This window comes from Mesorhizobium sp. WSM1497 (genome assembly GCF_001672455.2).
GTDB classification, from domain to species: domain Bacteria; phylum Pseudomonadota; class Alphaproteobacteria; order Rhizobiales; family Rhizobiaceae; genus Mesorhizobium; species Mesorhizobium ciceri.
Genome location: NZ_CP021070.1, coordinates 6,573,585 through 6,630,852, shown reverse-complemented (window position 1 = coordinate 6,630,852; position 57,268 = coordinate 6,573,585). Strand labels below are relative to the sequence as shown.

Genomic DNA, 57,268 nt, shown 5'->3' with positions numbered 1-57,268 from the left:
TCTTCGTTTTCTGGCCCATCTTGCCGTCGGCGCCGCCGGCGTCGTAGCCGTTCTTGTTGAGAATGCGCTGGATGTTCTGGACGGCCTTCTTCATGTCGATGCTGGCGGTCGTCTGCGGCGCGCCGTCCTGCCAGGACTCGGGAATGTCGGCCGAGTTGGCTGCCGCATCCAGCGGCTTGGCCTTCCACAGCTCGGTCGCGGCGCGGGCGCGCTCGAGCTGCTCGGGCCGCAGCGCATTGGCGATCTCGTCACGCTTGGCCGCCGCATCCTTGTCGCCTGTCTTGGCGACGAGCGCGAACCATTTGTAGGACTCCTCGAGGTTCTGCTTCATGCCGACGCCCTTGGCGGCGAGGATGCCGAGATTGAACTGGCTGTCCTTGACGCCGACGTCGGCCGCCGCCTGGAACCAGTGCGCGGCCGATTCATTGTCGGTCACGCCGTCAGCCGCCATGGCGAACAGCACGGCCAGATTGTGCATGCCGCTGGCGTTGCCCTGTGCCGCGGAAAGCTGGTACCAGGTCTTCGCCTTCTTGATGTCGCGCGCGACGCCGATGCCCTTTTCGTAGAAATTTCCGATACGGTATTCGGCCGGCGCGAAGCCGAGTTCCGCCGATTTCTCGTACCATTTGGCCGCTGCCGCCATGTCTTCCTTGACGCCGCGCGACTCGGCATAGCGCGAGCCGATTTCGAACAGCGCCTTGGCGTCGCCGCTGGCAGCGGCATCACGCAAGGCGGCCGGGCCGGCGTCAGCGGGAATGTCGAATTTTGCCGTCGTCGCCGGCGAAGCGTCCACCGGCGGAACCGCGCCCGTGGTGTCCTTGGCGGTGGTCGGCTCTGTCGCCATAGGCTGGATGCCGGTGGCGGTATCGGTATCGGCAGGTTCGGCGGCGACCGGAACGGTCGAGGCCGGCGCAGCCGAGGCTGTCGTCGTCTCGGACACCGCTGGGTTCGCATCGGCCGATGTAGCCAAGGCGACGGGGGCGGGAACCGGTTCTGCGATCGGCGCGGCACCCATCGACGGCTCGGCGCCTGGCGGCGTGGCAATCATGCTTTGCGCGACCATGTCGTCCTTGGTTGCCGGTGCGGATGGCTCGGCCTGTCTGACGGCATGGTCCGGCGCGCTTTCCACTGCCGCGGGCTGCGCGTCCGTCTTTGGCTGGCTCGCGGCATCGAGCGAGGCGGTTTGCATCGGCTGCGAGGCGACGATCGGCACGACATCGTTGCTCGCCACCTGGGCCGGATCGGCGAAGAAGGCCTTGCCCAGTTGCAGGGCGCCCAGCGCCAGCAGGATCGCGGTTGTCCCCATCAGGATCGGCTTGCGCCGTGCCTTGAGCAGGTCGCCGATCCGCAGTGCCTTCACCGGTCCGGTCACCGTCGACTGGCGCTTCAGCGCATCGGCCTCGGCGGCCGCGGCCTGCGCCGCGCGCCGGGCAGCGGCGATGAAATCCGATTTCGCGGCATCGGTGTCGCTGGGCTTGGCCGGCTGGCCGCGCTCGTCACGCACGCGCTTCATGATGGCATTGAGGTCAGGTGCGCCGGAGCCGGGCTCCAGCGGCCGGTTGGCCATTTTCGGATCGAGCGGCTCGTCGAGATCGACGCTCGGTATTGGGGCACTCGGCGCTGAGCCGGCCAGTGGCGGGATATCCGCCTCCTTCTTGCCCTTGAAGGCGCGGGCCAGCCCGCCGAACAACGATTTGCGGCCGCCGGCCTGTCCGCCTTTCTCGGCGATCGTGTCCGAACCGAGCGCGGCCATGGCCGCCGCCGCGGCAGCCTCGGCCGGCGTGCGCGTGCCAATACCAATACCGAGGTCGCTACGCATACCCAGGTCGCCGCGTGCACCCGGCTCATTGCGCAGGATGGCGGCGGCACGGCCATCGAGATCTGCCATGTCCCCAGTCAATGGCAGGGGCTGATCGATATCCATCGACGGCGCGTCGACGGCCATTTTGGGTCGGCGCACGCCGCGCCAGTTGCTCGGCTCGGCCGGTGCCGCATCCAGCAATTCGCTCATCGCCTCGACCGGCTCGCCGGGTTCGAGCGAACCCAGCCGGTCGACGATCTTGAGCAACGTATCGTGGATGGCCTCGAACGTTCTCGAATTGCGTTCGTCGGAGCGCCGCGTCAGCGTTTCAAGCGTCTTCAAATCCTGGGCGAGGCCGGAAACCGCGGTCGCATTGGCGCTCGAACCGGCCAGCGATTGCACTGCGTTCTCGGCCGCTTCGCGCGCCGCGCCAAGGATGGAATCGCGGGTTCCTGCGAGCGACTTTTCAATTTCGTTGAGACGCGGGCTGATGTCCTCGAATTCCGGCAGCGGGGTGCTGGGCTTGGAAAGATGGGCCGACAGGCCGGCAACCTGTGCTTCCAGGCTGCGGATCAACGCCGGATCGATGCCGGCGACCTGTGCGGCCGACGCGTCCAGCCGGCTTGAAATGTCTTCGAGCCGGCTCTCCAGTCCGCGGATCGCCGCTTCGCCCGCGGGATCGGGCACACGCGTTTCAAGGCGCTTGGCGAGCGCCGTAAAGCGGGCATCGATGGCTTCCATGATGCCGACGCTGTCGACCTGCGGCATGCGCTGGTCGAGCCTGTCAGCAACCTCGTCCAGCCTGCGCTCGAGATCGCGGAACAGCATGTTGCCCTGCTCGATGGCGTCACCCTGGCGGCGTTCCATCATGCTCGACAGCACGTCGAAGCGTTGCTCCAGCCCATGGAAGATGTAGTCGGCGTCAGGCATGGCGGGTGCCTGGTCGATCTTGTCGGCGATGAATGCGATCTGCTTGGCCAGGCGCTCCATCGCCTGCTCCGGCAGATTGGCGCGGCCGGCGAGTTCGTCGACCCGGCCCGACAGCGTGCTCAACCGGTCCATGACCGCGTTGCCGGGACGATCCTGCGCCACTTCCTGGATCTGGCCGGCAAGCGAGTCGATCCGTCTCTCTATGCGCTCGAAAGCCTCGTGGTCGAATGAATTGGCTTGCGCGGCGACCGTCGATGCCACGATGGCGCGGGAAATCTCGTCCAGCCGCTCGTCGATCATGCCAAGCGTGTCGCTGCCGCGATTGTCTTGCTGGCTGGCGAAATGGTCGACAGCGCCGGCAAGCGTGCGCACCTTCTCCTCCAGCGAGCGCAGCGACAACGATTCCGGCAAATTGTTGACGGCATTGCTGATCTGCTCGAGCCGGGCGGTGAGAGCAGACAGGCCCGGGTCGTCCGAGCGCTTGCGCTGGTCGGCGTCGACGCGGTCTTCGAACGCCGTCCAGCGGCGATCGAAATCGTCCCAGCGGCGGTCGACCTTCTGCACGCTCTCTTCGCGTGCCAGCGTTTCGAGTGCGGCTTTGACCTGTTCGAGCTCGAGGCGCAGCATGTTGACGCTTCTGTCGTCGCTCTTCTCGGCCAGGGTCTGGATGGCGCCCGAAAGACGCTCGAACTCAAGGCCGAGTTCAGCACTGCCCTTGGCCGAAGCACCGGGCCTTGCGCCTGACTGGAAGGCCCGCTCGATGTCCTTGCGTAGCGCTTCGAATTCCCGCTGCAGGCCTGCGGTCATCTGGTGGCGCAATTCCTCGCGCATGCCGCGCAATTCGCCGGCGATCTTGCCGACCATGGCAACGCCATCCTCCTGGCCGCGCACGCGATCGATATCGCGGGCAATGGCCTGGTAATTCTGCTCGAAAGCGGCGGCTCCCTGCATCGGGCTCTTCGGACGCGACGCGGGCTGCGGGTCCTCATACCAGCGCTGCTGGCCAGAGGGCCGGGCGGCGGGGTAGCGCGCATCGGCACCATATTGGCGGGGATCGGGTTGGCGGAGTTCGGGACGTGCCATCGGATCCTCGCGCGTCCGCTCCGGCCGCTGCTCCAGTGTCTCCAGCGACTGGTTCAACTGATCGAGCGTGGTCTGCGGCCTGCGCTGCCTGCCGGCATTGAGTGTATCGAGATAGGACCGCTTGCTGTTCATCGGTGCGTCCGTCTTTCAGAATGGCTGGCTCGCGGCCAGTTCCCCCAGGTCCCTATCGGAACGAAGGCGACCGGCGGCGATGCCGCGGCGGAAGACGAGCTTCCCGGGCTCTCGCCCGCGCTCCGAAAAACCGTGAAAAATTCGATACAGGATAAACACGGGTAGCCGACGCGCCCACATTTCCCCCAACGTGGTAAACAACGCGTTAACCAAACTTAAGAAATCGAAAGGATGTTGGCTGCCGGCCTGACGGTGCGGCATAAAGGGCGGGGCGCAGAACGCCCTTGCGTCATCCTGCGGCAATCGGTATAGAATTGACGTAAACGTAAAAGGCGCATTGAGCGCATGTTTGCGATTTGTTTGTTGAAACCACGACTGGAAGCAGGCCCCCGCTTCCAGTCAGGCGACGCACGGTCCAGGACCGCGACGCCACCAGACGGGGAAAGCCAGTGACCATGAAGCTTATCTCGGCCGGCGAGACCGCGGCCAATACCAATATGTCTGCCGAAGCCGGCGAGGACCTCGTCCGCATCGGCGAGATGGCGAAGAAATATGGAGTGACGCTGCGCACGCTGCGTTTCTACGAAGACAAGGGCCTGCTCAACCCGCAGCGCGACGGTTCGACCCGTCTCTACACGCGCCGCGACAAGGCCCGCCTCAAGCTGATCCTGCTTGGCCGCAAGGTCGGATTCTCGCTGCGCGACGTCAAGCAGATGATGGATCTCTACGATCCGACCGGTTCAAACACCAAGCAGCTCAAGCTTGCGCTGGATAAGTCGGAAAAGCAGCTTGCCCGCCTGCAGAAGCAACGGGCGCTGATCGACGACGCCATCAACGAACTCAGCGGCTCGATGTCGGCGGTGCGCCAGATGCTGAGCGAGCGTTCGGCGCCGCAGGCGAGCGCCGCCAGCTGAAGCAATTCCGTCAGGAATTGCGCCAGACACCAAGTCGTCTGCTGATTGTCCGAGTTCTGTCTAGCCGCGTGGCCTGCCACGCGGCTTTTCGTTGTCCTGGCCCACTCTTATGGCCTTTCGGCGCTGGCTTGCGCAACGTCGCGCCGCTACGCTCATTGCTCCAGGGGGGCGGGGAATCTTGTCGCATCGAGAAAATTGACGTTTACGCAAACGTCAATTTTTGCTATCCCGCTCCCAATATGGGTCCGCATGCCGCCCTGGCTTGTCTTCGGGGCATTCGGACCGGGTTTGCAGGGTGGAGAAAAAGCATGCCGACATACAGGGCTCCGGTCCAGGATACGCTGTTCGTGCTCAACGAGGTTCTGGGTTATCAGCGTTATTCGAACCTTCCCGGATTTGCCGACGCCACGCCCGATGTGCTCGAGGCGATCCTCGCCGAAGGCGCCAAGCTCGCCGAAAACGTCATGCATCCGCTGAACCGTGTCGGCGACATGGAAGGCTGTGTGCGTCACGACGATGGCTCGGTGACCACGCCGAAAGGCTTCAGGGAGGCCTTCGACCAGTACCGCGAGGGCGGCTGGATGGGATTGGCCGCACCCGTCGAGTTCGGCGGCCAGGGCCTGCCCTATGCCGTGCACACCGCCGTCGCCGAATATATGGTCTCGGCCAATATGTCCTTGATGATGTATCCGGGCCTGACGCAGGGCGCAATCGCGGCAATCATCACCCACGGCACCGACGAGCAGAAGGCGACATGGTTGCCGAGGATGATCGAGGGTGCCTGGACCGGCACCATGAACCTGACCGAGCCGCATTGCGGCACGGATCTCGGCCTGTTGCGGACCAAAGCGGTGCCGAACGGCGATGGCACCTATAAGATTTCAGGCCAGAAGATCTTCATCTCGGCCGGCGAACACGACATGTCGGACAACATCGTCCATCTGGTGCTGGCCCGCATCGAGGGTGCGCCGGAAGGCGTCAAGGGCATCTCGCTGTTCATCGTGCCGAAGCTCAAGCTCGACCCGTCGGGCAATCCGGGCAACAGGAACACCGTCTCCTGCGGCTCAATCGAGGAGAAGATGGGCATCCACGGCAATTCGACCTGCGTCATGAACTATGACGAGGCTGAGGGCACGCTGCTCGGCGAGCCCAACGGCGGCCTGAAGGCGATGTTCACGATGATGAACGAGGCGCGCCTCGGTGTCGGCCTGCAGGGGTTGTCGCTGTCGGAGATCGCCTATCAGAACGCTGTCGGCTACGCCAAGGACCGTTTGCAGGGCCGCTCATTGTCTGGGCCGAAGGCGCCGGACAAGAAGGCCGATCCAATCATCGTCCATCCCGACATCCGCCGCAGCCTGATGACCATGAAAGCCTTCAACGAGGCCGGCCGCGCGCTGGCGCTGTGGACGGCGATCAAGTCCGACATCGCCCACCGCTCCGGCGACGACAAGGATCGCCAGGCCGCCGACGACTACACCGGCCTGATGACGCCGGTGGTCAAGGGCGTGCTCACCGACAAAGGGTTCGACCACGCCGTCATGGCGCAGCAGGTGTTCGGCGGTCACGGTTATATCGAAGAGCACGGCATGAGCCAGTTCGTGCGCGATGCCCGCATCGCCATGATCTATGAAGGCGCCAATGGCATCCAGGCGCTCGACCTCGTCGGCCGCAAGCTTGGTTTGCATGGCGGCCGCGCCGTGCAGGCCTTCTTCAAGGAAGTCGGCGAATTCTGCGAGGAGAACCGCGCTAACGAGAAGATGGCGCCGTTCACCAAGGCGTTGAAGAAAGGTCTCAATGATTTGCAGGCGGCGACCATGTGGCTGGTGCAGAACGGCATGGCCAAGCCCGACAATGCGGGTGCCGCCTCGACCGACTACATGCATCTCTTCGGCCTTGTCGCTCTGGGCTATATGTGGGCGCAGATGGCCAAGGTGGCACTTGGCAAGACGGACGCCAATGGCGCGCAATCTTTCTACGACAACAAGGTCGTGACGGGGCGCTTCTTCATGGAGCGGATCATGCCGGAGACGTCGGCGCATCTCGCCCGCATTTCGAGCGGCGCCGACACATTGATGGCACTGCCGGCGGAAGCGTTCTAAGCTCGACTTCACTGGCCTTTCTGTCTGTCGATACGCGGAGGAAATCGTGGCGACAAATCCCGCCGAAGTGCTCTCTTTGCCGAAGCCCGCCTGGGCGGCGGACGAGGTCGGCATGCTCTACGACATGGCGCATCGCTTCATGTCGGAGGAGATCGCGCCGCGCTACGACGAGTTCGAGAAGAACGAGATGGTCGATCGCGAAAGCTGGCTGAAGGCAGGTTCCGCCGGCCTGCTCTGCGCTTCTATGCCGGAGGAATATGGCGGCTCCGGCGGCACCTTCGCGCATGAGAGCGCCATCATCGAGGCCATTGGCCATGTCGGTGTCGACGGGTTCGGCATCGGCCTGCACAATTCGATCGTCGCGCCTTATATCCTCCACTACGGCTCCGAGGAGCAGAAAAAGAAATGGCTGCCGAAGCTGGCGACCGGCGAGCTGATCGGCGCCATCGCCATGACCGAGCCCGGCGCCGGCTCCGATCTGCAGGGCGTCAAGACGCGAGCGCAGAAGGATGGCAACCACTACAAGATCAATGGCTCCAAGACCTTCATCACCAACGGCCAGCTTGCGAACTTCATCATCGTCGTCACCAAGACCGATCCGGAGAAGGGCGCCAAGGGCACCTCGCTGATCGTCGTCGAGACCGACGAGGTCGAAGGTTTCCAGCGCGGCCGTAACCTCGACAAGATCGGGCTCAAGGCCAACGACACGTCGGAGCTGTTCTTCAACGACATGCGCGTGCCGACCTCCAATTTGCTCGGCCACGAGGAAGGGCAGGGCTTCGTCCAGTTGATGCAGCAACTGCCGCAGGAGCGGCTGCAGATCGGCACGGGCGCCATCGCCATGATCGAGCGGGCGCTGGCGCTGACCATCGACTACGTCAAGGAGCGCAAGGCGTTCGGCAAGGCGATCATCGATTTCCAGAACACCCAGTTCAAGCTGGCCGAACTCAAGACCGAGGCCACCATCGGCCGCGTCTTCTACAATGATTGCGTCACCCGCCACATCGCGGGTGGCCTCGATCCCGTGACAGCGTCGATGGCCAAGTACTGGCTCAGCGACCTGCAGGGAAAAGTCGTCGACGAATGCCTTCAACTGCATGGCGGCTATGGCTACATGAATGAATACCCGATCGCCCGCATGTTCCGCGACGCCCGCGTCCAGCGCATCTACGGCGGCACCAACGAGATCATGAAATTGCTGATCGGACGCTCTCTCTGAAGGCGACATCAGGCAAACCCAAGGAGCAAGCAAATGGCTGAAGCTTATGTCTATGACGCCGTGCGCACACCGCGCGGCAAGGGCAAGAAAGACGGATCGCTGCACGAGGTGCCGGCGGTGCGGCTTGCCGCCAAGACGCTCGAGGCGCTGCGCGACCGCAATGGGATGGACACTGCAAACGTCGACGACATCATCTTCGGCTGCGTCGATCCGGTCGGCGAGGCGGGTTCGGTCATTCCGCGCGCCGCCGCCTTCGAGGCCGGCTACGACACCAAGGCGCCCGGCATGCAGATCTCACGCTTCTGCGCTTCCGGGCTCGACGCCATCAATTTCGGTGCCGCCAAGATCGCGCAGGGAGCGGACGAGATCGTCATTGCCGGCGGTGTCGAATCGATGTCGCGCGTCGGCATGGGCGCCTCGGGCGGTGCCTGGTTCATGGATCCTTCGGTCGGCCTGCCCGGCTGGTTCGTGCCGCAAGGCATCTCGGCCGACCTGATCGCCACCAAATACGGCTTCAGCAGAGACGACGTCGACGCCTATGCGGTCGAGAGCCAGAAGCGCGCCGCCAAATCCTGGGCGGATGGCCGCTTCAAGAAATCCGTCATCCCGATCAAGGACCAGAACGGCCTGACCATCCTCGACCATGACGAGCATATGCGCCCGTCGACCGACATGCAGTCGCTGGCCTCGCTCAACCCGTCCTTCGTCATGCCCGGCGAAATGGGCGGCTTCGATGCGGTCGCGGTGCAGAAGCATCCCGAAGTGGAAGAGGTCAACCACGTCCATCATGCCGGCAATTCGTCCGGCATCGTCGATGGTGCGGCGGCCGTGCTGCTCGGTTCGAAGAAGGCCGGCAAGGCGATGGGGCTGAAGCCCCGCGCGCGTATCCGCACCTTCGCCAACATCGGCTCCGAGCCGGTGCTGATGCTGACCGGTCCGGTCGACGTCACCGAGAAGCTGTTGAAGCGCGCCAAGATGAAGCTCTCGGACATCGACCTGTTCGAGCTCAACGAAGCCTTCGCTTCGGTGGTGCTGCGCTACATGCAGGCTTTCGACATTCCGCATGACAAGATCAACGTCAATGGCGGTGCCATCGCCATGGGTCATCCGCTCGGCGCCACCGGCGCGATGATCTTCGGCACGGTGCTGGACGAACTCGAGCGGCGCGATCTCAACACCGCTCTGGTGACACTGTGCATCGGCGCCGGCATGGGCACCGCAACCATCATCGAACGCGTCTGACGGGGAGAGAAACGATGAGCTACACCAATTTCACCCTCGACACCGACGCCGACGGCATTGCGCTGGTCACCTGGGACATGCCCGGCCGTTCGATGAACGTCTTCACCGAAGAGGCGATGCGGGAATTGAACGCCATTGTCGACAAGGTGGCTGGTGACGCCGCCATCAAGGGCGCCGTGATCACCTCCGGCAAGGATACCTTCTCCGGCGGTGCCGATATCTCTTTGCTGCAGAAGATGCTGACGACCTTCGCCGCGGAAAAGGGCAAGGACGCCGAAAAGGCGACCAAGGCGCTGTTCGACAATGCCGGCATGATGACCGGCCTGTTCCGCAAGCTGGAAACTTGCGGAAAGCCGTGGGTGTCGGCGATCAACGGCACCTGCATGGGCGGCGCCTTCGAATTGTCGCTCGCCTGCCACGGCCGTGTCGCCGCCGATAGCGACAAGGTGAAGATGGCGCTTCCCGAGGTGAAGATCGGCATCTTCCCGGGCGCCGGCGGCACCCAGCGCGTGCCGCGGCTGACCGATCAGCAGCAGGCGTTGCAGATGCTGACCTCCGGCCAGACGCTGTCGCCGCAGAAAGCCAAGTCGATGGGCCTGATCCATGAGATCGCCGAGCCGGCCAGGTTGGTCGAGACCGCCAAGGCGATGATCAGGAATGGGCTGAAGCCGGTGGCGCCATGGGACGAGAAAGGTTTCAAGCTGCCAGGCGGCCAGATCTATTCGCCGGCCGGTTTCAATCTGTGGCCGCCGGCGATCGCCATCCTGCGTCGCGAGACCTATGGCAACTATCCGGCCGCCGCCGCGATCCTCAAATGCGTCTATGAAGGCCTGCTGGTGCCGTTCGACACCGCCTTGCGCATCGAGCAGCGCTATTTCACCGAGATCATGCAGACCAGGGAAGCGGCGGCGATGATCCGCTCGTTGTTTGTGTCGCTGCAGGAACTGAACAAGGGCGCCCGCCGCCCGGCCGGCGTGCCCGAAACCAAGTTCAAGAAGATCGGCATTCTCGGCGCTGGCTTCATGGGCGCCGGCATCGCCTATGTCACCGCCAAGGCCGGCATCCCGGTGGTGCTGCTCGACCGTGATCTGGAGTCGGCCGCCAAGGGCAAGGCGCATTCCGACAGCCTGGTCTCGGATCAGGTCAAGAAGGGCCGCGCCAAGCCGGAGGACAAGGACAAACTGCTGTCGCTGATCACGCCGACGGCGGACTACGCCGACCTTGCCGGCTGCGATCTGGTGGTCGAGGCGGTGTTCGAGGATTCGGGCGTCAAGAAGAGCGCCACCGAACAGGCGGAAGCCGTGTTGAAGCCATCGGCGATCTTCGCGTCGAACACCTCCACCATCCCGATCTCGTCGCTGGCCAAGAATTCGGCGCGGCCGAAGAATTTCATCGGCATCCATTTCTTCTCGCCGGTCGACAAGATGATGCTGGTGGAGATCATTTTGGGCAAGAAGACCGGCGACAAGGCGCAGGCCACCGCGATCGACTTCGTTCGCGCCATCAAGAAGACGCCGATCGTCGTCAACGACACGCGCGGCTTCTACGTCAACCGCTGCGTGCTGCGCTACATGTCGGAAGCCTACAAGATGCTGATCGAAGGTGTGCCCGCGCCGATGATCGAGAACGCGGCGAAGGCAGCCGGCATGCCGGTCGGCCCCCTGGCACTGACCGACGAAACGGCCATCGACCTTGCCCAGAAGATCATGAAGCAGACCATCAGGGATTTGGGCGACAAGGCGGTCGATCCCAAGCAGATGGCGCTGATCAACACCATGGTCGACGATCACGGCCGCTTCGGCCGCAAGAACGGCAAGGGTTTTTACGATTATCCGGCCAAGCCCGCCAAGAAGAAGCTGTGGCCGGGCCTCAGGGATCTCTATCCGCAGCTTGCACCCGAGAAGGTCGATTATGAGGAACTGCAGCAGCGGCTGCTGGTCACCATCGCGCTCGAAGCGGCCCGGGTGATGGAAGAAGGCATCGTCACCGACCCGCGCGAGGCCGATGTCGGCTCGATCCTCGCCTTCGGCTTCGCTCCCTATACCGGCGGTGCGCTGTCCTACATCGACGGCATCGGCGCCAAGGCGTTCGTCAAGATCGCCAGAAACCTGCAGAAGAAATACGGCGCCGAGTTCAAGGCGCCCAAGCTGCTGCTCGACATGGCCGAGAAGGGTGAGAGCTTCTATCAGCGCTTCGATCCCTATGCGAAAGGCGAGACCAGGAAAGCGGCGTGAGTAAGCCTTGCACTGTGGACAAGATGGCGGTCCGGGGTTAGAACAGGGAAGGTATTTTTTCCTGTTCAAAGGAGAGCGACACATGCTCTCGCATGACCGTGTCTGGGCTGCCATTGATGCTCTTGCCGAGCGCTATTCGCTTTCGGCCTCGGGGCTGGCCAAGCGTGCGGGGCTCGATTCCACCGCCTTCAACAAGTCGAAGCGCCTGTCGTCGGACGGCCGGCCGCGCTGGCCCTCGACCGAATCACTGGCAAAGATCATGGAGGCAACGGGCGCTTCCCTCGACGAATTCACCGGTTTGATTGAAGGTCGGGCCGGGGCCAGCCATGCGGCTTCGGTCGCCCGCCGAAACTCCGTGCCGCTGCTCGGCTTTGCCCAGGCCGGCGCCGGCGGCTTCTTCGACGATGCCGGCTTTCCAGCCGGGCAGGGCTGGGATCTGATCGAACTGCCGACGCAATCGACCGAGAGTTCCTATGCTTTGCAGGTGCAGGGCGATTCCATGCTGCCGCTCTACCGCAATGGCGACGTCCTCATCGTCGAACCGGGCGCCGTTACCCGCAAGGGCGATCGCGTCGTCGTCAAGACCACATCAGGCGAAGTGATGGCCAAGGTGCTCGAGCGCCAGACCGTCAGGTCGATTGCGCTGGTCTCGCTCAATCCCGATCATCCCGACCGCGATATTCCCATGCGCGATGTCGAATGGGTGGCGCGGATTGTCTGGGCAAGCCAATAGGTTAAGCTGGTGCGGCTTCTCCATCACGCGCTGGCGGTTCTGATGGTCCCTGTGATGGCAGCCATCGTCGTCACTGGCGGTCACATTCTGAAAGGTAGCGAAAGCGTCATTACGGTGGACCAGCTTGAGCCGGGCGCCGATGCGATGGCGCAGCAGGCTGCCGGGACGCTGCCCGAGGAGCCGGCCACATCGGCCATTGCAGCTCCGCAGCCGCCGAAGCCGGCGACGCATTCGAGGGCGATCGATCCCGAAATCGTCGCGCCGCCGGAACTGCCCGCCGACGGGCTTGAACGGATCGAGCCGCGCGAGCCGTTGAGCAAACTCGCGCTGGCCGTGCCGCCCAAGCCGAAAATGCCTGACGACTGGAACGGCACAAAGCTGTTCCAGCCGGTTGCGCCGGCCGCCGGCTTGATCGAGGCGAAGGGCTACTCGGTCGCGGTTTCCGGCATCGACATCGTCAGGCAGGACGAGATTTGCAGCGAGGACGGCAAGTCCTGGCCGTGCGGCGTCCGGGCGAGGACAGCGTTCCGCGCCTTCCTGCGCGGCCGCGCGGTGGTCTGCACGGTGCCGCCGCAGGGCGGCCGCGACCTGATCGCAGCCGAGTGCCGGATCGGCAAGCAGGATGTCGGTCAGTGGCTGGTCGAAAATGGCTGGGCGCGCGCCGCCAAGGGCGGCCCCTATGTCGAGGCCGGCGACAAGGCGCGCACGGGCAGGAAGGGCATTTTCGGATCGGCGCCCGATCTGTCGGGCATGCCGGCGATGCCGGCCGCGCCAAGCCCGGCACCTCAGGCGCCGGGTTCGATCCTGGAAGAGGTCGACGGCGTGCTCAAGCCAGCTGACCAGCCAGCGCCCGCTCAATGAGCGCACGCGTCTCGGCAACGCCATAGAGTGCTGCGAACGAGCCGAAGCGCGGGCCGCGCTCCTGGCCGATCAGCACCTGGTAGATCATCTGGAAGAAGGCGCCCGATACGCCGGGGCCGCCTTCCGGGCTCTGCTTGGAATGATCCTGATAGCGCTCGATCCTGCGTGCGACGTTGAGCGAGGCGTTCTGGATCGCTTCGCCGCTGGCGTCGGCGGGCAGCGCGCCAAGTGCTTCGTCGAGGGCTGCCAGCGCTTCGCGCTCGACCTCGTCGGCGGGCCGGAAGGTTTTCGTCGGCTTCACGAAATCGTCGAAATAGCGGATCGCATGGCCGACCAGCCGGTCGAGCTCTGGATGCGTCGCCGGCGTCACGCCTTGCGTATGACGTGAAATGAACCCCCACAGCACATCCTTGTTCTGCGCGTTGGAAGCGCTGACCAGATTGAGCAGCAGAGAGAACGGCACCGGCATGTCGATCGCGGGCGGGTTGCCGTCATGCATATGCCAGACCGGGTTGCCCAGCCGCTCCTTCCAGTCCTGGCGGGGATAGGCGGCGAGGAACGTGTAGTATTCATCCACGGCCCGCGGGATGACGTCGAAATACAGCTTCTTGGCCTGCCGCGGCCGTTGGTACATGTAGAGCCCGAGGCTTTCGGTCGGCGCATAGGTCAGCCACTCGTCGATGGTCAGCCCGTTGCCCTTCGACTTCGAGATCTTCTGGCCGTTCTCGTCGAGGAACAGTTCGTAGACGAAATGCTCCGGCGCCCGTCCGCCCAGAATGTTGCAGATACGGTCGTAGACCACCGCATTGGTCTGGTGGTCCTTGCCGAACATTTCGAAATCGACGCCAAGCGCTGCCCAGCGCATGCCGAAATCCGGCTTCCACTGCAGCTTCACGCGGCCGCCGGTGATCGAAAGCGTGGTCTCGGTGCCCTCGTCGTCGAAGGTGATGGTGCCGGCTTTGGCGTCGACATGCTTCATCGGCACGTAAAGCACGCGGCCGCTCTTCGGCGAGATCGGCAGGAACGGGCTGTAGGTCGCCTGCCGCTCGGGCCCGAGCGTCGGCAGCATCACCGCCATGATCTGCTCATAGCGCTCGGCGGCGCGCTTGAGCATCGCGTCGAAACGGCCGGCCTTGTAGTATTGGGTCGCGCTGGCGAACTCGTAGTCGAAGCCGAACGTGTCGAGGAAGCGGCAGAGCATCGCATTGTTGTGGTCGGCGAAGCTCGCATAGTCGCCGCCGAAGGGGTTGGGGACCGACGACAGCGGCTTGTGCAGATGCGGCTCGAGTGCGGCGCGGTCCGGCACGCTGTCGGGTATCTTGCGCATGCCGTCCATATCGTCGGAAAAGCACAGCAGCTTGGTCGCGACCTTGTCCTGCGTCAGGACACGGAAGGCATGGCGCACCATCGAGGTGCGCGCCACCTCGCCGAATGTGCCGATATGCGGCAGGCCGGACGGCCCGTAGCCGGTCTCGAACAGGACCGTTTGCGGAAAGTCGGCGCCTTTGTAGCGCTCGATGATCTTTTTGGCTTCCTCGAACGGCCACGCCTTGCTTTCGGTCGCGGCCGCCAGCAGCTCGGGGTTGAGATCGATGATGTTTGATCCCGCCATGTCACAGTTTTCCAAATCATCTGCCGGCCCGAAGGCGGGCCGCAGCAAGGGTTTTTCAACCGGTCTCTAGGCGTGCAGCGCCGGAGCGTCAACGCGTGCGGCGCTTTTTCCTTGCGGTGCAGAACGGGCGTTCCTAACTTCGAGGCCCGGTTCAAGGAGAAAAAATTGCCGACACCTCATGAAGCCCTGATCTATCTGATGGTCATCACCTCGGCCTCCGACCGCGACATGACCGATGTTGAACTGGCGCGGATCGGCGAGGTCGTCCGCTCCTGGCCGGTGTTCGAGGACTTCAACCACGACAGGCTGGTCGGCGTCGCCCAGGATTGCCAGAAGCGCCTGCACGAAAAGGATGGGCTGGAGGGCGTGCTGGCTGAAGTCGCCGAGGTCTTGCCCGAGCGGCTGCGCGACACCGCCTATGCCGCCGCCTTCGAGGTTGCCGCCGTCGACCTCGAAATGCGCATGGAAGAGGTGCGGGTGCTGCAGCTGATCCGGCGTCAGCTCGATCTCGACACGCTGACGGTTGCTGCCATCGGCCGCGCGGCCAAGGCGCGGCTGCGTACCCTGACCTGAAAGTCCTTGGCTTTAGAAAAAACTGACGGGGAAATAGCGCAGATAAAATTCGGCGAACGTGCCTTTCATCGAAATTTCCTGCAGCGCGTAGTCGATCGCTGCGGCCAGCGCCGGATTGTCCGCTTTGGTGGCGATGGCCATGCCCGTGCCCAGATATTCGGGCGCCAGATAGGGCCCGCCGGCAAAGCGGCAGCAGCCCGCCGCGTCCGAGCCACCCAGCCAGAAAGCCAGGCGCATGCCGTCGCCGAAGGCGGCGTCGACCTTGCCGGCCTTGAGATCGGCATACAGTTCTTCCGGCCTGTCGAAAGGGACGACCTGGACCGTGTTGAAATAGTCGCGCAGCATGCGCTCATGCGCCGAGCCTGATATCACGCCGACACGCTTGCCGTGCAATTTGTCAAAGACGGGCTCGGTCAGCGCCTTGCCCTTCGGCATGATGAAGCGCGCCGGAAACTGCAGATAGGAGCGTGAGAAGGCGTAGGTCGCGCGCGATTCCGGTGTGGCGGCGATGCCGGCGATGATCGCCTCGCCTTCGCCTTTCTGCAGTGCGCCTTCCAGCTCGGCCCAGGGCAGGGCCTGGATCTGGCATTTTTCGACAATGCCAAGCTCGGCGCAGATGGCGCGTGCCAGATCGATATGGAAGCCGGACAGCTTTCCCGCACCGTCGAGGAAGTTGAAAGGCGGGAAGTCCGTGGTGGTCAGGAACCTCAGCCGGGGCAGCGTCGAAAGGTCTGGCTTGGGCAGCCGCTCCTTGGCATCCCACAGCACCGGAACCTGAGGCGCCGCGGCGCGCGCACCGTCGGCGAACGACAGCAACCCGATCAGCATCGCAAAGGCGAAGGACCTCCACCGGAACGCCAAGATAAAACTCCGCCACAGTCGTGCTCGCACCGGTTTTGGTACGAAAATTGTACAGGCACAATGGTTTTTGATTTCAACACGCCGATTTCAGGATATGATTTAGCCGGTTTGCAAATCAGCTTCGGTCGCCTCGGTGAGAGGGAGCCACAAAATAAGTATGCGATTTGCAATCCGTGGTCGGTGGCGAAGTGTAAATCAGGCACGCATCATTGGCCGCAATGCACAAGGCAACATGGGGTTGATGTTGCGATGGGTCAGTTCGATCGCACGCTGGAATACATAGACCAACTGCAGCACGCCGCAACGGCGGCGGCGGTCTGCGAAAGGCTGCTGGGCATAACATCGGATTTCGGTCTCACCGCACTGATGGCGGGAACCGTCCCGCAGCCAGGCACGCCGGCCGGCCAGCAAAAGCAGCATGTGCTTCTCTGCGATTGGCCTGGCGAGTGGCTGGAGCGCTATGTCGCGCGCAACTATGTCGATCATGACCCGGTCGTCAGCCATATGAAACAGTTGCAGGCGCCCTTCCAGTGGCACGAAGCGTCCCAAGGCATCCGCATAGACAAGAGCAGCGGCGAGGTGATGGGCGATGCCGGCGCCTTCAAACTGCGCGATGGGTTGGCCTTTCCGCTGATCACGCTCGACGGCCAGATCGTCATGGTGTCGCTGGGCGGCGAGGCCGTGGAATTGTCCGCCGCCGAATTCGGCCAGGTGTCGCTGGTCTCGACCTACGCGGTTGGCCGCGCCATGCAACTCCACACCATGGCGAACAGGACCATCGATCATATCGTGCTGACGCCGCGCGAGCGCGAATGCCTGCAATGGGCGGCCGTCGGCAAGTCCGAATGGGAGATTTCGCAAATCCTCGGCATTTCCGAACACACCTCGGAGAAACATCTTCTTAACGCCAAAAGCAAACTAGGTGCCGTCAACAGGGTGCAGGCCGTCGCGGAAGCGATACGGCGCGGCTACATTAGTTAGGTCGGCCGTGCCGACCTGAAATCCTTGCCTACGCGATCACGCAATTTTCTCATCAAAGCACGGCCGTATCTTCCTCTGAACGCAGGAGACGGCGGAATGCTTTTTTCCCTTACAACCCAGGAATTGATGGAACGTCCCGACCTTTGGGAGGCCGTCCATCGTTTGCGCTACAAGATATTCGTCGAGGAGATGGGGTGGGATGACCTCAGGCGCCCCGACGGGCTCGAACTCGACCAGTTCGATCACGACGAGGCGGTCCATCAGATCGTCATCAGGGGCGGTGAAGTGGCGGGTTATCAGAGGATGTTGCCGACGACGCGGCCACATCTGCTGACCGAGGTCTTGACCGATCTTTCCGAAGGAACGCCGCCGTCGGGTCCAAACATCTGGGAATTGACCCGCTATGCGGTGGCTCCCGGTTTTCGCGATGGCCGTCGCGGCGTTTCGACCGTCGGCACCGAACTGATTGCCGGTTTCGTCGAGTGGGGGCTGAAGCGCGGTGTCGACAAGGTGATCATCGAGTTCGAGCCGATGTGGGTGCTGCGCGCCTTGCAACTGCATTTCCTGGCGACCCCGCTTGGCTATCAGCGCACCTATGGCAACCAGCAGGTGGTCGCCACCTTGCTGACCTTCAACGAGCACACACTCGATGTGGTGCGGTCGCGCCGCAATCATTTTGCTCCCGTGCTGGCCAGGGGATATCCCGACATGCTCGGGCAAAGGCGTGCGTCATGAGATCGGAGACAGTCATGAGCACACACCCGCAACCTGAACTTCGCAACCACACGCTGGTGGTCACCGTGTCGTCGAGTGACGGCCGGCCGGTGCTGGACAGGAGGGCCTATGAAAGCCTGGCAAGGACCTTCCATGAAGCAGCCGACAATGAGGAGGTTCGCGTCGTCGTCTTGCGCGGCCTGGCAGGCTGTTTCTGTCTGGGCGGCGACTTCTCCGAATTCCTCGACGCCACCAAGCACCAGAAACTGATCGCCGCCGTCACCGACCTGTTCCGCACGCTGGCGACGTTTCCAAAGCCCATCCTTGCCTGCGTCGATGGCGATGCCGTCGGTGTCGGCTGCACCATCCTGTTCCATTGCGACATGGTGATCGCGTCCGATGAGAGCACGTTCAGGGTGCCGTTCGTCGATTTCGGCCTGGTGCCGGATGCGGCGACCAGCATCCTGGCGCCGCAGAAGCTCGGCTACGCCGGTGCCTTCCGCTTCTTCTGCCTCGGCGACACGCTTCGCGCCGAAGATGCCAGGGCGCTCGGCCTGGTCGCGGAGATCGTGCCGGGAGGCACCGTCGAGGAGGCGGCCCTTGGTCGGGCAAGACAGCTCGTCAAGAAGCCGGTCGCCGCCCTGCTGCAGACGCGCGGCCTGCTGAAGGGGAACACCGAGGCCCTCTGCGACCGCATCGATCAGGAGATCTCGCTTTTCCAGCAGGCGCTGCAGGATGATACGACGCTGCGGCGATTGCAGCGTATCGCCAGGCTGGCGGCTTAAGCATCATGATTGCGTCGCGCGGTTCCTTGCCGCGCGACGCAAAAAAGCGTCAATCCTGTTTTCCCAGGAATGACGGCCCTTCGCCGATGATCTTCTTGTCTTCCTTGCCGATGATTTCGAGATCGCGCCCCTCATAGGGCAGAGACGAAAGGATGCGCCGCATGACCGCCAGCCGCGCGCGCCGCTTGTCATTGGCCCGTACGATGATCCATGGCGCGAATTCCTTGTGGGTGCGTTCGAACATTGTGTCGCGCACCTTGGTGTAGTCGTCCCACTTGGTGATGCCCGCAACGTCGATGGGCGAAAACTTCCAGCTCTTCAGCGGGCTGTAGCGGCGGTCGTGGAAGCGCTCGAGCTGCGTTTCCCGGCCGATGTTCAGCCAGAATTTGAAGAAGTGAATCCCCTCGTTGGAGATCATCCGCTCGAAATGCGGCGTCTCGTCGAGAAACTGCTCGTGCTGCTGCGGCGTGCAGAAACCCATCACCGGCTCGACGCCGGCGCGATTGTACCAGGAGCGGTCGAAGGTGACGAATTCGCCTGAAGTCGGGAAGTGGTCGACATAGCGCTGGTAGTACCATTGCCCCAGTTCGGTCGGGGTCGGCTTGGTCAGCGCCACGTTGCGTGCGGTGCGCGGATTGAGGTACTGGCGCACCACGAAGATCGTGCCGCCCTTGCCGGCAGCGTCGCGGCCCTCGAACAGCGCCATCACCCGTTTGCCGGTCGACTGCAGCCAAGCCTGCGCCTTGACCAGCTCGATCTGCAGCTTCTCGAGCGTCTCGTCATACTCATCACTTTTCATCTTCTTGTCGTAGGGATAGCCGCCGGCAGTCAGCTTGTTGTCCTCGACCCAGTCGGGAAGCACGGGGTTTTCGATGTCGAACTCCCGTTCCTTGCCGCCGATCCTGATCTTCAGCGGCCCCGAAGTTGGCGCGGCGGGACTTTCCTTGGCTTTTTTCATCGAGACGAACCCTTTCCAGCTTCCGGACTCATGCTATGGGGAGCCTCCGGAACGGTCTAGTGGAAGTTTTTCCGCCACCGTGGACCGGGTGCGAAGGCATGGGGTGCGGGCCCGCGGGCAGATGGCTGACCTGGACACAGAGCAGAGAGGCATCACGCAAACCATGGCCGCACGGCTGTGGAACAGCCGCTGGCTGCTTGCGGCCGGCGTCGTCGCGGTCGTCGCCGTTTATGCCTTGGCCGGGATTTCAGCCTATATCGTCCTCGCGGCGCTGCTGTTGCTGCTTGCAGCGGCAATACTGCCGGCCGCCGGCGCGCGCCAATCCACCGGCAGCGGAGCTGCCATCGAGGCCACCGGCCTACAGAGGCTCTCGGGTGAATATCTGGCCGCCGCCGTCGCCGATCCGCTGATCATCTTCGACCGGGCTGCCACCATCGTCCATGCCAACGCCGCCGCCTTCGCCGCTTTCGGCGGCATCGCGCCAGGCATGTCGCTGTCGCTGAAATTCCGGGCGCCGGAAATGCAGGCTCTGCTGGATGGCGTGCTATCGGGCGACGTCGCCTCCGATGTCGTCGACTACATGGAGAAGCTGCCGGTCGAACGGGCTTACCGGGTGAGCGTGTCCTCGGTCGGTCATGCCACCGATCTCTATGTGCTGGTGTTCAAGGACCAGAGCGAAACGCGCAGGATCGACCGCATGCGCGCCGACTTCATCGCCAATGCCAGCCACGAACTGCGCACCCCGCTTGCCTCCATCGCCGGCTTTATCGAAACGCTGCGCGGACCAGCCCGCAACGACGCGGCGGCGCGCGACCAGTTTCTGCAGATCATGCAGAGCCAGACCGGCCGCATGGCGCGTCTGATCGACGATTTGTTGTCGCTGTCGCGGCTCGAGATGAAACCCTATCTGAAGCCGGGAACCGAGGTGGACCTGCGCCAGACCGTCGACAGCGTCATCGACTCGCTCGGACCGCTGGCCAGCGAAAACGCCGTTGCCATCGAGCGGCGCTACGCCGACGGACCGCTTCATGTGCCTGGCGATCGCGATGAGCTTTTCCAGGTTTTCGAGAACCTCCTGGAAAACGCCTGCAAATACGGGCAGTCGGGTGGGCGCGTGGTTGTATCCATAGCGCATAGCGATGCCGGATCAGAGCCGGGCATCGACGTGACGATCAGGGACTTTGGCCCTGGCATTCCCGAGGAGCACATTCCGCGCATTACCGAGCGCTTCTATCGCGTCGATGTCGAGACCAGCCGGACCCAGAAAGGCACCGGCCTCGGCCTGTCGATCGTCAAGCATATACTGACGCGCCACAACGCCCGGCTTTCGATCAAGTCCGAAGTCGGCAACGGCGCGGCATTCTCGGTTTATTTGCCGGCGCACTGATACCGCCCTAATTCAAGGGGACTGTTTCTTTTTTCTGTCATCCGGCTAGCGTATCAGCGGGGATTCGAGGAAACGACTCAAAATCAAAACACCCCGTGGGAAGGCATTTTGCCATGCAGTCCGTGCACATCGTCAGCGCTTATGACGAGGAGTTGAAATATCTGTCGAAGCGCATCGCCGCGATGGGTGGCCATGCCGAGCGCATGGTCGAACAGGCGGTCACCGCTCTCGTCAATGCCGACCCGGGCCTTGCCCAGAAGGTCATCCGCGACGATACCGTACTGGACGAGGGCCAGCGCGAAATCGACGACAAGGCGATCATCATCATTGCAAAGCGTCAGCCGATGGCGGCGGATTTGCGCGAGATCGTCGGGACCATCCGCATCTCCGCCGACCTCGAACGGGTTGGCGATCTCGCCAAGAATGTTGCCAAGCGGGTGGTCGCCGTCACCGACGGACGCCAGCCGACCAGCCTGTTCCGCGGCCTCGAGGCCCTCTCCAACCTGGCGTTGACCCAGCTCAAGGAAGTGCTCGACGTCTACGCGTCCCGTTCGGTGGAGAAGATCGGCTTCGTGCGCGATCGTGACGACCAGATCGACGCCATGTACACATCGCTGTTTCGCGAATTGCTGACCTACATGATGGAAGATCCGCGCAACATCACGCCCTGCACGCATCTGCTGTTTTGCGCCAAGAACATCGAGCGTATCGGTGATCACGCCACCAACATAGCCGAGACCATCTATTACATCGTCACCGGCGATCAGCTGCCGGCTGAGCGGCCCAAGGGCGACAAGACCGACAAAATCAGCCTTTCCGAGACGCAGCCGGTGAAGTGAACGCCGCCTCTCGAACCGTCACCCGATTTACGATAAGCTTTCCGGGCTTTGCCTCTATCCTCGTCCGTGGATTTGCTCCGGGAGGTCGTGATGGAAAATGTTCGGAACCTGACCCCGGCGCCTGCGCCGATATCCGGCATTATCGCTTGCGGCGTTTACACGGCGGGGCGCCGCATCGCCGACATTCCCATCGAGGAAGCCGGCGAATGGGCAAAAAAATCCGGTCACGTCGTCTGGATCGGCCTGTTGGAGCCCGACCGTAACCTGTTGCTGCGCGTCCAGGCGCAGTTTCACCTGCATGAGCTGGCGATCGAGGATGCCGAGCACCCGCACCAGCGGCCGAAGATCGAGCAATATGGCGACGCCTTGTTCATCGTCGCCCGCACCGCGCAGCTGATCGAGGGCCGGGTCACCTTCGGCGAGACCCATTTGTTCGTCGGCTCAGGCTACATAGTCAGCGTCAGGCACGGTCCCTCGACGTCCTATGCCGCCGTTCGTCAGCACTGGGAAAGCTGCCCGCACTCGCTGGCCAAGGGCGAGGATTTCGTCCTCTATGCCATCCTCGATTTCATCGTCGACAATTACATGCCGGTGCTCGAGCAGATCGAGGACGAGGTCGAGGCGATCGAGGACAAGGTTCTGCTGAAGCCGATGACCGCTCCCGACATAGAGCGGCTCTATATGCTGCGCCGCGATCTCCTGCGCCTGCGCAATGCCGCGCTTCCGCTGGTCGAAGTCTGCCGAAGGCTGACCAGCGCCGAGCTGCCGCAGATCCACACCGCCATGCATCCGCTGTTCCGCGACGTCACCGATCACATCCGCACCGTTCAGGAGAAGATCGACAGCCTGCGCGAGGTGCTGGCATTCGCTTTCGAGGCGAGCTTGCTGGTCGGCCAGAGTCAGGAAACGGCCAACACCAAGAAGCTCGCTTCCTGGGCCGCAATCCTGGCGGTGCCGACGGCGCTCGCCGGCATTTACGGCATGAACTTCAGCGACATGCCGGAACTGAAGATGGAATACGGCTACCCGGTGGTACTGGCCACGATCGCGCTGATCTGCGCGTTTCTGTATTGGCGGTTCAGGAAGAATGGCTGGTTGTGAAGTAGGGCAGTAGGGCAGTAGGGCAGTAGGGCAGTAGGGCAGTAGGGCAGTAGGGTGGCATTTCGTGAGCGCGACTTTCCGCGCACATACTGCCCTACTGCCTTACTCCCCTATTCCCTTATCTACCTGCTCCGCCGCCGCTCCGATGCCGGCTGGAATGCCACGCGGGCGTGGTACTTGCAGTAGGGACCGGTTTCGGCGGCATCGTTGCCGCAGAAATGGAAGTCCTCTGAAAGCGGATCGCCGTTCGGCCATTTGCAGGTCCGCTCGGTCAGCTCGACCAGCTGCAGATGCCGCGAGATCGGCAGCACGACATTTTCGACCGGGCGGATGTAATGGCGTGCCACGGGTTCGGCGTCGAACTGCGTCTGCAAAGCAGTGGCGCCGACCGATGTCGTGACATGGCGTGCCGTGGTTGCGGCGCGTGATACCGATTTCTGGATGGTCGATCCTTGCGCTGCCTTCTTCTGGCGTGCCGGCGTGGCGGTCGAGCGACCGCGGCCCGACAGTTTCAGCCGATGCACCTTCCCGATGACCGCATTGCGGCTGACCCCTCCAAGCTGCGCAGCAATCTGGCTTGCGCTCAGACCCTCCGACCACAGTTTTCTCAAGAGTTCTACCCGCTCGTCAGTCCAGTTCATGAGACCGCGCTCCTCTAAGCGTGCGGCAATCGGAATCCTTCTCCCGACCCGGCAACATTTGCCAGGGCAGACACCACATATATCTGGTGATTAGGTCCGCCGCACGAAATCTAGTTATTTCTCGACTACAACTACTCTATGCGCTGACTCGGTGACAAGAGTCCCAAGTGCAACACGAATCGGTTTTTTCGGTTTTCCCCAACTTGCCCGGTCGCTTATGAGCCGGCGTCCCGTCGAGGGGCTTGCCGCGCGCCACTACGCGACGTTTTCGTTGACTTCATGGCCGAAAAACAGGATAAGCCGCACAGGCCGCCGCTTTGGCGGCTTTTTTGATTTTCCGGTACCGGAGACGCATATAATGAGCGGTTCGGCGCTTTACGAGACCTTTGCTCGCGCACCCCTGGCCTTCGACCACGGGGAAGGCACATGGCTGATTACCGACAAGGGCGAGCGATATCTCGATTTCGCCGGCGGCATCGCCGTCAATTCGCTGGGCCACAGCCACCCGCACCTGGTCGCCGCACTCACCGAGCAGGCAGCCAAGCTGTGGCATGTCTCCAACCTCTACGAGATCCCCGGGCAGAGCCGGCTTGGCGAACGGCTGGCCGACGCCACCTTCGCCGACAAGGTGTTCTTCACCAATTCCGGCGCCGAGGCGCTGGAATGCGCGATCAAGACGGCGCGGCGCTACCATTTCGTCAAAGGCCATCCCGAGCGCTTCCGCATCATCACCTTCGAAGGCGCCTTCCATGGCCGCACGCTGGCGACCATCGCGGCTGGCGGCCAGTACAAGTATCTCGAGGGCTTCGGCCCCAAGGTCGAAGGTTTCGACCAGGTCGGCTTCGACGACATTGACGCCGCCGAAAAGGCGATCACGCCGGAGACGGCCGCGATCCTGATCGAGCCGGTGCAGGGCGAGGGCGGTATCCGCCCGGTGCCGACGCAGTCGCTGAAGCGGCTCAGGCAATTGTGCGAGCAGCACGGCCTGCTGTTGATCTACGACGAGGTCCAGTGCGGCATCGGCCGGACCGGCAAGCTGTTCGCACATGAATGGTCGGGTGTAACGCCCGACATCATGGCGATTGCCAAGGGTATTGGCGGCGGCTTTCCGATGGGCGCCTGCCTTGCCACGGATGAAGCGGCTGTCGGCATGACCGCCGGCGTGCATGGCACCACGTTCGGCGGCAACCCGCTTGCCATGGCGGTCGGCAACGCCGTGCTCGATGTCGTGCTGGAAGACGGCTTCCTCGAAGATGTCCAGCGCAAGGCGCTGCTGATGAAGCAGGGTCTGGCGTCGGTCGCCGACGAGTTTCCCGAAATCATCGAGGACATCAGGGGTGCCGGGCTGATGCTCGGCCTCAAATGCGCCATGCCCAACACCAAGGTGAACATGGCCTTGCGCGACCAGCACCTGCTGACGGTTCCGGCCGGCGACAACGTCATTCGCCTGTTGCCGCCGCTCACCGTCACCGACGCCGAGATCCATGACGCGCTCAACCGCATCCGCGCCGGCGCCAAGGGCCTGGCGGAGGCGATCGCTTCCGCCGCGGCGAAGTAATCCCGGAATCATTGCTGATGTCAGTTCGCCATTTCACCGATCTTTCCACCGTTTCCGAAGGCGACCTGCGCTTGATGCTGGACGACGCGGTGGTGCGAAAGGCGCGGCTCAAGGCCGGCGAGCGCACCAAACCGCTCGAAGGCAAGGTGCTCGCGATGATCTTCGACAAGCCGTCGACGCGCACGCGCGTCTCCTTCGACGTCGGCATGCGGCAGCTCGGCGGCGAGACCATCATGCTGACCGGCACCGAGATGCAGCTCGGCCGTTCCGAGACCATCGCCGACACCGCCAAGGTGCTGTCGCGCTATGTCGATGCGATCATGATCCGCACCACCTCGCATGAGCGGCTGCTGGAATTGACCGAGAACGCCACCGTGCCGGTGATCAACGGACTGACCGACGATACCCATCCCTGCCAGTTGATGGCCGATATCATGACCTTCGAGGAACATCGCGGTCCGGTAGCCGGCAAGACCATCGCCTGGACCGGCGACGGCAACAATGTGCTGCATTCCCTGCTCGAGGCCTCGGCCCGGTTCCGCTTCAACCTCAACGTCGCCGTTCCCGAAGGCAGCGAGCCGGCGCAGAAGCATATCGACTGGTCGCAGGCGCATGGCGGCAAGCTGCACTTCACCCGCTCGCCCGAGGAAGCCGTCGATCAGGCCGACTGCATCGTCACCGATTGCTGGGTGTCGATGGGCCAGGAGCATCGCGCCCGCGGCCACAATGTGTTCTCGCCCTACCAGGTCAATGCCAAGCTGATGGCGAGAGCCAAGCCGGACGCGCTGTTCATGCACTGCCTGCCGGCGCATCGCGGCGAGGAAGTGACAGACGAGGTTATCGACGGACCGCATTCGGTGGTCTTCGACGAGGCCGAGAACCGGCTCCATGCCCAGAAGGCCGTGCTTGCCTGGTGTCTAGGCGCTTGAAGTGTCTGGGCGCTTGATCCCTGGGAGCTTGATCTGCGGGCGTGTGATGCCTATTTGCGCCGCATCACGCAAATCAAGCGCGTTTCGACGCATGCGCCCCGGAGGGCGGCATGGCCGCGCCCTGGAGCTTTGTCATGTTGGAAACCTATCAAGTGACTGAACATCACCCCAAACTCGGCGAATTCGGCTATGCCGGCGACGATCACGTCGTGCCGTTCGAGGTCGGCCCTCTCGACGTGCGCGGCCGCACGGTCCAACTCGGGCCGATGCTGGACGCCATCCTCAGCCGCCACGATTATCCCGAGCCGGTCGCCCGCCTGCTGGCGGAGGCCTGTGTGCTGACCGTGCTGCTCGGCACTTCGCTGAAGTTTGAGGGCAAGTTCATCCTGCAGACCCGCACCGACGGACCCGTCGACATGCTGGTTGCGGATTTTTCCACGCCCTCGGCGCTGCGCGCCTATGCGCGTTTCGATGCCGACCGGCTGGAAGCGCTGGTCGCGGCGGGCGAAACCTCCCAGCAGACGCTGCTCGGCAGTGGCGTGCTGGCGCTGACCATCGACCAGGGCGCCCATACGCAGCGCTATCAGGGTATCGTCCAGCTCGATGGCGAGACCCTGGAAGACGCGGCACGCACCTATTTCCGTCAGTCGGAGCAGATCCCGACGGATATCAGGCTGTCGGTGGCCAAGCTTTTGACGCCCGGTCCCGGCGGCGCCCGCGAGCAATGGCGCGCCGGCGGTATCCTGGCGCAGTTCCTGCCGCAGTCGCCCGAGCGCATGCGCGTCCCGGACCTGCCGGGCGGCGATGGCGATCCGCGTGAGGAGATCCACGATCCGGTCGACAATTCCTGGCAGGAGTTGCTGGCTCTGCTCGGCACCATCGAGCCGACCGAACTGATCGACCCGACGATCGGCGCCGAGCGGCTGCTCTACAGGCTGTTCCACGAGCATGGCGTGCGCGTCTTCGGCGGCGTTCCGGTCGCCGACCAGTGCTCGTGCTCCAGGGACAAGATCCGCGGCATCCTCGAGGGTTTTTCCGCCCAGGAGATCAAGGACAGCACCGAAGACGGCGGCATCCACGTCGCCTGCGAATTCTGTTCGAAGCAATATGATTTCGACCCGGCGGAATTTGCGGCCCAGTAGAGTAGAAACCACGCCTCACCGGTCGCTCCGCGGCCGGTGAGGCGAAATCAATTCACCGTCCGCCGCGTCCCCGGCAAGTCCAGCGAAAACGCCGGAATGGCGATGTCGAACGTCTCGCCCCGCTTGTTGCGCATCGTGTAATGCCCGACCATGATGCCGGACGGTGTCGAGAGCGGGCAACCGGACGTGTACTGGTAGCTGTCGCCGGGATTGAGTTCGGGCTGGTCGCCGACCACGCCGGGGCCGCGCACTTCCTCGACCCGGCCGGTGCCGTCGGTGATGTGCCAATAGCGCGACAGAAGCTGCACGAAATCGTCCGACTGATTGTCGATCGTTATCTGATAGCCCCAGACATAGCGGTTCTCAGAGGGATCCGAACGGTCCTCCAGATAGAACGGCCTGACCTGCACTTCGATGTTGCGCGTGACGGCGCTATACATAAGCGGCTCCAAAAAACGGTTCCAGCGGAACTTTCGGCGCTCCGTGCGGTTAGGTCAACCGATCGAAGCCTCCTCTGGCCGACCTCGCGGGCAGGTGCCGACAAAGAATGTCATTTAAGTGACATATGACAATGATGGTGTGCGCGGACTGGTGACGCGCGACTCGGGCGCTCTGTTGAACTGTTGAAACCGGCCATCTTGCGGACCGGTTTTCCTGGAGTGACCGGATCTCGATGCAACTCACTCTCATAGCCGCCACGCTTTCAACCGTCCTCATCCTCTCGAATCTCGCCAGCATCGTGCTCGCCGCGTCGCGTCTGAGACGGCGTCGCACCATTGCGCCGCCGGCCGGCAAGCCGCGGCCGGTGTCGATCGTCGTGCCGTCGCGCGGCGTCGAGCCGTTCACGCAGGAGACGCTGGAGCGCGCCTTCTCGCTCGACTGGCCGCGCTATGAGCTGATTTTCTGCGTCGCCCATGCCGACGATCCGGTGGTCAAATTGATAAACAGGACGATCGTCCGGTTTCCGAAAGTGCCGGCCCGGCTGCTTGTCGGCGACGACCGCATCAGCGCCAATCCGAAACTCAACAATTGCGTCAAGGGCTGGGAAGCGGCGCGGCACGACTGGGTCGTCCTGGCCGATTCCAACGTGCTGATGCCGAGGGACTACATCCAGCACCTGATGGCTGCCTGGCGGCCCGGCACCGGCCTTGTCTGCTCGACGCCGATCGGCTCGCGGCCGGCCGGCTTCTGGGCCGAGGTCGAATGCGCTTTCCTCAACACGCTGCAGGCGCGCTGGCAATATGCCGGTGAGGCGCTCGGCCTCGGCTTTGCCCAGGGCAAGAGCATGCTCTGGAACAAGCCGATGCTCGATGCCAATGGCGGCATCCGCGCGCTGGCCGCCGAGATCGCCGAGGATGCCGCTGCGACCAAGCTGGTGAACAGTCTCGGCCTGCGCGTCAATCTCGTCGCCGCCCCCTTCGAGCAGCCGCTTGGCCGGCGCTCGTTTGACGAGATCTGGTCGCGTCAGGCCCGTTGGGCGCGCCTGCGCCGCGTCACTTTCCCGCTGTTCTTCGCACCCGAAATCCTGACCGGCGCCGTGGTGCCGCTGGTGCTTGCGCTGATTGCAGCGGCAAGCGCCGGCTTCAGCCTCTGGGCAACCGCCCTTGCCGTGCTGGCGGCCTTCTATCTTCCGGAGTGCGCCCTGGCCTGGTCCAAGGGCTGGTACCTGTCGCCACGCATGGTCGCCGCGATCATGGCGCGCGACCTGATCCTGCCGGCGATGTGGGGGCGCGGTTGGCTCGGCGGCGCCGTCGACTGGCGCGGCAATGCGATGACCATCGGCACCAAGACGGCCGAGCTGGAAGAGACGCCGTCCGGCGCCTGAAGGCCTCCTACCTGGCCCCCTTCAGCGCCTGCGCGATGTCCTCGAGCAGATCGTCGGTATCCTCCAGGCCAACCGACAGCCTGAGCGTGCCCGGCCCGATGCCGAGCTCGGCGCGCGCCTCGTCGCTGAGATTTTTGTGCGTCGTCGTCGCCGGGTGGGTGATCAGGCTCTTGGCGTCACCGAGATTGTTGGAGATCAGGACGATGTCGAGCGCGTTCTGCAAGGCGAAGGCCGCCTGCTTGCCGCCCTTGACGTCCAGGCAGATCAGCGTCGAGCCGCCCGACATCTGCTTCTTGACGATGTCGGCCTGCGGATGGTCGGCGCGGCCGGGATAGATGACGCGCGCGATTTCCGGCCGTTCGGCCAGAAAATCGGCGATCCGGCCCGCACTTTCCGTCTGCTGGCGTACGCGCAGCGGCAGCGTTTCCAGGCCCTTCAGCAGCGTCCAGGCGTTGAAAGGCGAAAGGCTTGGGCCGGTATGGCGGAAATAGTCGTGCAGGTTCTCGTCGATCCACTTCTTGTCCGACAGGATGACGCCGCCGAGACAGCGCCCCTGGCCGTCTATGTGCTTGGTCGCCGAATAGACGACGATATGGGCGCCGAGCTGCAAGGGCTTCTGCTGCAGGGGCGTGGCGAAGACATTGTCGACGATCAGCCTGGCGCCGATCGAATTGGCAAGCGAAGCGACAGCGGCGATATCGACCACTTCCAGCGTCGGATTGGTCGGGCTTTCCAGGAAGAACAGCTTGGTGTTCGGCTTGACCGCCTTTTCCCAGTTGGCGATGTCGGTGCCGTCGACCAGTGTCGCCTCGATGCCGTATCTCGGCGCCAGCGTCTCGACCACCCAGCGGCAGGAGCCGAACAGCGCGCGTGCCGCCACGATATGGTCGCCGGCCTTGGCGCTGCACAGAAGGGCGGCCGTCACCGCCGCCATGCCGGACGCGGTGGCGCGCGCGTCTTCGGCACCTTCCAGCGCGCACATGCGCTTCTCGAACATGTCGACGGTCGGATTGGCGTAGCGCGAATAGATGAAACCCGGCTCTTCGCCCTTGAAACGGGCTTCGGCGGCTTGCGCCGTTTCGTAGACATAGCCTTGGGTGAGATAGATCGCTTCTGACGTTTCGCCGAAACCGGAACGCAGCGTTCCGCTGTGCACGAGTGCCGTCTGAGGCTTCCAGTTGCGCTTCTTGGTGCTCATCGCTTTTCTTCCAGACACAAAAAAACCGGCCGCGAAAGTCGCAACCGGTCCATACGGCCTTGCGGCCCGACGGTCCTTTAGCGACTTGTTTAACGTGGCTGCAAGCCGACCGGCCAAATCACCACGGGATAACGACCCTTTAGACCCGCACCGCGCTTGCGTCAATTGCCGGCTTCATTAAGAGGTTTGTACCAAGCAGGAGTGGAGCCTTGCGGCAGACAGGCATTCTTCCCGACCAGGACATATCGGCGCTGTTCCAGTCCGGCGCGCTGAAGTCGGCGCGTGCGCTCGATGCCGACCAGATCCAGCCGGCCAGCCTTGATCTCAGGCTCGGCGACAAGGCCTGGCGGGTGCGCGCCTCCTTCCTGCCCGGCCCCAATCACAAGGTCTCGGAAAAGCTCGACCGGCTGCAGCTGCACGAGATCAATCTGGCCGAGGGCGCGGTGCTGGAGACCGGCTGCGTCTATATCGTGCCCCTGCTTGAAAGCCTGGCGCTGCCGGCGGACATTTCAGCCTCGGCCAATCCGAAGAGCTCGACCGGGCGGCTCGACATCTTCACCCGCGTCATGACCGATCGCGGCCACGAGTTCGACAAGATCGCCGCCGGCTATCATGGCCCGCTCTTTCTGGAAGTCAGCCCGCGCACCTTCCCGATCGTCGTCCGCACCGGGTCGCGCCTGTCGCAGATCCGTTTCCGCATCGGCAATGCGCTGCTCTCGGAAGCCGAGTTGCACGACCTGCATCGCACGCAGATGCTGGTCGCCACCGAGCCGCCGAACATTTCCGGCGGCGGCATCGCGCTGTCGATCGACCTCAACGGCGATCAAAGCGGCTTGGTCGGCTATCGCGGCAAGCATCACACCGGCCTCGTCGATGTCGACAAGCGCGCGGCCCAGGAAGTCGTCGACTTCTGGGAACCGATCCACAAGAGCGGCGCCGGCGAACTGGTGCTCGACCCCGATGAATTCTACATCCTCGTCAGCCAGGAGGCGGTGCATGTGCCGCCGCTCTACGCCGCCGAGATGACGCCCTTCGATCCGCTGGTCGGCGAATTCCGCGTCCATTATGCCGGCTTCTTCGATCCGGGCTTCGGCCATTCCGCGTCCGGCGGCACCGGCAGCCGGGCGGTGCTGGAAGTGCGCAGCCATGAAGTGCCGTTCATCCTCGACCACGGCCAGATCGTCGGCCGGCTGGTCTACGAGCATATGCTGAAGCGGCCGCAGGCACTCTACGGCACCGATCTCGGCTCCAACTACCAGGCGCAGGGCCTGAAGCTGTCCAAGCATTTCCGCGCCGCGCGCTGACACTCATTGCCCCAAGGCAAAATACTTGCCTGTGCCGGTTCGGCATGCTTGGCTGCCTTGCCGCCCGTCAAGCTGGCGGCGTTCAAGGGGAACCAAGAAAATGCGATTTTCGAAATGGGTCATATCGGCGGCGGGCGCTGCCATGCTGGCAATGCTGGCCGGCTCTCCGTCGGTGCAGGCGGCGGAGAAAATCAAGATCGGCACCGAGGGCGCCTATCCGCCGTTCAACACCATCACCGCTGACGGCAAGGTGGAAGGCTTCGACATCGACATCGCCAATGCGCTGTGCGCGCAGATGAAGGTCGAATGCGAGATCGTTACCCAGGACTGGGACGGCATCATTCCCGCTTTGCAGGCCAAGAAGTTCGACGCCATCATCGCCTCGATGAGCATCACCGAAGAGCGCAAGAAGCAGGTCGCCTTCACCAACAAATATTATACGACACCGCTGGCTCTGGTGGCGCCGAAGGACACCGATCTCACCTCGACCGAACCGGCGGCCCTTGCCGGCAAGACGGTCGGTGCCCAGGCTTCGACCACGCAAGCCGACTATGCCCAGAATGAATATGGCAAGGCGGGCGCGGAGGCCAAACTCTATCCCACCCAGGAAGAGGCGATCACCGACCTGACCAACGGTCGTCTTGACGCCGTGATCTCGGACAAGTTCGTGCTGATGGACTGGCTGAAGAAGGCAAGCGACGGCTGCTGCAAGCTGGTCGGCGACGTCAAGGGTACCGAGACCCAGGCCGGCATCGCCGTGCGCCTGGACGACACGGCCCTGCGCGACAAGCTCAACGCGGCCATCGACGCGATCGTCGCCGACGGCACCTACAAGAAGATCCAGGCCAAGTATTTCGACTTCGATATCTATTGAGGCAGAGGCGCCTTTTTCCTTCTCCCCTTGTGGGAGAAGGTGTCGCCGGAGGCGACGGATGAGGGGTGTTCCAGGGAACGCCAACGTTTCACTCCGCTGGAACACCCCTCATCCGTCTCGGCGCTAACGCGCCGATCCACCTCCCACTTGGGGAGAAGGAAAGGCGCGCTCTCAAAGCGCCTTCACAGCCACCTTCACCGGCTGCTCGATCTCAAGCGGGTTGCGCAGCGGCAGGCCGAAATCCCCGGCCTCGATCTCGAAGACATCGCCGGCCTCGGTCGTGATGCCGTCGGCGAAGGACAGTGTCGCCGTGCCGAACATGTGCACATGCACGTCACCCGGCTGGCGGAAGGCCGCGTATTTGAAATGATGATGTTCGAGGTTGGCGATGGTGTGCGACATGTTCGCTTCGCCGGACAGGAACGGCTTCTCCCACAGCACCTCGCTGTCGCGCACGATGCGCGAGGTGCCGCGGATGTCGGACGGCAGGTCGCCGATCAGGATCTCCGGCCCGAACGAGGCGTTGCGCAGCTTGGAATGCGCGAGGAACAGATAGTTCACGCGCTCGGTGACGTGGTCGGAAAACTCGTTCGACAGCGTGAAGCCGACGCGGAAAGGTGCGCCGTCGTCGCCGATGACGTAGATGCCGGCGACCTCGGGCTCTTCGCCGGCGTCCTTGGCAAAGGCCGGTGACAGGAGTGCGGCGCCTGGTGCCACCGCCATCGTGCCGTTGCCTTTGTAGAACCATTCCGGCTGCACGCCGATCTGGCCTTTCGCCGGCTTGCCGCCCTCCAGCCCCATGCGGAACATCTTCATGGAATCGGTGAGCTGCTCCTCGCCGTCGGCGCTCAGCTTCTTGTGCATGGAATCGCGCGTCGCGGCGGAGCCGAGATGCGTCAGCCCGGTGCCGGTCAGGTGCAGATGCGCCGGATCGGGGTGATTGATCGGCGACAGCAGCCGCCCCTTCTTGTAAGCGGCCTCGAGATCGACCGTCTCGCCAAGCCCCTTGCGTTCGATCAGCGCGACGAGGCCGACGCCGGTGCGGGCGGCCTCCATCGCCAGCGAATAGACGCTGCGGGCGCCATTGATGATCCGGGTCTTGCCGCCATTGCGGGCGACGACGCGGATGGTCTCGGCGTCGTCAAGGATCTGGGAGATCAGCATGATGAATCCTCTCTCATTTGCCTTGGCAGGGCTGCCAAAACGGCAAACCTTGCTCAGCGCGGCCGGGACCTCGTCCATGCCACGGTTTAAATTCTCAGTTCGGATTGCGCTCGCGGGCCTGGTCCCTCAGGGACTTCTGTTACCGGCGGGTTGCCGGCAGCGTCGCGATCGTATGCCTCCTGCTTTCCTCGACCAGAGCAGTTCACCGTTTCACGGAAACGGCGAACCGCTCTAACTCATTGTCTAGGCGCAATTCCGGGCGGAAAACCGTTTCACACTTTTCCTGGAATTGCTCTTAAGTCCGTTCAAGCCTTGTTCTTGTTGTAGACGTCGAAGATCACGGCGCCGAGCAGCACCAGGCCTTTGACCACCTGCTGCCAGTCGACATTGACGCCCATGATCGACATGCCATTGTTCATCACGCCCATGATGAAGCCGCCGACCACCGCGCCGATGACCTGACCGACGCCGCCCATCGCCGAGGCGCCGCCGATGAAGACGGCGGCGATGACGTCGAGCTCGCTGCCGAGGCCCGCGGCCGGCACCGCCTGTCCCAGTCGCGCCGCGATGATCAGGCCGCCGAGCGCCGACAGCACGCCCATATTGATGAACACCATCAGCGTCAGCCGCTCGGTGTTGATGCCTGACAGCTGCGCGGCCTTGGCATTGCCGCCCATGGCGTAGATACGGCGGCCGATGGTCATGCGCTTGGTGACGAAGACGAACAGCGAGATCAGCACGCCCATGACGAGCAGCACGACCGGCAGGCCTCTGTAGCTGGCGAACTCATAGACCAGGAACAGCGCCAGGGCGCTGGCGACCAGCGTCTTGACGACGAACAGGGCAAAGGGCTCGGCCTCATAGCCATGGCGTTCGCGCTTGCGACGCGTCCTCACCCCGAAATAGGCATAGGCCAGCACGGCGATCAGGCCCAGCACGATCGTCGTCATGTGCAGCGTCAGGCCGCTGCCCATGATGGTCTTGCCGGCCGCGTTCACTGTCGGCGGGATCAGCGTCAGCGGGCCGATGACATCCGGGATGAAGCCCGAACTGAGCATTTTGAAGTCGTCGGGAAGCGGACCGACCGAGGATCCGCCGCCCAGCAGCGCCTGGCAGATGCCGCGGAAGATCAGCATGCCGGCCAGTGTCACGATGAAGCTCGGTATTCTGTGATAGGCGATCCAGTAGCCTTGCGCCGCCCCGATCAGGCCGCCCACGACGAGGCAGATGATCGAAACCACCAGCGGATTGCTGAGCGGTCCAAGTTGCCAGATGACCATCATGTTTGCCGCCAGCGCGCCGATGAAACCGGCGACCGATCCGACGCTGAGGTCGATATAGCCGGAAACGATCACCAGCAGCATGCCCAGCGCCATCACGATGATGAACGAGTTCTGCTGCACCAGATTGCTCAGGTTCACCGGCTTGAACAGCGTTCCCGACGTGGTGAACTGGAAGAACAGCATGATGACGATCAGCGCGATGATCAGGCCGTATTCGCGCAGGTTCGTCGCCAGCGCCGAGACGGCGATGCGTGGACGCTGCTCTTCGGCGACATTGCCGTGCGGGGCGGGGGCGCTTTCGGTGCTCATGCTGCTTTTCCTTCTCCACGAACGATGGCGCGCATTATTTTTTCCTGGCTTGCTTCCGCGGCGGGCATTTCGCCCACGATGCGCCCTTCGTTCATGACGTAGATGCGGTCGGTGATGCCGAGCAATTCCGGCATTTCCGACGAGATGACCACGATCGCCTTACCCTCCGAGGCGAGTCGCGCGATGATCGTGTAGATTTCGTACTTGGCGCCGACATCGATGCCGCGTGTCGGCTCGTCGAGGATCAGCACGTCCGGGTCGGCGAACAGCCATTTCGACAGCACCACCTTCTGCTGGTTGCCGCCGGAAAGATTGCCGGTCAACTGATAGACGCTGGAAGCGCGGATATTGGTCTTCTTGCGATAGTCGTTGGCAACGGCGAGCTCGCGCATGTCGTCGATCACGCTGTGGCGGGCCACGCCGCCGAGATTGGCCAGCGTGATGTTGTGCTTGATATGGTCGATGAGGTTGAGCCCGTAGGTCTTGCGATCCTCGGTGACGTAGGCGATGCCGTGTTGGACCGCCTTGCTTACCGAGGACACATCGATCGGCTTGCCCTTGAGCAGCACCTCGCCTGTGATGCGGCGGCCGTAGGAGCGGCCGAACAGGCTCATGGCGAATTCGGTGCGGCCGGCGCCCATCAGCCCGGCAATGCCCACCACTTCGCCCTTGCGCACATTGATGTCGATACCCTTGATCACCTGCCGCTCGGCATGGAGCGGGTGATAGACCGACCAGTTCTTCACCTCGAACACGATCTCGCCGATATCAGGCTCGCGCGGCGGATAGCGGTCGTCGAGGGAACGACCGACCATCGAGGTGATGATGCGGTCTTCGGAGATGTCCTTCTTGGCCAGCGTCTCGATGGTGCGCCCGTCACGGATCACCGTCACCTTGTCGGCGACCCGGTTGATCTCGTTGAGCTTGTGCGAGATCAGGATCGAGGTCATGCCTTGCCGCTTGAATTCGAGCAGCAGGTCAAGCAGCGCCTGGCTGTCCTTTTCGCTGAGCGATGCCGTAGGCTCATCGAGGATCAGGAGCTTGACCTCCTTGCTCAGCGCCTTGGCGATCTCGACCAGCTGCTGCTTGCCGACGCCGATATTGGTGATCAGCGTCTTGGGGTCCTCCTTGAGGCCCACCTTCTTCAACAGCGCACTGGTGCGCTCCTCGTTGGCGTCCCAGTCGATGACGCCGAATTTCGCGTGCTCGTTGCCGAGGAAGATGTTTTCGGCGATCGACAGCATCGGCACCAGCGCTAGCTCCTGGTGGATGATGACGATACCCTTGTGTTCGCTGTCCTGGATGCCCTTGAACTGGCATTCCTGGCCTTGGAAGATGATCTGGCCGTCATAGGTGCCGGAGGGATAGACGCCCGACAGCACCTTCATCAGCGTCGACTTGCCGGCGCCGTTTTCGCCGACCACGGCGTGGATCTCGCCTTCCTCGACGCTGAGATTGACGTTCGACAGCGCCTTCACGCCGGGAAACGTCTTGGTGATGTCGCGCATCTCCAAAATCGTCGGGGCCATGGGGACTACCGCTCCTTGAGAGCTCGGCAAACATTGCCGGCGAGGTCGGTGACAATACCGGGCTCGCTGGTGAACGAAAAGGGGCCCTGCGTTGCGCAGGACCCCCTGACCTTTGTAACCGGGATTACTTCAGTTCGTCGGCCTTGATGTAGCCGGAGTCGACGACCAGCGCCTGGTAGTTCGACTTGTCGACTTCATGAGGCGTCAACAGGATCGAGGGAACGACCTTGACGTCGTTGTTGTAGGTCTTTTCATCGAGTCCGTCCGGCTTGCCGCCCGAGAGCACCTTGTCGACGAGCTCGACGGTGGCCTTGGCCAGTTCGCGGGTGTCCTTGAACACGGTCGAGTACTGCTCGCCCGAGATGATCAGCTTGACCGAAGCGGTCTCGGCGTCCTGACCGGTCACGATTGGCCAAGGCTGAGCCTCGGTGCCGTAGCCGACGGCGCGCAGCGAGGCGGTGATGCCGCGCGACAGGCCGTCATAGGGCGAAAGAACGCCATCGACGCGGCTGCCATCCGAATAGTTGGCCGACAGCAGATTGTCCATGCGTGCCTGGGCGGTGGCGGCGAGCCAACGCAGCGTGCCGACCTTGTCCATGCCGGTCTGGCCGGACTTGATCTTGATCGAGCCGTCGTCGATCAGCGGCTGCAGGACGGAGATGGCGCCATTGTAGAAGAAGAAGGCGTTGTTGTCGTCGGGCGAGCCGCCGAACAGTTCGACGTTCCACGGCTTGGTGTTCGGGAAGCGTTCCTTGAGGCCCTTGACCAGCGAATTCGCCTGGATCACGCCGACGCCGAAATTGTCGAAGGTGGTGTAGTAGTCGACATTGGCGGTCTTCTTGATCAGGCGGTCATAGGCGACGACGACGACGCCCGCGTCAGCGGCCTTCTGCAGAGCATCCGACAGGGTGGTGCCGTCGATCGAAGCGATGATCAGCGCCTTCGGGCCTTTGGTGATTTCGTTTTCCAGCTGGCTGAGCTGGTTGGGGATGTCGTCCTGCGCGTATTGCAGGTCGACGGTGTAGCCGAGAGCCTCGAGCTGGGACTTGACGGCATCGCCGTCATTGATCCAGCGCTGCGAGGTCTTGGTCGGCATCAGCACGCCGACGAGACCCTTGTCGGCTGCGTGCGCCGAGTAGGTCATGGCAGCGATGCCAAGGGCCGCGACGGCGGCCAGTGTCTTGATGATTTTCACTTTAACTCTCCCTGTTTGATGGACGCGGCACCCCGGGGGTCGCGGGCCGCGCAATCGTGCAGAAGCGCCAAGGCACCGCTGCCGTCATATCGATCTCCGGTATCCTCCCATGGCCCCGAGACGCTGATTCAATCGATACGATTTTTCTCGTCGGCGACCGTCACGTCTTGGAACGCGCGGAGGGTGTGGGTCTTTGCCATAACTGTCAAATGCGATCTTTGATGGTTGCTATATCATGGTTGGTATATGTATTGCGACGTGACGGGCTGACCCCGATGTCGGTCGTACACGAGCAGAAGGCAGGGAAAGCGATGGCGCGGCCAGCGAATCCGACAACAGCTTCAGATGGTTACAGAGAAGCACCGGGCGATGGCGAAACCCTGCTGCGCAGCGGTCTCAGTCTGCGTCACATGCGCATGATCGTCGCGCTCGACGACCATGGCCGGGTCAGCGCGGCAGCCCAGGTTCTGAACATTTCGCAGCCGGCGGCCTCGCGCATGATCGCGGAGATGGAGGCGGTGCTGGAGGTCAAGCTGTGCGAGAGGCTGCCGCGCGGCATCACCTTGACGCCATACGGCAAGGCTTTGGCCAGGCGCGCGCGCTCGATCCTGCTGGAGATGCGCGAGGTCGACCGCGAGATTTCCGAGCTCAAGGCGGGCAAGGGTGGTTCGGTTTTCCTGGGTGCCGTGACCGCGCCGGCAATCGAGCTGGCGGTGCCGGCAATTCGTGAAATCCGCCGCATCTATCCGCGCATCGAGATCACCATGCAGGTCGAGACCTCCAATGTGCTGGCACGCGAGCTGATCGCCACGCGCCATGACTTCATCATCGCGCGCATCCCGGACGACCTCAATCCGCGGCTGTTCGAGTCGCGCGTCATCGGCGTCGAGAAAGCCTGCCTGATCGTGCGCCGTGGCCACCCGCTCACCAGGGGCAGCGTGGTGCGGCTGGAAGACACCGCCGCCTATGACTGGGTCTTTCAGTCTGGCGGCTCGCCCTTGCGCCAGGCGATGGAGAGCAACTTCCTCAACCGCAACATCGCTTTGCCGGACCGTATCCTGAACACCAGTTCGCTGCTCCTGACCCTGGTCATGGTCGCGCAATCCGATGCCATCGCACCGGTCTCTGTCCAGGTGGCGAAATTCATCCAGAACCCTGACGGGCTGGCCGGCGCCATCGACGTCGTCCAGACCGAATTCGACATCGAGGTCAGGCCCTACAGCCTGATCACGGTAAGGAATCGCGCGCTGTCGCCGGCCGCCAAGATGCTGCACGACTTCATTCTGAGGGAAGTGGGATGATGGCTGGATCAGGTAAGCTTCTCCGGCGAAAGCGCCGCCAGGCCGAGGCCAGCGAAAGCGCACTGGGAACATTATTTCCCGCCGATGCGTTCATGATCTTGCAAGGGACGATCTCTTCTGGAGGCTGAACATGCGCAGCTTCGAAATCATCGACCTGCTTTGCGTGATCGAGGCCTGCAAGCACGATCGATCGGTCGGCAATTTCGTGTCCATGGCTGAAGGCGTGGAAGAATTGCGGGTGTTGACCGGCGATTTCGTTTCATCGGATGACGCGGCGGCAAACGCCCTCGCAACGGTGGCGCTGGCGAGAGGCTGCTCGGTTGTGTTCGACGAACAGGCAGGCGCTGAAATGGTTCTGACGCCTTAGACTGGAGCGGGTAGCGGGAATCGAACCCGCGCGTTCAGCTTGGGAAGCTGACAAGCTACCATTACATCATACCCGCGTGCGCCCTCGTTAGCATGAGGGTTGGCCTTCGGGCAATCGCAAAGCGGTCCGTTTCGGCACGACGCCGTCGTGCTGCGGATCACGGCGCGCCTGCGGCCGTGAATTGCCGGTTTGCCTTCGCGATCTTATCGCTGGTGGCGAAACTTGGCCAGTGTTTCGAGATGGCCAGCGTCGCGCCGGCGGAAGAGAAGTGGCCATAGTCGAAGTAGAGAAATTCATTGGTCTTGGCGTCGGCGTATGAACAACCGGCCGAGTCGCACAGATACGTCAGCGGATCTATGAAATCAGCCCCTTTGGTGAACGGCAGAACCCGTGCGTTGATGCCCGGATCCATAGCCATAGGCCAGGATGTGGTTGCGGCATGCTCCCGCTTCACCAAGAAAGCGATCTTCTGGACGTCGGCGATGAATTCCGGAGACTGGCCGACGGTATAGACCTTGACCCCCATCTCGCGAAGCCGGTCGATCGTCTTCTGCAGGCCGTCGAAGCCCCTGGCCTGGTAGTCGGTCCATCGGCCGCTCAGGATCACCGCCTGGATGTTTGCGTCGCGAATGATCGACAAGGCCCGTTCGTTGAAGCGGGTGCAGGCGGGCCGAGCATAGGAAAAATAGGTCAGGTCGGGCGGACAGCCGGCATAGGTGTATTGGATGACATTGGCCTGGATTTTCTGGGCGTTGGGCTCAAGTCCCGATACATAATGGGCAGCGAAAGAATCGCCCCACAGCAGCACATCGGTGGCAAAGCCCGTTGTACGGGTGCAGTCGGCGAGATTCCAGTCTTCGATGCGGGTCCCGTTTTCGTTGAAGCAGATGCCGTTGCGCCAGTCGCCGACCCGGATACGTTCGGTCGAGAAGTCCGGGAACCGTTGCGGGAAACCGTTGCCCAGTGCACCGGCCAAACCACCGGCGCACAGCAGCGCGATGGCCGTCGCCGAAAAAGCGAAGATAGGCAGCGGTGCGGTATAGGCTCGTTTCTGGCGGAAGGGCTGCTCGATATATTTCCAGGAGAATGCCGCCAGGGCGAAACTGGCCACCGTCATCGCGACAATCGTTGGCACACCGACGGTCTTCAGCGAGAGATAATGGACGAACGAGTTGATTGGCCAGTGGACGAGGTAAAGCGAATAGGAAATGAGGCCGACCCAGACCAGCGGCGCCAACCGAAGCACGCGAGTGGCGACAGGTGCCGGCCTGTCGGCGTTATCCTGGCCAGCATAGATCAGCAGTGCTGTTCCGATGCAGGGGAATAGGGCATTGTAGCCGGGAAACGGATCGCTGTCCGAAATCATCACAAAGCCAAACGCAATCAGGGCAAAGCCGGCGAGGCCGATCAGTTCCACCGCCAGCCGACCGGCTGGGACCGGAGGCTTCCGCAACATCAGCATGGCGCCCAGCGCCAGCTCCCATATGCGCGTCGGCAAGAGATAGAAGCCTGCCGTCGGTGCCAGCGAGGTTGCTATGACTGCCAGGGCAAAGCTGCCGACGGCCATCGGCAGAAGTACCGTCAGCCAGCGCTTCGAGACGTATCGGTGGATCAGATAAAGCAGGATCGGCGCGTAGATATAATACTGCTCTTCCACCGAAAGCGACCATGTGTGCAGGAGCGGCCGCAGTTCTGCGTCGATGGAGAAATAGTTCGTCGTTCTCCAGAAATAGATATTCGACCAGAAGGTCGCGGCGGCGATCACGCTAAGGCTGAATTCGTGGAGATCCGAAGGCAGAAGGATGAACCAGGCGGCAATGCTGCGCGAGCAGGATGACGAAGGTCAGCGCCGGCAGGATGCGCCGGGCGCGGCGCCAGTAGAAGCGGCCGATCGAGAACTGGCCCCGCTCAAGATCATCGAGCAGGCTGCCGCTGATCAGATAGCCCGATATGACGAAGAAGATGTCGACACCGGTGAAGCCGCCAGGAATGGCGGACACGCCGAAATGGAAGAGCACGACGGGCAGCACCGCAACGGCCCGCAGGCCGTCGATGTCGCGCCGGTAGTTCATCCGGCCGGCTCGCGCGCGACCACCATGATCCGTGCGGCCGCACCCGACACGCTCATGCGGCGATGCCTTCGGTCGTGCTGAAAATCCCGGCTCGTCGGTCTCACAGGCTTACCCTCAGGCAGCAATTTGCTGCGCTGCAACATGGGTGTCAAGGCATATATTGGCTGTCGCGAAATCCGCCAGGAACGCACAGGATCAGGCGCTGGGCAGATAGATTACCGCGTAATCGTCCGAGTAGGCCCGTTTCCAGCCCAACTGGTCGAAGAAGGGAATCCGGCTGTCGTCGGCCGACAGCAGCGCCCAATCTATTGCGTATTTCTTCAGGCGGGCTTCGAGGAGCGGCTTGCCGTCTCCGCGTCCGGTGTCGTTGTCGCTCTTTGTGAAGCCGCCCAGGAACAGCTGGTCCGTCCGTCCGTCGATATAGGTCTTGAACCCATGGAAAATCAGCGTGCCGCCGAAATTGTAGGAATTCAACACATTGCCGGACAGATGATGGCTTTGCGCGAAGGCCAGCGCCCCGCTGGCCGATGTCTTCGGGCTCGGCGCGACCTGATAGGCGCTGCCGAGCACGGCGACCCCGCCGATCAGCAGAACGGCTGCCGTGCCGCAGATGGCGTAGAACCGCCTGGCGAAGAATCTCTCCAGCCCGTCGCGCTTTTCGGCCAGCCATGCGGTGGCTGAAAGCGAGGGATATTGCTGTGCGACCTCGGCCGCCATCACCAGCGGAATCAGCAGGAAGAACAGATACATGAAGCGCACATGGGCGAGATAGACATGCAAGGTGAAGACGACGAACAACGCCTTGGCCCAGCCAATTCGCAACCGGGACACCAGAAGCCCGAAAAGTCCGAGCAGCATCGCCGCTTCCTGGACAGGACTGTCCGGCTGACTGAACGGTTTCCATTCCATGATCAGCGACACCGCCTCATTGCCGTAGGCCACGGCGAGCGTCGCGAGGATGGCCTGGACGCCGTAGGGGTGGATCAGGCTCACCAGCGGGCAAAGCAGGCCGAACGCGATCCACTTCGCCAGCAGGGACGGTTTCGACAGGCCCGTGCGCGCCAGCAGATCGAGACCGGCGAAAGCCGCGATGACGAAGCTCAAGGTGAAGGTGGCGTGCAGGTTCGCCCATAATACGACCAGCACAAGCAGCCACCAGGGCGGCGCCCGTTCTTCCCTTGCCGCACCGAAGAGGACCGCTGTCCAGATGACGATGATCGGGAAGGTGAAGACATGCGGACGCGCCGTGAAGATCGGGTTGATCAGGAACACCGCCGCGAACGCCAGTGTAATCGCCAGGATCGGTTTCAGCCATGCGCTGAGAAACCACCCCATCAGGAAAACCGTCAGGGAGATCGAGGCGATGATCGCGGTGACGACCCCGTTCCAGCCGCCCGCCCGGTAGGCAAGAGCCAGCAGGACCTGCCCCAGCCATTCCTTGGCAATCCAGGGCTGGCCTGCAAACGTGTAGGAATAGGGATCGACGGCCGGAAATGTCCGGTTAGTCAGGAAATCCAGACCGACCTTCACTTGCCACCAGCTGTCGGGATCCTGCAGGGTGGCGCCTGCCTGGGCACCCAACGCACCCGCCATCGCCAAGGCCGCGAGCAGGCAGAAGATCAGCCTGCTCCGCTCGTTGTATGTCGCGGCCGCCGCACTGGCCTGAGCGTCGTTCATGCTGCGCCGCCTCTAATCGGTTCCGGTGACAGTTGGGTGTTCAAGGTGTTGGATTGGCGGGCTGCCGCCGAGGCTTGTCGGCCACCCGAACTGTGCGGTCGGTGCTGTCGTCCCCACGCCCCACAAACACGAAGCGAGCCGAGCCAAGATAGAAAACAACCGAATAGACGCAGATTCCCGCGAGGTGGACCAGCGGGTTTTCGACGATGCCTGCTGAACGGGCGGCGATTACGACGGCCAGATTGATGCTGTAGGCGACCAGAAAGACACCCCCATAGCGCAGCGCGGTCCCGGGCTTGAAGCCATCGGCTCTGCTGAAGGTCCATTGGCGGTTGAGGAAGAAGCCGAGGACAAGGCCGGCGGCATAGCCCGTGGCGTTGGCAAGGATGTCGCCCAGACCCAGCGCAAGCCCGGCCAGAATGACCGCGTATCCCAGCGCCGTGTTCAACAGACCGACGGCGCCAAATCGCAGCATCCTCGGGAAGTCAAACGGCAGGCTTGACCACATGCGCAAAATATTGGGCTCCGACAGGTACCTTGGTGAGGAAGCGCTCGAACGGCCTCAGTCTCGCAAGCATCCGAGGAAAGAAAATCCGGTAGACGATCCTCGTATTGGCAAGGCCCGCCTCGGCCATGCGCCCGCGCATCTCGCGCGAATTTATCAAAACCGCGTTTTCGTCGAAGGCACAGTTCCTCACCGCGTGCGTGGTCAGCGGGTTCCAAGGATTGTGTTCGAAGACGAAGAAGCTGCCGCCATAGGCCAGCACCCTGCCGATCTCGGCGAACAGTCCGATCTGCAGGTTCTCGGGGATATGGTGGAAGACGCAGGCCGCGAAGGCCAGGTCGAAGCTGCCGTCGGCAAAGGGAATTGTCTTGCCGTCGAAATGCGTGAAGGCGGCCTGGCCGGGAAAGCGCTTGCTGGCGATGTCGAGCGATTCCCGCGAAGGATCGAGCAAGGTGATCTCCGCGTCGGGAAACGCGTTGCGCATATGGCCGAGCGAATTGCCGACGCCGGCGCCGAAATCCAGTATTCGTCGCGGTTTGACACCGGCCCGCCGCAGCGTCGCGGCGACGTCGTCGATCTTGTACCTGGCGAAGAAATCCGGGTTTTCGCCGCTCAGCCTTATGCTTGCGGCATGCTGCTCCTGATATTCCCGCGCAAACTGGTCGAATTCCGCCTCAAGCACGTGCGGCCCTCTTTGCCATCTCCTGCAGGCGATGGACCGGCAATTCGCCGTCCTTCACCGCCTGGCTGCGCGAAACGATCTCGTTGACGAAGTAGAGCGGCCGCCGCTTTGTCTCCATGTACATGCGCCCGAGATACTCGCCGAAGATTCCAAGCACCATAAGCTGGACGCTGCCGAGGATCAGCACGATCGCGGCGAGGCTGGTCCAGCCGGGCAACACGTTTCCGACCGACCATTCGAGCAGCGTGTAGCCGAGCACGACCAGCCCCAGAAGCCCGAACATCATTCCGAGCAGCGAGGCGAACCGCAAGGGCACGATGGAGAAGCTGGTCATGGCGTCGACCGCCAGAAGAAGCATTTTCTTCAGCGGATAGTGGGTGGTGCCGGCAAAGCGGCGGTGCCGCTCATAGGGGAAAGCCACCTGTCTCAGCCCGATCCAGCTCACCATGCCGCGAATGAACCTGTAACGTTCTGGCATCGCGTTCAGATGGTCGAGCGCGCGCCGGTTCATCAGTCGGAAATCACCGGTATTCGGGGCTATGTCGACGTCGACCATCCGGCGCAGCAAGCGATAGAACATGGATGCGGAGGCGAGCTTGAACCAGCTTTCGCCATCGCGCGTCAGCCTCTGGCCGTAGACCACATCGAAGCCTTCGTTCATCTTCGTCATCATCGCGCCGAGCAGTTCAGGCGGATCCTGCAGGTCGGCATCGAGAATGAGAATGCGCTGGCCGCGACAGAATTCGAGCCCGGCGCTCAACGCGATCTGGTGGCCGTAATTGCGGGCAAGGTCGATGGCGACGATATGGTCGTCCTTTTCAGCCAGCTGCAGAATGGCCTCGCGCGTACCGTCGGTCGCGCCATCGACGACAAGGACGATCTCGTAGGAAGGGCCTTGCCCAAGGCATGCGGCCGTTACCCGCCGATGCAGTTCGGCCACGCCATCAAGCTCATTGTAGCATGGGATGACCACCGACAGCATGACGCCGCGTCGCGCGGTGTTTCTCTCCGTCTCCACCAAAGCCTTGCTCCCGCTATCCGATTGGGAATAGCGGCAATTGGTTAGAAAACAGATAAGCCAGCGGGATCGGCCGCAACCGTGGGCCGGCCATCATTTCTGCCGCACGCGGCCACCGCCCGAACCGGCAACTCCATGCGGATGCGGGCGCCTTGCCAGGAGCCGGCCAATATCCGGATGGAGCCATCGTGCAGCAGTGCGATCTGCCGGGCAAGGTTCAATCCCAGGCCCGCGCCGCGCGATTGCGGCCGCAGTCGGTAGAAGGGCTCGAAAACGTTCTCGTGCTCATCGGCTGGAATGCCTGGGCCTTCGTCACGGATTTCGACGCCGCCGTTTTCATCGATCGCTATGGTGATCGTGCCGGAACCGCCGCCATGATCGATGGCATTGCGCACGAGATTTGCCAGCGCCCGCTCGATCTGCAGCACGTTGATCTCGACATGGACCTTGTTGGCTGGCGGCTCGAAGGCAAGATCGTAGCCTGCTTCGATGGCGAGCGGGGCGAAGTCGGCGGCGACCCGGCCGACAAGATCGCAGAGGTCGATGATCTGGCGCTGGTCCGCCGGGCGGTCGAGCAGCTGGTGGTCGAGCAGCTGTTGCGCAAGATGCGACAGGCGCTCGATGTCATGCAGCAGGCGCGCGCTTTGCGGTTCCTGCTTCAGCAATTCGGCGCGCGTGCGCAGGATGGCGATCGGCGTGCGCAGTTCATGCGCCGCGTCGGTGAGGAAGCGGTTGTGCCGGTCATAGCCCTGGGCGAGGCGCGCCAGCGTCTGGTTGAAGGCATGCACCAGCGGCGCGATCTCCTGCGGCACATTCTTGACCGGCAGTTGCATCGCACGGGTGCCGATGTCGATGCGCGCGGCCTGCTGGACGGTGTCGACGAGGCCGGCAAACGACCGGCGCACGACGGCTGGCGTCGTCACCAGGGTCGTGGCTCCCATGACGAGGACGATCGGCAGCAGCAGGATAACGATGATGGCCGCGAGAGCGGGAAGCGCCTTCTCCCAGTTCCTGCTGCCGTCCGGGTTCTTGGCGACGTCGATGGTGGCCGAAATGGTGACTTCGAGGCCGTCGGTCTCTTCCCGCGACGATCGCGTCGCGGCAATGATCTGAACCGTGCCAGCCTTGGTCGAAACTTTTTCGAGGTAGGCCTCCGGCCTCAAATCATCTTCGGAAAATCCGATGGTGGCGTGATCGGCCTGGCCCAGCAGATCGCCAAAATTCCTGGTGTAGACGTCGGGTATGCTGCCGAAGCGGATGCTCTGGCCGTTGTTGTCGCGGATGATGTACCAGACATTTGGGAAACCCTCACGAAACGAACGCAACCCATCGGTCTCATGGACGATCAATTTGCCGTTGCCGTCACGATCGACGGCATCCTTGAGGGCGGCGACGGCAGCCTCGTTGTCGACAAGAAGCCGTGGATCGGCGATCCACAGCGCGGCCGCGCACAGCACGATGAAGACAAGAAGCGTCGCAGCCTGCAACAGGATCATCCGCCGCACCAGCACCCATTGCAGCGATCGCGTGCGCGGCTTCTTCACGAGGCGGCCCGCAAGAGATAACCGAGGTTGCGGATCGCCCTGATCTCGATGCCGGCAGCGACGTCGTCGAGCTTGCGACGCAGCCGCGAAATGTGCGCATCCAATGCATTGGAGCCGATCTCGTCGTCGAGAGCATAGACGGCTTCTTCCAGCGCCCCGCGCATGATCGTCCGCCCCGGCCTGCGGATGAGCGTTTCGAGCACCAGCCGCTCGCGCCGCGGCAGTTCCAGCGCCTGGTCCTCGACAAGCGCCTCGCGATGGCGGAAGTCATAGGTGAGGCGGCCGACCATCACCTGATTGGCACGCGTGGTGAACGAACGCCGGTGCAAGGCATTGAGCCTGGCGACCAGTTCCACCGTGGCGAACGGTTTGACCATGTAGTCGTCGGCGCCGGCGTCGAGCCCCGCCACGCGATCGTCGAGCCCGCTGAGCGCCGTCAACGCGATCACCGGCACGTCCAGATGCAAGGCCCGCAGGCGCGGGATCAGGCTGAGGCCATCGCCATCCGGCAGCCGGCGGTCCAGCACCACCGCGTCATGGTGGCCGAGCCGCGCCACCGCTTCGGCATCCGCCAGTGTCGCGGCATGGTCGACGATGATGTCCTGGCGCTCGAGCGCGGTCTTCAGCACCGAGGCCATTTCCGGCTCGTCCTCGATCAGCAGGATGCGCATGCGCACTCTCCGTCACAGGCAGCCGGCACGCTGTGGCAATTCATTCGCATTCCAGCTTCGGTTGACGAAAATTGGTGATGAACCATCGGCCGCCCGAGGCGCGGGCATAGAACGTATAGAAGCATTCCTGGCGCTCGATATAGCCAGGCGTTTCGGTTTCTTCGTAGACGGTTCCGTGTTTTGTGTGGCGAACTTCGCCGCTGGAGCTTCCGGAAACCGCATTGGTGGATATTTTCCGCCATTGATAGGCCCGCTCGCCCCGGCCGACATCAACGACGGCGGTCGGCGGCCCGTAGTCCAGAATGACCGATTCGACCGGTTGCCCGATGTAGTTCTTCATGATGTCGGAGGCGCATCCCGTCAGCGCCAGCACGATGGCGACGAAGAACGCCTTGGAGATCCACACCAGATGGTTTGCGCTGCGTTTGGACATATCCGATTCCCGTCATCAAGGTCATCCGCGGCACCGAATGCATGTCGCCCAAAAGTGGTCCCGGTTTTGGGACAACGACATGCACAAAACAAAACCTGAAGCGGGCCGCATGATCCGTTTCGATGCGACGCGCTTTAGGACGTGAAGATTGCATCGGCATTACGCATGACCTGGCACACAAATTTGGTCTGCCGACACGCGTCGATGACGGTGCGGATGGAGGCAAAGCAATTGCGCGGCCCCGTTGCATCCGGGCGCCGCGCAAGGTCGTTCAAGCAAAATACAAAACAGGTTCGACGGAACCCATGGCCTGCTTAGAACCGGTAGTTGATGCCGGCCTTCAGTTCATGGCTGCCGATCGTCGCCTTGGATTTGCCCAGGGCGGACGTCGTTTCGACGCCTGGGGTGCGCACATAGTCATATTCGACCTTGGCCGAGAGGCCGCCGGCAAAACCCTGCTCGATGCCGCCGCCGACCAGATAGCCGAGTTTCCATCCGTCGATATCGTTCACCTTGTCGCCCTTGTCGAATTTGGTCATGGCGACGCCGCCGGTTCCAAACAGCAGCGTCTGGTCGAAGCTCAAGCCGGCCTTGGCCTTGGCGGCACCGCGCCATTTTTCCTTGATCTTGCCGCCCCGGACGTCGTGCTCGGCGCCGCCCAGATAGGAGCCCTCGATCTCGGCACCGAGAACCGCTGGACCCATCTGCTGGTTGTAGCCGGCCTGAACGCCGCCGCTGAGACCATTCCTGCCGGCAAACGGGTTCGGCATCCCGGTGAACGCCGTGCCGCCATGCACGCCGACATAGGCGCCGCTCCACTGGAACGCGGGGGTGTAGGCGGACGAAAGGTCGGCGGCCATCGCCGGCCCCAGGAGGTACATGGCAAGGGCACTTGCCGTCAGGATGATCTTTGCTTGAGAGAACACTGCATTACTCCAACACACGCGCGCATCCGGCAATCGATGCGCAGGTTTCCCGAAGAACTCGACCGTTGAGGCGGTCGGGCTCCGATTTGGTATCTTTCAGGGATGGTTGCGCGGTCCTGGGACTGGCTTTCGCCAGTTGTGGTAGGGGGTCAGATCGCCCGCGCGGCCAATCGCCTGAAAGACGCCGACCGTCTCGCAGGCGAAAATTGCACGCACATTGCGGGAAATCGAAAAATGAAGGTTTTTCGCTTTGTTTTCAATAAATTAAAGCGATGTTGTTTACGCAAATTTAACAGTCTGGCGCGGGTTTAGTCCGTTTGGCAGCACAAGCCTGCCATGCAATCGCGCGGTGCAGGCCGTTGGCATCCCGCAAAACTCCCGGCTTGAAGCGGACAAGCCAAGTGCGTATGTCTGGCCGACGCCCTCGAGCCTGGGTGCCTCAATCGGGAGACGAGCCTTGTCCGCACTGACGCGCTTTCTTGGCGACTCGCCGCTCAAGGTGATCCTGAAACTGCTGGTGGTGTCTTTCCTCGTCGGCCTGGTCATGAATGCCTTCGGCTGGTCGCCGATGGATGTGCTCTACGGCATCCGGAAGTTCTTCATGGACCTGTGGAATCTCGGCTTTCATGCCATCGACCGTTTCCTCGGCTATATCCTGCTGGGCGCGGCTATCGTCGTGCCGGCCTTCATCCTGCTCAGGCTCGCCAATTACCGGAAGTAGAGCATGATCCCGAACCGCAGGTCCGCGTCAGCGAACCTTGGCACCGGTTTTTGGACAAGATCGTACTATCGGGCGTGGCCCGCGGCGACCTCGAACAGGATGGCGTGGCGCGCGGCAAGAGCGGGCACATCGGTGGAATAGCCACCGCCGATGACGCCGCAGACCGGAACGCCCTGCGCGCGAAAATGGCTGATGACCATGTCGTCACGGGCGCGCAGGCCGTCATCCGACAGCGACAGCCTGCCAAGCCGGTCATCTGCATGGACGTCGACGCCGGCATTGTAGAACACGATGTCCCAATGCGCCTGTGCGGACAGCTCCGGCAGGATGGCGGCGAGCCTCTCGAGATAGGCAGCGTCACCCGTGCCATCGGGCAGCGCGACATCGAGGTCGGAGGCGATCTTGCGCACGGGGTAGTTGCGGTCGCCATGCATGGAAAAGGTGAACACGCGCGGGTCATCGGCGAGAATATCCGCCGTGCCGTCGCCCTGGTGCACGTCGAGATCGACGACCAGGATGTTTCGTGCCGCGCCTTCGGCCAGCAGCACCAATGCGGCGACGGCGACATCGTTGAAGGTGCAGAAGCCCGCGCCTTGCGCGCGCCGCGCATGGTGGCTGCCGCCGGCAGTGTTGCAGGCGATACCGTGGCGCAAGGCCAGCCGCGCCGCCAGCACCGTGCCGCCGGTGGCAAGCTGCGCGCGCAGCGAGACGCGGGGGCCGATTGGAAAACCGATCTCGCGTTCGATCTTTTCGGGCACGCGGCAGTTGACGACCTGGTCGACATAGTCCGCCGCATGGGCAAGCTCCAGCCATGAAGCCGGCGCCGGTTCGGCGGTGCTGAGCGCCTCGGGGCCGGCGAGGCCGCGTGTCCGCAGCGCCTCCATCAGCAGGGGATATTTGCTCATCGGAAAGCGATGGTTGACGGCGAAGCCGGCGTCGTAGTCGGGATGATGGACGATCTGCAGAGGCATGAACTCGTATCCGGCTGGCTCACGCCAGACCGGGATTTCGGTTGGCCGTCAAGGGATAGGTGATTGCGCGGTGGCCGGAAAATGGGGCACATCGACGGTTCCATCAAGCCGCAAGCAGCAAGGCAGCAATCCTTGGACAAAGGTGCAACCCCAGCCGACGCCGGATCCCCGATCCTCTCGGGATCGCCGATTCACTCCGGATCATTTGTCGTCACCAACCGCTCCGTGCTCGCCATCGCGGTGCCGATGACGCTAGCCTATCTGACGACGCCGATGCTCGGCCTGGTCGACACGGCTGTCGTCGGCCAGTTCGGCGATGCCGCCTTGCTCGGCGGCCTGGCTGCCGGCGCACTGATCTTCGACGTCGTCTTCACCTCTTTCAATTTCCTGCGCTCGGGCACCACCGGCCTTGTCGCACAGGCATTTGGGCGTGGCGATGCCCTGGAGGAACAGGCGGTGTTCTGGCGAGCCGTGCTGATCGCGGTTATCGCCGGCATCGTGCTCGCTGCCCTTGCGCCGCTGGTCGCCATCGCCGGGCAAAAATTCATGGGCGCCGAACCGCGCGTCAGCGAGGCGATGGGCGTCTACATCAGGATCAGGCTGCTTGCAGCCCCTTTTTCGCTGATCAACTACGCCATCCTCGGCTACGTGCTGGGGCGCGGCGAGGGCGGGCTTGGACTGGTGCTGCAATTGGTGCTGAACGGCATCAACATCGCGCTGTGCTTCCTGCTTGGGCTGGAACTTGGCTGGGGCGTCGCCGGCGTTGCCTGGGCGACCGTCACCGGTGAGTTCCTGGCCATGCTGCTCGGCCTGGCCATCGTGATCCGCCGGTTTCGCGCGGCCCCGTCCTTGCCGCGCCATCGCCTGCTCGACATGACCGCCTTCCTGCGCATGCTGTCGCTCAACCGCGACATCATGATCCGTTCGTTCTCGCTGCTCGCCGCCTTTGCATTGTTCACCCGCCAGGGCGCGCAGTTCGGCACGGTGACGCTGGCCGCCAACGCCGTGCTGATGAATTTCTTCCTCGTCGCCGGCTATTTCCTCGATGGCTTTGCCACCGCCGCCGAACAGCTGGCGGGCCGTGCCGTCGGCGCACGTGCCGCCGCACCGTTCCGCCAGGCCGTGCGGCTGACGCTGTTCTGGGGTTTCGGGCTGGCGGGAGCCGCGACGCTGGTAATGCTGTCTGGTGGCGCCAATCTGGTCGCTCTCGTGACGACATCGGAGGAAGTCCGTTCGGTGGCCGACATCTACCTGCCATGGGCGGCATTCACGGCGCTGAGCGGTGTGCTGGCGTTCCAGATGGATGGCGTCTTCATCGGTGCGACCTGGTCCCGCGACATGCGCAACATGATGCTGCTGTCGTTCCTGGTTTTCGCGGCCGCGCTGCTGACCCTTGCGCCCGCCTTCGGCAACAATGGACTGTGGGCGGCGCTGCACGTCTTCCTGCTGGTGCGAGGCTTCAGCCTGCTGACGATCCTGCGGCTCAAGGTGCGGACGGCGTTTTAGACGGTGTCCCCCGGAAGGCCCTGCGCCGTCCAGGACACTGAGCGCAGCTTCGCGATAGGAATTTTTTCTTGACTCGGTGACCTCAGCTATGGTAGATTTTTGCCCATGGTGCTGATTTGCGCCAATGACCCGCCGCGCTGGCGGGTTTTTTTTTGATGCGCCGTTGGCCAACGCTCGGCGAAACCTCCGAAGGAGCCCGTCGACCCGAGTTCGTTGCACCATCTGCGAGCGGGCCGTCAGCCGCGACCTGCGCTCCTGAGAGCAGTTCAGAGTTGCCTGGACGCCCAGAAGTCGAGGCGGCTGTCGCGCAACTCGCAAATCGACTTCAGCCGTTCTTTTTCGACGAAACGGGCCATTCCGGAAAGAATACGGCCTGGCAGCGAAGGCCCGGCATAGATCATGCCGGTGTAGAGCTGCACCAGATCGGCACCCGCACGGATCTTGTCCAGCGCCGTATCGGCGGAATCGACGCCGCCGACGCCGACGATGGCAAGCTCCGGCCCGAGCAGTTTCCGCATCTTCGCCAGCACGATGGTCGAACGCTCGAACAGCGGCTTGCCGGAGAGCCCCCCGCTCTCGCGTGCGGTGTCGCCGCTGCGCAGTGGCGGTCGGGAGATGGTGGTGTTGGAGACGATGACGCCGTCCACCCGCTTTTCCGTGACTTCGGCGGCGATGTCCTCCAGCTCTGCCTCGACCAGATCCGGCGCGATCTTCAGGAACACCGGCGGCTGGGCGCTTGCCGCGGCGCGCGCGGCCATGACCCGCGACAAGAGCTCGCCAAGCTGCTCACGCGCCTGCATGTTGCGCAGGCCCGGCGTGTTGGGCGAGGAGATGTTGACGGTCAGATAGCTGGCGTATTGCGCAAACCGGGCGACGCCGCGCTCATAGTCGCCGATGCGGTCGCTGCTGTCCTTGTTGGCGCCGATGTTGACGCCGACGATGCCGCCACGCCCCTTGCGCGCGGCAAGGCGCTTTTCGGCCGCTGCATGGCCTTCATTGTTGAAGCCCAATCGGTTGATCACCGCATCGTCGGCCGTCAGCCGGAAAATGCGCGGCTTCGGATTGCCGGCCTGCGCCAGCGGCGTGATCGTGCCGACCTCGGCAAAGCCGAAGCCCAGGCCAAGCAGCGCGTCGGGCACTTCGGCGTTCTTGTCATAGCCGGCCGCCATGCCGAGCGGATTGGGGAAATCGAGGCCGCAGATGCTGACCGTCAGCCTGTGGTCGCGGATCGCTGGTGCACCAACCGGAACGCCGCATCGCAAGGCCGCGATCGACAGGCCATGCGCGGTTTCCGGATCGAAGGCGAACAGCAGCTTCTGGCCGAGCCGGTCGAGCACGCTCATTGCCCCTCCAGTGCCGGGAACTGGTGCACACCATCGGAGCCAAGCGGCAGTGGCTGGACCCACAGCACAGCCTTGAGGCCGAGCGGACCATAAAGATGCGGAAACAGCGCACCACCGCGCGAGACCTCGTATCTCAGCGCAGCACCCAGGCTGGCGCCGTCGATGGCGACCAGCAGAAGGTCGGTCTGGCCGGAAAAGTGCTTTGCCGCCGTTTCCTTGACCTGCGCCGCCGTGGAGAAGTGGATGAAGCCGTCTGCGACATCAATCGGCGCGCCGGTGAAGCGGCCATGCGTTTCGGCCTCGCGCCAAAGCGCCTGCGGGGTTATCTTGTAGATAATCTGAGACATGGTTGCGCTATAGAGCAGTTCCAGGAAAAGTGTGAAACGGTTTTCCCGGGAAAAGCGCATAGCGCTTTCCCTTGGGAATTGCTTCAAAAGATTCCGAACCAGCCATTCGGGAAAGGCCACGCCAAGGGTCTTCCCCATTTCCGGCGCAAACATGCGATATCTGAGGCCTTTGCCATGGAGGACAACATGCGTCTGCAGCACATCTTGATCCCCGCCGCGCTCGTTTCGCTGGTCGCGGCTTCAGCTTATTCGGAAGAAACCGACCGCTACCGGCTGGAAAAGTCGGCCACCGGCTATATCCGCATGGACACCCAGACCGGCGCCATGTCGATCTGCGACGAACGCTCCGGCCAGCTCGTCTGCAAGATGGCGGCCGACGAACGCGCCGCTTTCCAGGACGAGGTCGACCGCTTGCAGACCTCGATGAAGGCGATGGACGAGCGCGTCACCAAGCTCGAGAATTCGCTCTCCGCCCGCCTCGAATCGAAACTGCCGAGCGAAGAGGATTTCAACAAGACGATGGGCTACATGGAGCGCTTCCTGCGCGGCTTCATGGGCATCGTCAGGGATATGGACAAGGACAACGGCGCCCAGCCAAATTCGCAGAAGACCTGAGCGTTTCAACCACGGGAGGCGGCGCACTGGCTTTGCCGCTTGAAAACAGCGCGCAGCCGCTCATAATCGTCCAGTTGAACCCGAAAAGCCAAAAATCATCGGGGATTCGGGGAGGGACATTTGCCGGCAGGCTATTCTTTCGTCATCGCCGACGATCACCCGCTGTTTCGCGGTGCGCTGCGCGAAGCGCTCGCCGGCATCGGCAATGTCGCCGCCATCCATGAAGCCGGCGATTTCGAGAGCGCCAAGGCGCTGGTCGTTGCCAACGAGGACGTCGACCTGGTGCTGCTCGACCTGTCGATGCCGGGCGCCAGCGGCCTGTCCGGCCTGATCTCGCTGCGTGGCATCCATCCGGCGGTGCCGCTGGTCGTGGTGTCGGCGCATGACGATCCGGCGACCATCAGGCGGGCGCTCGACCTCGGCGCTTCCGGCTTCATCTCCAAATCGGCCAGCATGGAAGAAATCCGCAGCGCCGTGCAATCGGTGCTTGCCGGCGATATTGCAGCACCCGTCGGCGTCGATCTCGGCACCGAGCGCGACCCTGAAATATCCGACCTGATCAAGCGGCTGCAGGCGTTGACGCCGCAGCAGACCCGGGTGCTCGGCATGCTGGCCGAGGGCCTGCTCAACAAGCAGATCGCCTATGAACTCGGCGTCTCCGAGGCCACCATCAAGGCGCATGTCTCCGCCATCCTGCAGAAGCTCGGCGTCGACAGCCGCACCCAGGCGGTGATCCTGCTGTCCAAAATCGGCAGCGACCCGCTGCAGCCGGCGGGTTAGACCGCTATTCCGCCGCCGGCGCCAGCGGCCTGACCCTGGCCATCATCGAGCGCAGTACCGCTGGTTTGAGCGGTTTGTTGATCACCGCAATCTCGAGCCCGCCGGCGGCCGTGCGCACCTCGTTGGAGCGGTCGGCGGTGACCAGCACGGCCGGCAGGGTGTCGCCATGGATCGCACGCAGCCTGACGACGAGTTCGAGGCCGGTTTCGCCGTCGAGATGGTAGTCGGCAAGGACGATGTCCGGGCGGTGTATCTTCGCGGTCTCCAGATCCTTTGAACCGGACGCGGTGTCGACGTTGCAACCCCAGCCTTCGAGCAGGAGCCGCATGCCTTCGAGGATGCGGGCGTCGTTGTCGATGCACAGCACGTGCAGACCGGCCAGCGAGGCCGTCGCGCGGGCGGGAGCCCTGGCTTCGATCTCGCGTCGTGCCTGCACGGCCGCGACGGGCAGGATAACGGAGAATCGCGTGCCCTTGCCCGGACTGGAAAAGATGCGGATCTCCAGGCGCAACACCCGGGCGATGCGGTCGACGATGGAGAGGCCGAGACCGAGGCCCTCGGCCTCGCGCGCGCCCTCGTCGAGCCGGGTGAACTCGCGAAAGACGGTGTTCAGCTTGTCGCCGGCGATGCCGATGCCGGTGTCGATCACCTGGATCTCGGCCAATTCGCCGCGCCGCCTGACGCCAACCAGGACTCGGCCGTGGCGCGTGTATTTGATGGCGTTGGAGACGAGATTCTGGATCAGGCGGCGCAGCAAATTGCGGTCCGTCGTCACCGTCAACGATGACGGCATGATGGTCAGCTCGAGCTTCTTTTCGGCGGCCAGCGGCCGGAAGTCGTTGCCGATCTGGCGCAGCAATCCGTCGAGGTTGAAGGCGGTGTCATCCGGCTTCATCGCGCCGGCATCGAGGCGGGAGATGTCGAGCACGGCGCCGAGAATGGTCTCGACGGATTCCAGCGAGGATTCGATGTTCACGGCCGCCTTGCCGGCAGGCCCCTTGCCGGCCTTCTCGATCAGCGAGGAGCAATAGAGCCGGGCGGCGTTCAGCGGCTGCAGGATGTCGTGGCCGGCGGCGGCGAGGAAGCGCGTCTTGCCGAGATTGGCCTCCTCGGCCAGCATCTGTGCCTGCGCCAGTTCCTCATTGACCCGGGTCAGCTCGATGGTGCGCGTCTTGACGCGCTGCTCCAGCGATTCATTGGCACGCTTCAGTGCCAGGTCCTGCTCGACGCGCCCGGAAATGTCGGCATAGGTGGCGACGATGCCGCCGTCCGGCATCGGGTTGGAACGCAGTTCCAGGATGCGGCCCGAGGTTTTCAGCTCCATCTGCCACGGGCTGACGAAGCTGGTCAGCCGGTTGAGCATGGCCACACGCTGATCGGCGGGAATGTCGCCGCGCTCGGCGAGATGGCGCAGGATGCGGTCGAGCGAGACGCCGACCTGGCCCATCTCGTCGGGCAGGTCGAACAGCGCCCGGTACTGGCGGTTCCAGCAGATCAGGCGGAAATCGCGATCGAAGACGGTGATGCCCTGTTCCATCTGGTCGAGGGCGATCTGCAAGAGGTCGCGGTTGTGCTGCAGCGCCTCGGTGGCGTCGTCGAGCAAGCGGAAGGCATCTCGGGATTCGCGGTCGTGGCGCCGAAACAGCAGCGACAGGATCAGCCGTGCCGAGGAGGAGCCGACGGCGCTGGCCAGCAGCTGCTCGGAAAAGCGGATGACGTCCATGCTCGCCTGTTCGTTGCCGTGCAGCGAGGTTCCGTTGGTCTTTTCGAACGACTGGA

The 57,268-nt window shown here is 63.1% G+C and carries 51 protein-coding genes, 1 tRNA gene and 1 riboswitch (2 of these 53 only partly in view); of the genes, 26 read left to right on the top strand and 26 right to left on the bottom strand.

Annotated elements, in window-relative coordinates:
• Window positions 1-3,946: the 5' portion of a peptidoglycan-binding protein gene (locus A9K65_RS32220; RefSeq protein WP_064995703.1), read on the bottom strand. It extends 92 nt beyond the left edge of the window; only the first 3,946 of its 4,038 coding nucleotides appear in the window; it begins with the start codon at window positions 3,944-3,946; its stop codon lies beyond the left edge, outside the window.
• A 455-nt stretch (window positions 3,947-4,401) separates the two neighbouring features.
• Here A9K65_RS32220 and A9K65_RS32210 point away from each other — a divergent pair, with 455 nt between their 5' ends.
• The 7 genes from A9K65_RS32210 (at window position 4,402) to A9K65_RS32180 (ending at window position 13,248) form a co-directional block, all read left to right on the top strand.
• Entirely contained in the window at window positions 4,402-4,860 is a 459-nt protein-coding gene (locus A9K65_RS32210; RefSeq protein ID WP_013533661.1) for a MerR family DNA-binding transcriptional regulator, read from the top strand.
• 308 nt (window positions 4,861-5,168) lie between these two features.
• Window positions 5,169-6,959, top strand: coding sequence for an acyl-CoA dehydrogenase (locus tag A9K65_RS32205; RefSeq protein ID WP_024503172.1), 1,791 nt, complete (start codon window positions 5,169-5,171; stop codon window positions 6,957-6,959).
• Between the two features lie 46 nt (window positions 6,960-7,005).
• Window positions 7,006-8,178: an acyl-CoA dehydrogenase family protein gene (locus A9K65_RS32200; protein ID WP_024503171.1), complete on the top strand. Its 1,173-nt coding sequence runs from the start codon at window positions 7,006-7,008 to the stop codon at window positions 8,176-8,178.
• Window positions 8,179-8,211: 33 nt separating this feature from the next.
• Window positions 8,212-9,420: an acetyl-CoA C-acetyltransferase gene (locus A9K65_RS32195; RefSeq protein WP_024503170.1), complete on the top strand. Its 1,209-nt coding sequence runs from the start codon at window positions 8,212-8,214 to the stop codon at window positions 9,418-9,420.
• 14 nt (window positions 9,421-9,434) lie between these two features.
• Window positions 9,435-11,654, top strand: coding sequence for a 3-hydroxyacyl-CoA dehydrogenase NAD-binding domain-containing protein (locus A9K65_RS32190; protein WP_064995701.1), 2,220 nt, complete (start codon window positions 9,435-9,437; stop codon window positions 11,652-11,654).
• A gap of 82 nt (window positions 11,655-11,736) precedes the next feature.
• On the top strand, window positions 11,737-12,387 hold the full coding sequence (locus A9K65_RS32185) for a helix-turn-helix transcriptional regulator (protein WP_064995700.1): 651 nt from the start codon (window positions 11,737-11,739) through the stop codon (window positions 12,385-12,387).
• Window positions 12,388-12,396: 9 nt separating this feature from the next.
• Window positions 12,397-13,248 (top strand): thermonuclease family protein, encoded by an 852-nt coding sequence (locus A9K65_RS32180; RefSeq protein ID WP_348629580.1) that lies wholly within the window; start codon window positions 12,397-12,399, stop codon window positions 13,246-13,248.
• On the opposite strand, the gene A9K65_RS32175 is transcribed toward A9K65_RS32180, so the two are convergent.
• The gene (locus A9K65_RS32175) at window positions 13,214-14,860 is read right to left on the bottom strand and encodes a lysine--tRNA ligase (protein ID WP_063170009.1); all 1,647 of its coding nucleotides are present in this window, start codon (window positions 14,858-14,860) and stop codon (window positions 13,214-13,216) included. The genes A9K65_RS32180 and A9K65_RS32175 overlap by 35 nt on opposite strands.
• Before the next feature lie 165 nt (window positions 14,861-15,025).
• Between A9K65_RS32175 and A9K65_RS32170 the strand changes: the two genes are divergently transcribed.
• Window positions 15,026-15,433 (top strand): tellurite resistance TerB family protein, encoded by a 408-nt coding sequence (locus A9K65_RS32170; protein WP_013533653.1) that lies wholly within the window; start codon window positions 15,026-15,028, stop codon window positions 15,431-15,433.
• Between the two features lie 12 nt (window positions 15,434-15,445).
• On the opposite strand, the gene A9K65_RS32165 is transcribed toward A9K65_RS32170, so the two are convergent.
• A complete protein-coding gene (locus A9K65_RS32165) occupies window positions 15,446-16,294 on the bottom strand; it encodes a transporter substrate-binding domain-containing protein (protein WP_064995699.1) in 849 nt (282 codons plus the stop codon).
• Window positions 16,295-16,543: 249 nt separating this feature from the next.
• On the opposite strand from A9K65_RS32165, the gene A9K65_RS32160 reads away from it, so the two are divergent.
• The 3 genes from A9K65_RS32160 (at window position 16,544) to A9K65_RS32150 (ending at window position 18,774) form a co-directional block, all read left to right on the top strand.
• Window positions 16,544-17,275: a LuxR family transcriptional regulator gene (locus A9K65_RS32160; protein WP_013533651.1), complete on the top strand. Its 732-nt coding sequence runs from the start codon at window positions 16,544-16,546 to the stop codon at window positions 17,273-17,275.
• Window positions 17,276-17,371: 96 nt separating this feature from the next.
• Window positions 17,372-18,010, top strand: coding sequence for an acyl-homoserine-lactone synthase (locus A9K65_RS32155; RefSeq protein ID WP_013533650.1), 639 nt, complete (start codon window positions 17,372-17,374; stop codon window positions 18,008-18,010).
• Between the two features lie 14 nt (window positions 18,011-18,024).
• Window positions 18,025-18,774 (top strand): enoyl-CoA hydratase-related protein, encoded by a 750-nt coding sequence (locus tag A9K65_RS32150; RefSeq protein ID WP_013533649.1) that lies wholly within the window; start codon window positions 18,025-18,027, stop codon window positions 18,772-18,774.
• 49 nt (window positions 18,775-18,823) lie between these two features.
• Here the strand turns inward: A9K65_RS32150 and ppk2 are convergent, their stop codons facing one another.
• Window positions 18,824-19,732, bottom strand: a complete 909-nt coding sequence (gene ppk2 / locus A9K65_RS32145) for a polyphosphate kinase 2 (protein ID WP_013533648.1) — start codon at window positions 19,730-19,732, stop codon at window positions 18,824-18,826.
• A 121-nt stretch (window positions 19,733-19,853) separates the two neighbouring features.
• Between ppk2 and A9K65_RS32140 the strand changes: the two genes are divergently transcribed.
• The 3 genes from A9K65_RS32140 to A9K65_RS32130 all read left to right on the top strand — a co-directional run bounded on the left by A9K65_RS32140 (window position 19,854) and on the right by A9K65_RS32130 (window position 23,059).
• Window positions 19,854-21,119 carry an ATP-binding protein gene (locus tag A9K65_RS32140; RefSeq protein WP_064995698.1) on the top strand — a complete coding sequence of 422 codons (1,266 nt, stop codon included), beginning with the start codon at window positions 19,854-19,856 and terminating at the stop codon, window positions 21,117-21,119.
• 113 nt (window positions 21,120-21,232) lie between these two features.
• A complete protein-coding gene (gene phoU, locus A9K65_RS32135) occupies window positions 21,233-21,958 on the top strand; it encodes a phosphate signaling complex protein PhoU (protein ID WP_013533646.1) in 726 nt (241 codons plus the stop codon).
• Between the two features lie 90 nt (window positions 21,959-22,048).
• Complete coding sequence (locus tag A9K65_RS32130) at window positions 22,049-23,059, top strand: magnesium and cobalt transport protein CorA (RefSeq protein WP_013533645.1); 1,011 nt, start codon at window positions 22,049-22,051, stop codon at window positions 23,057-23,059.
• Between the two features lie 122 nt (window positions 23,060-23,181).
• Here the strand turns inward: A9K65_RS32130 and A9K65_RS32125 are convergent, their stop codons facing one another.
• On the bottom strand, window positions 23,182-23,700 hold the full coding sequence (locus A9K65_RS32125; RefSeq protein ID WP_064995697.1) for a GcrA family cell cycle regulator: 519 nt from the start codon (window positions 23,698-23,700) through the stop codon (window positions 23,182-23,184).
• Window positions 23,701-24,058: 358 nt separating this feature from the next.
• Here A9K65_RS32125 and A9K65_RS32120 point away from each other — a divergent pair, with 358 nt between their 5' ends.
• From A9K65_RS32120 to A9K65_RS32110, 3 genes are all read left to right on the top strand, one after another.
• The gene (locus A9K65_RS32120) at window positions 24,059-25,258 is read left to right on the top strand and encodes an aspartate aminotransferase family protein (protein ID WP_063170013.1); all 1,200 of its coding nucleotides are present in this window, start codon (window positions 24,059-24,061) and stop codon (window positions 25,256-25,258) included.
• 17 nt (window positions 25,259-25,275) lie between these two features.
• Window positions 25,276-26,187 (top strand): ornithine carbamoyltransferase, encoded by a 912-nt coding sequence (argF, locus tag A9K65_RS32115; RefSeq protein ID WP_013533642.1) that lies wholly within the window; start codon window positions 25,276-25,278, stop codon window positions 26,185-26,187.
• Window positions 26,188-26,297: 110 nt separating this feature from the next.
• On the top strand, window positions 26,298-27,329 hold the full coding sequence (locus A9K65_RS32110) for an Hsp33 family molecular chaperone (protein ID WP_013533641.1): 1,032 nt from the start codon (window positions 26,298-26,300) through the stop codon (window positions 27,327-27,329).
• Between the two features lie 47 nt (window positions 27,330-27,376).
• On the opposite strand, the gene apaG is transcribed toward A9K65_RS32110, so the two are convergent.
• Entirely contained in the window at window positions 27,377-27,769 is a 393-nt protein-coding gene (apaG, locus tag A9K65_RS32105) for a Co2+/Mg2+ efflux protein ApaG (RefSeq protein ID WP_013533640.1), read from the bottom strand.
• Between the two features lie 233 nt (window positions 27,770-28,002).
• On the opposite strand from apaG, the gene A9K65_RS32100 reads away from it, so the two are divergent.
• On the top strand, window positions 28,003-29,154 hold the full coding sequence (locus A9K65_RS32100; protein WP_064995696.1) for a ceramide glucosyltransferase: 1,152 nt from the start codon (window positions 28,003-28,005) through the stop codon (window positions 29,152-29,154).
• Window positions 29,155-29,161: 7 nt separating this feature from the next.
• Here A9K65_RS32100 and A9K65_RS32095 read toward each other — a convergent pair whose 3' ends face one another.
• Window positions 29,162-30,352, bottom strand: coding sequence for an O-succinylhomoserine sulfhydrylase (locus A9K65_RS32095; protein ID WP_064995695.1), 1,191 nt, complete (start codon window positions 30,350-30,352; stop codon window positions 29,162-29,164).
• A 57-nt stretch (window positions 30,353-30,409) separates the two neighbouring features.
• Window positions 30,410-30,487, bottom strand: a riboswitch (SAM riboswitch).
• Between the two features lie 74 nt (window positions 30,488-30,561).
• On the opposite strand from A9K65_RS32095, the gene A9K65_RS32090 reads away from it, so the two are divergent.
• Window positions 30,562-31,656 carry a 2'-deoxycytidine 5'-triphosphate deaminase gene (locus A9K65_RS32090; RefSeq protein ID WP_027161719.1) on the top strand — a complete coding sequence of 365 codons (1,095 nt, stop codon included), beginning with the start codon at window positions 30,562-30,564 and terminating at the stop codon, window positions 31,654-31,656.
• Between the two features lie 100 nt (window positions 31,657-31,756).
• Window positions 31,757-32,530, top strand: coding sequence for an ABC transporter substrate-binding protein (locus A9K65_RS32085; protein WP_050596217.1), 774 nt, complete (start codon window positions 31,757-31,759; stop codon window positions 32,528-32,530).
• Window positions 32,531-32,701: 171 nt separating this feature from the next.
• On the opposite strand, the gene araD1 is transcribed toward A9K65_RS32085, so the two are convergent.
• The 4 genes from araD1 to chvE all read right to left on the bottom strand — a co-directional run bounded on the left by araD1 (window position 32,702) and on the right by chvE (window position 38,010).
• Window positions 32,702-33,694: an AraD1 family protein gene (gene araD1, locus A9K65_RS32080; protein ID WP_013533635.1), complete on the bottom strand. Its 993-nt coding sequence runs from the start codon at window positions 33,692-33,694 to the stop codon at window positions 32,702-32,704.
• 305 nt (window positions 33,695-33,999) lie between these two features.
• Window positions 34,000-35,286 carry a multiple monosaccharide ABC transporter permease gene (gene mmsB, locus A9K65_RS32075; protein WP_013533634.1) on the bottom strand — a complete coding sequence of 429 codons (1,287 nt, stop codon included), beginning with the start codon at window positions 35,284-35,286 and terminating at the stop codon, window positions 34,000-34,002.
• Window positions 35,283-36,815 (bottom strand): multiple monosaccharide ABC transporter ATP-binding protein, encoded by a 1,533-nt coding sequence (gene mmsA, locus A9K65_RS32070; RefSeq protein ID WP_013533633.1) that lies wholly within the window; start codon window positions 36,813-36,815, stop codon window positions 35,283-35,285. Before mmsA ends, mmsB begins: the two co-directional genes overlap by 4 nt.
• Window positions 36,816-36,939: 124 nt before the next feature.
• Window positions 36,940-38,010, bottom strand: coding sequence for a multiple monosaccharide ABC transporter substrate-binding protein (chvE, locus tag A9K65_RS32065; RefSeq protein WP_027161715.1), 1,071 nt, complete (start codon window positions 38,008-38,010; stop codon window positions 36,940-36,942).
• Window positions 38,011-38,321: 311 nt separating this feature from the next.
• On the opposite strand from chvE, the gene A9K65_RS32060 reads away from it, so the two are divergent.
• Both A9K65_RS32060 and A9K65_RS32055 read left to right on the top strand, forming a co-directional pair.
• Window positions 38,322-39,311, top strand: coding sequence for a LysR family transcriptional regulator (locus A9K65_RS32060; RefSeq protein ID WP_027161714.1), 990 nt, complete (start codon window positions 38,322-38,324; stop codon window positions 39,309-39,311).
• A gap of 130 nt (window positions 39,312-39,441) precedes the next feature.
• The gene (locus tag A9K65_RS32055) at window positions 39,442-39,678 is read left to right on the top strand and encodes a hypothetical protein (RefSeq protein ID WP_024503153.1); all 237 of its coding nucleotides are present in this window, start codon (window positions 39,442-39,444) and stop codon (window positions 39,676-39,678) included.
• Window positions 39,679-39,680: 2 nt separating this feature from the next.
• On the opposite strand, the gene A9K65_RS32050 is transcribed toward A9K65_RS32055, so the two are convergent.
• From A9K65_RS32050 to A9K65_RS32005, 11 genes are all read right to left on the bottom strand, one after another.
• A tRNA-Gly gene (locus A9K65_RS32050) sits at window positions 39,681-39,754 on the bottom strand.
• Between the two features lie 81 nt (window positions 39,755-39,835).
• On the bottom strand, window positions 39,836-41,443 hold the full coding sequence (locus A9K65_RS32045) for an acyltransferase family protein (RefSeq protein WP_245321952.1): 1,608 nt from the start codon (window positions 41,441-41,443) through the stop codon (window positions 39,836-39,838).
• A gap of 1 nt (window position 41,444) precedes the next feature.
• Window positions 41,445-41,750, bottom strand: coding sequence for an acyltransferase (locus tag A9K65_RS36285; RefSeq protein ID WP_245321950.1), 306 nt, complete (start codon window positions 41,748-41,750; stop codon window positions 41,445-41,447).
• Between the two features lie 195 nt (window positions 41,751-41,945).
• On the bottom strand, window positions 41,946-43,427 hold the full coding sequence (locus A9K65_RS32040) for a hypothetical protein (protein ID WP_064995694.1): 1,482 nt from the start codon (window positions 43,425-43,427) through the stop codon (window positions 41,946-41,948).
• Between the two features lie 40 nt (window positions 43,428-43,467).
• Window positions 43,468-43,902 carry a GtrA family protein gene (locus A9K65_RS32035; RefSeq protein ID WP_245458386.1) on the bottom strand — a complete coding sequence of 145 codons (435 nt, stop codon included), beginning with the start codon at window positions 43,900-43,902 and terminating at the stop codon, window positions 43,468-43,470.
• Window positions 43,903-43,912: 10 nt separating this feature from the next.
• The gene (locus A9K65_RS32030; RefSeq protein WP_063170022.1) at window positions 43,913-44,614 is read right to left on the bottom strand and encodes a class I SAM-dependent methyltransferase; all 702 of its coding nucleotides are present in this window, start codon (window positions 44,612-44,614) and stop codon (window positions 43,913-43,915) included.
• Entirely contained in the window at window positions 44,607-45,596 is a 990-nt protein-coding gene (locus A9K65_RS32025) for a glycosyltransferase family 2 protein (RefSeq protein ID WP_198327678.1), read from the bottom strand. The genes A9K65_RS32030 and A9K65_RS32025 overlap by 8 nt, the downstream gene beginning before the upstream one ends.
• Window positions 45,597-45,676: 80 nt before the next feature.
• Window positions 45,677-47,176 carry a HAMP domain-containing sensor histidine kinase gene (locus tag A9K65_RS32020; protein ID WP_064995692.1) on the bottom strand — a complete coding sequence of 500 codons (1,500 nt, stop codon included), beginning with the start codon at window positions 47,174-47,176 and terminating at the stop codon, window positions 45,677-45,679.
• Entirely contained in the window at window positions 47,173-47,847 is a 675-nt protein-coding gene (locus A9K65_RS32015) for a response regulator transcription factor (RefSeq protein ID WP_013533623.1), read from the bottom strand. The genes A9K65_RS32020 and A9K65_RS32015 overlap by 4 nt, the downstream gene beginning before the upstream one ends.
• A gap of 40 nt (window positions 47,848-47,887) precedes the next feature.
• Complete coding sequence (locus A9K65_RS32010; protein ID WP_063171210.1) at window positions 47,888-48,280, bottom strand: hypothetical protein; 393 nt, start codon at window positions 48,278-48,280, stop codon at window positions 47,888-47,890.
• Window positions 48,281-48,594: 314 nt separating this feature from the next.
• Entirely contained in the window at window positions 48,595-49,206 is a 612-nt protein-coding gene (locus A9K65_RS32005; protein WP_084016308.1) for an outer membrane protein, read from the bottom strand.
• A gap of 457 nt (window positions 49,207-49,663) precedes the next feature.
• On the opposite strand from A9K65_RS32005, the gene A9K65_RS32000 reads away from it, so the two are divergent.
• Complete coding sequence (locus A9K65_RS32000) at window positions 49,664-49,927, top strand: DUF6460 domain-containing protein (RefSeq protein WP_013533620.1); 264 nt, start codon at window positions 49,664-49,666, stop codon at window positions 49,925-49,927.
• A 65-nt stretch (window positions 49,928-49,992) separates the two neighbouring features.
• On the opposite strand, the gene A9K65_RS31995 is transcribed toward A9K65_RS32000, so the two are convergent.
• Window positions 49,993-50,898: a histone deacetylase gene (locus A9K65_RS31995; protein ID WP_064995690.1), complete on the bottom strand. Its 906-nt coding sequence runs from the start codon at window positions 50,896-50,898 to the stop codon at window positions 49,993-49,995.
• 171 nt (window positions 50,899-51,069) lie between these two features.
• On the opposite strand from A9K65_RS31995, the gene A9K65_RS31990 reads away from it, so the two are divergent.
• On the top strand, window positions 51,070-52,404 hold the full coding sequence (locus tag A9K65_RS31990; protein WP_064995780.1) for an MATE family efflux transporter: 1,335 nt from the start codon (window positions 51,070-51,072) through the stop codon (window positions 52,402-52,404).
• A 266-nt stretch (window positions 52,405-52,670) separates the two neighbouring features.
• On the opposite strand, the gene A9K65_RS31985 is transcribed toward A9K65_RS31990, so the two are convergent.
• Window positions 52,671-53,747, bottom strand: a complete 1,077-nt coding sequence (locus tag A9K65_RS31985; RefSeq protein WP_063170027.1) for a quinone-dependent dihydroorotate dehydrogenase — start codon at window positions 53,745-53,747, stop codon at window positions 52,671-52,673.
• On the bottom strand, window positions 53,744-54,094 hold the full coding sequence (locus tag A9K65_RS31980) for a DUF952 domain-containing protein (RefSeq protein ID WP_064995779.1): 351 nt from the start codon (window positions 54,092-54,094) through the stop codon (window positions 53,744-53,746). Before A9K65_RS31980 ends, A9K65_RS31985 begins: the two co-directional genes overlap by 4 nt.
• A 186-nt stretch (window positions 54,095-54,280) precedes the next feature.
• On the opposite strand from A9K65_RS31980, the gene A9K65_RS31975 reads away from it, so the two are divergent.
• Together A9K65_RS31975 and A9K65_RS31970 are read left to right on the top strand one after the other, a co-directional pair.
• Entirely contained in the window at window positions 54,281-54,709 is a 429-nt protein-coding gene (locus A9K65_RS31975; protein WP_013533615.1) for a hypothetical protein, read from the top strand.
• A 120-nt stretch (window positions 54,710-54,829) separates the two neighbouring features.
• The gene (locus A9K65_RS31970) at window positions 54,830-55,489 is read left to right on the top strand and encodes a response regulator transcription factor (RefSeq protein WP_064995689.1); all 660 of its coding nucleotides are present in this window, start codon (window positions 54,830-54,832) and stop codon (window positions 55,487-55,489) included.
• A gap of 4 nt (window positions 55,490-55,493) precedes the next feature.
• Here the strand turns inward: A9K65_RS31970 and A9K65_RS31965 are convergent, their stop codons facing one another.
• Window positions 55,494-57,268, bottom strand: the 3' portion of a protein-coding gene (locus A9K65_RS31965; protein WP_024503138.1) for a PAS domain-containing hybrid sensor histidine kinase/response regulator. Its footprint extends 1,711 nt past the window's final position; 1,775 of the gene's 3,486 nt are visible here — the last part of the coding sequence; the start codon falls outside the window, past its right edge — the gene reads right to left on this strand; its stop codon occupies window positions 55,494-55,496.

Excerpts from the sequence above, each read along its gene's own strand:
- A9K65_RS32210 (WP_013533661.1), top strand. The coding sequence starts at position 4,402 with ATGAAGCTTATCTCGGCCGGCGAGACCGCGGCCAATACCAATATGTCT.
- A9K65_RS32205 (WP_024503172.1), top strand. The coding sequence starts at position 5,169 with ATGCCGACATACAGGGCTCCGGTCCAGGATACGCTGTTCGTGCTCAAC.
- A9K65_RS32195 (WP_024503170.1), top strand. The coding sequence starts at position 8,212 with ATGGCTGAAGCTTATGTCTATGACGCCGTGCGCACACCGCGCGGCAAG.
- A9K65_RS32190 (WP_064995701.1), top strand. The coding sequence starts at position 9,435 with ATGAGCTACACCAATTTCACCCTCGACACCGACGCCGACGGCATTGCG.
- A9K65_RS32185 (WP_064995700.1), top strand. The coding sequence starts at position 11,737 with ATGCTCTCGCATGACCGTGTCTGGGCTGCCATTGATGCTCTTGCCGAG.
- A9K65_RS32175 (WP_063170009.1), bottom strand. The coding sequence starts at position 14,860 with ATGGCGGGATCAAACATCATCGATCTCAACCCCGAGCTGCTGGCGGCC.
- A9K65_RS32160 (WP_013533651.1), top strand. The coding sequence starts at position 16,544 with ATGGGTCAGTTCGATCGCACGCTGGAATACATAGACCAACTGCAGCAC.
- A9K65_RS32155 (WP_013533650.1), top strand. The coding sequence starts at position 17,372 with ATGCTTTTTTCCCTTACAACCCAGGAATTGATGGAACGTCCCGACCTT.
- A9K65_RS32150 (WP_013533649.1), top strand. The coding sequence starts at position 18,025 with ATGAGCACACACCCGCAACCTGAACTTCGCAACCACACGCTGGTGGTC.
- ppk2 (WP_013533648.1), bottom strand. The coding sequence starts at position 19,732 with ATGAAAAAAGCCAAGGAAAGTCCCGCCGCGCCAACTTCGGGGCCGCTG.
- A9K65_RS32140 (WP_064995698.1), top strand. The coding sequence starts at position 19,854 with ATGGCTGACCTGGACACAGAGCAGAGAGGCATCACGCAAACCATGGCC.
- phoU (WP_013533646.1), top strand. The coding sequence starts at position 21,233 with ATGCAGTCCGTGCACATCGTCAGCGCTTATGACGAGGAGTTGAAATAT.
- A9K65_RS32130 (WP_013533645.1), top strand. The coding sequence starts at position 22,049 with ATGGAAAATGTTCGGAACCTGACCCCGGCGCCTGCGCCGATATCCGGC.
- A9K65_RS32125 (WP_064995697.1), bottom strand. The coding sequence starts at position 23,700 with ATGAACTGGACTGACGAGCGGGTAGAACTCTTGAGAAAACTGTGGTCG.
- A9K65_RS32120 (WP_063170013.1), top strand. The coding sequence starts at position 24,059 with ATGAGCGGTTCGGCGCTTTACGAGACCTTTGCTCGCGCACCCCTGGCC.
- argF (WP_013533642.1), top strand. The coding sequence starts at position 25,276 with ATGTCAGTTCGCCATTTCACCGATCTTTCCACCGTTTCCGAAGGCGAC.
- A9K65_RS32110 (WP_013533641.1), top strand. The coding sequence starts at position 26,298 with ATGGCCGCGCCCTGGAGCTTTGTCATGTTGGAAACCTATCAAGTGACT.
- apaG (WP_013533640.1), bottom strand. The coding sequence starts at position 27,769 with ATGTATAGCGCCGTCACGCGCAACATCGAAGTGCAGGTCAGGCCGTTC.
- A9K65_RS32100 (WP_064995696.1), top strand. The coding sequence starts at position 28,003 with ATGCAACTCACTCTCATAGCCGCCACGCTTTCAACCGTCCTCATCCTC.
- A9K65_RS32095 (WP_064995695.1), bottom strand. The coding sequence starts at position 30,352 with ATGAGCACCAAGAAGCGCAACTGGAAGCCTCAGACGGCACTCGTGCAC.
- A9K65_RS32085 (WP_050596217.1), top strand. The coding sequence starts at position 31,757 with ATGCGATTTTCGAAATGGGTCATATCGGCGGCGGGCGCTGCCATGCTG.
- araD1 (WP_013533635.1), bottom strand. The coding sequence starts at position 33,694 with ATGCTGATCTCCCAGATCCTTGACGACGCCGAGACCATCCGCGTCGTC.
- mmsB (WP_013533634.1), bottom strand. The coding sequence starts at position 35,286 with ATGAGCACCGAAAGCGCCCCCGCCCCGCACGGCAATGTCGCCGAAGAG.
- mmsA (WP_013533633.1), bottom strand. The coding sequence starts at position 36,815 with ATGGCCCCGACGATTTTGGAGATGCGCGACATCACCAAGACGTTTCCC.
- A9K65_RS32060 (WP_027161714.1), top strand. The coding sequence starts at position 38,322 with ATGGCGCGGCCAGCGAATCCGACAACAGCTTCAGATGGTTACAGAGAA.
- A9K65_RS32055 (WP_024503153.1), top strand. The coding sequence starts at position 39,442 with ATGCGCAGCTTCGAAATCATCGACCTGCTTTGCGTGATCGAGGCCTGC.
- A9K65_RS36285 (WP_245321950.1), bottom strand. The coding sequence starts at position 41,750 with ATGAACTACCGGCGCGACATCGACGGCCTGCGGGCCGTTGCGGTGCTG.
- A9K65_RS32040 (WP_064995694.1), bottom strand. The coding sequence starts at position 43,427 with ATGAACGACGCTCAGGCCAGTGCGGCGGCCGCGACATACAACGAGCGG.
- A9K65_RS32035 (WP_245458386.1), bottom strand. The coding sequence starts at position 43,902 with ATGCTGCGATTTGGCGCCGTCGGTCTGTTGAACACGGCGCTGGGATAC.
- A9K65_RS32025 (WP_198327678.1), bottom strand. The coding sequence starts at position 45,596 with ATGCTGTCGGTGGTCATCCCATGCTACAATGAGCTTGATGGCGTGGCC.
- A9K65_RS32015 (WP_013533623.1), bottom strand. The coding sequence starts at position 47,847 with ATGCGCATCCTGCTGATCGAGGACGAGCCGGAAATGGCCTCGGTGCTG.
- A9K65_RS32010 (WP_063171210.1), bottom strand. The coding sequence starts at position 48,280 with ATGTCCAAACGCAGCGCAAACCATCTGGTGTGGATCTCCAAGGCGTTC.
- A9K65_RS31995 (WP_064995690.1), bottom strand. The coding sequence starts at position 50,898 with ATGCCTCTGCAGATCGTCCATCATCCCGACTACGACGCCGGCTTCGCC.
- A9K65_RS31985 (WP_063170027.1), bottom strand. The coding sequence starts at position 53,747 with ATGAGCGTGCTCGACCGGCTCGGCCAGAAGCTGCTGTTCGCCTTCGAT.
- A9K65_RS31980 (WP_064995779.1), bottom strand. The coding sequence starts at position 54,094 with ATGTCTCAGATTATCTACAAGATAACCCCGCAGGCGCTTTGGCGCGAG.
- A9K65_RS31975 (WP_013533615.1), top strand. The coding sequence starts at position 54,281 with ATGCGTCTGCAGCACATCTTGATCCCCGCCGCGCTCGTTTCGCTGGTC.